The sequence below is a fragment of the Neptunomonas sp. genome, from assembly GCF_041601355.1.
GTDB lineage: Bacteria > Pseudomonadota > Gammaproteobacteria > Pseudomonadales > Balneatricaceae > Neptunomonas.
On the sequence record NZ_JBFIIH010000017.1, the window covers coordinates 1 to 40,961 of the forward strand.

Sequence of the window (40,961 nt, forward strand, 5' to 3'; positions counted from 1 at the left end):
CCTGTTTGATTGCATTGAGTTTAATCTGCAGTTCCGCTGGATAGACACTATTTGTGACCTGGCGTTCCTTCTCATGGATCTTGAAGTGAAAGGCCAATATCGCTGGGCCAACCGTTGCCTGAACCGTTATCTTGAGCTGACTGGCGATTACGAAGGCCTGACGCTGCTTAATTTTTATAAGTCATACCGTTCTATGGTGCGCGCTAAAGTAGCCATGCTCGGTGAGCATCCGGATAAAGCGACGTTCCGCCGCTACCTGCAACTCACCCGGACATACGCTCGCAAAGAGAAACCCTCGCTGTTCTTGATGCATGGTGTTTCCGGCAGCGGAAAAAGCTATTTGTGTAATCAATTGGTCGAACGGCTCGATTGCATCAAAATACGCTCCGATGTTGAACGTAAACGCCTTTATCGTGAGCTATGCCGACGTGGTGAACGCCTCAGTCTTTATGGACAAGAGATGAACGCACGCACCTTTCAGCATCTGCTGAATTTATCCAAAGAGCTACTCAAAAGCGGCTATTCCGTTATTGTCGACGCGACCTTTATCAGAAAGCGTACACGCCAAAGCTATATTGATCTGGCCAATTCACTCGACATTCCGTTGCGTATTATCAGCTGTTATTGTGATGTAAAACTCATAGAAGCGCGCTTAGCACGCCGAAGTCAGGAAGGCGGGGATGCTTCTGATGCTGATGTTTCAGTCATGCAGGATCAATTAAAGCATCAACAATTGCTCACCGATGCTGAATTAACGCACACCTTACTGGTTGATACGGATAGTGATGATGCCATCAACGTACTGGTAAGCCAGCTAATTGCCCAGGGACTGGTAGAACCGTAGGATCGATCTGATCCACCGGGACTATATTTCGAGACTAGATTGAATGTACAAAAAATAAGGTATGGCCCATCGCTTGTGTCGCATTGATAGGCGTCTGGAAAACGCCGGACAAAATACCGGGTTGCATAACCTGCTCAACTGAACCTGTTTTTATTATCCGGCCTTTATCCATCAGCGTGATGGTATCAGCAAACCGGGCCGCTAGTGTCAGGTCATGCAACACCAGCAACACCGCTTTCCCCTGATTAGCCATAGCTCTGAACTGCTGCATCAGCGCAACCTGATGCTTCAAATCAATTGCCTTTAAAGGCTCATCCAATAGTACATAACAGGTATCCGCTGTGGTCTGAACCAGCAAGCGTGCCACATGCGTGCGCTGCTTCTCTCCGCCCGATAAAGCGGTATAATTCCGATCTGCTAAGTGCTCTATTTCCAAGTCAGCCATCGCCTGCTGGACGACACTTTCCATTTGCAACAAGGTGGCATCTACAGGGTAGGCTCCCATCGAAACGACATCCCGAACCTTGAAAGGAAAATCCAGAGACTGCTCTTGTAACAAAACCGACATCAATAGTGAGCGCTCACTTACGCTGTAACTCTGGATCTTTTTTCCTTGCAGAAGAATACTCCCTGAATCGACTGTCGTTAAGCCTGACAAGGCTTTCAGCAAGCTTGTTTTTCCTGCGCCATTGGGCCCCAGAATGACATGCAAACAGCCGGGTCGTATATCGACACTGGCATTATCCAGCACCGCTTGCCCATTGCGGCTAACAGAGAGAAGCTGAGCCTTCAGCATGCGCCCCGCCCCCGTTGCTGGTAAGCAATCATAAAGAGAAAAACCGGGCCGCCAATTAGTGCGGTAATTAAGCCAATCGGTAACTCAGCCGGGGCCGCAATAATACGCGCCACCAAATCAGCCAGCAGTAACAACAGCGCACCTAAAAGAAACGACATCGGTAATAAAAAACGATTATCAGGCCCGTTCACTAAGCGCACTAAATGTGGAACCACCAGCCCGACAAATCCTATCAGCCCCATCATAGATACCACCGCGCCCACCATTAAAGCCGTAATCAATACCAACCGCCGCTGCGTTTTCTCAACATCAATACCCAGAAGTAACGCCTGTTGCTCACCCAGAAGCAATAAATTGAGCCGCACGGCATGACGAATCAAGACAGGTACGAAAATCACGCTTATCAGCAACAACATCAATACAGCCCACCAGGAAGCACCCTGAACATTTCCCATTAACCAAAAAGTCACCTGCCGCAGCGTCATGCTGTCAGACAGATATTTGAGCCCGGCAATACCTGCCCCAGCAATTGCATTAATCGCGATGCCTGTGAGTAAAAGGGTCAGGGCTGAGATGCCAGAGGTGTTGCGGGCTATTCTAATAACAAAAAAGGTCACCAGCATGCCGCCCGCAAAAGCGGCCAGCGGCGTGCCCGCCGATACCCAGATACCGCTACCCAGTGCCGCCGAGGCGACCACTTGCCAGGCCACTGCTGCCAGCGCAGCACCGCCTGAAACACCAATTAACCCGGGATCGGCCAGCGGATTTCGAAACAGCGCCTGCACCACCGCGCCCGCAATAGCCAACAAGCCCCCCGATAACATAACCAATAACACCCTTGGCAAACGCAACTCATACAAAATCCTCCGCGATAAGTCACTGCCCTCCCAGATATCGCTCAGCGACAACACTGCTGAGCCATTCAAGAGCGAAAGCAACATCAACACCGGCAATAACACCCATGCAGATATCCACAGACTGATTTTCATTCTCTGATTGGACATTATCCGCCTCCTATCAGAGAAAAACGTACAGGAATCCGTGCCTGTGACAGCCTATGTTTTCCTGCGTTGATGGCGGGCACAAAACGCCACTGTGTAGCCGCTTCAATGGCAGCCTTATCCAGCATCGCATAGCCTGAGCTACGATCAACTAATACGCTATCAACGGTGCCGATCCGGTTAATCATCAGCATTAATATCACGGTTCCCTCTACGCCTCGTCGTTTTGCTATGCGCGGATATTCTGGCGGTACTGGCGGCACCTGATATTTCAGGGTTTGATAATCCAGAAACATAACCTTCTCCTCTTCGCCCACCGCCTCTTCTTCACCTATCGACTTTGCTACGCTTTTACTGACGTTAGCCTGATTATTTAACGGCGTATCTGATACCACAGAAGAAATAGTCTGCGGTTGCGGTTGCGGTTGCGGTTGCGGTTGCGGTTGCGGTTGCGGTTGCGGTTGCGGTTGCGGTTGCGGTTGCGGTTTAGATTTTTTTACGGGTGAGGGCGTGTCAAGAACACTCCTTCTATCTGCTACGGTATGTAACCTGATAGTGTACAACGAAGCAGTAATAGGTTTGCGCGGTTCCTGTTTATTTAAGCTCTGTCCATTTAAGTTCTGTCCAGTTAAGTTCTGGTCATTTAGGTTCTGCTCAGCTGCGCGCGGCCCCGCCCAGAAAAAAGCGGCATGCACGCCGACCGAAAACAGCACTAGCAGCAAAAAACGTATGGAGGTGTGATTCATTAACACGCTGTATTCCGGGCTCATCTGGCAGTATCATATGCACGAATTATAATCACTTATGCTCAGTGATGGTTGAATGCTCTTCATCATGCTACGCATCTGATTCACTTTCCCTGATGGAGCCCTGACATGCAACTGCTTTGCACACTCGACACCTTACCTGAAGACACCTCAAAAGGCTTTCAGCTGGATGATATCTCACTCTTCGCGGTTAACAAGCAGGGGCAGATCCACGTTTATCTCAACCTGTGCCCTCACCGCGGTGTTCCATTAGAGTGGCAACCGCATCAGTTTCTCGACCTGGAAAAAAATTTCATTCAGTGTGCCACTCATGGAGCCCTGTTTAGCATAGACAACGGTGAATGTATCGCTGGCCCCTGCCCCGGCGAAATGCTTACAAGCATTCCCAGCACAGTTAAAAAAGGACAGGTCTGGGTCACTTTGCCTTCAGTCAATAAATGAGGTAACTGACTGATAACAAACCGCTATCTCAGCCTTTAATTTTTCTTGCCAAGCGCTGCAGTGCCAGCTCTATTCGATCCAGCCCGGTAGTATAGGAGAAGCGGATAAACTGATTCGCCCGATAAGTACCGAAGTCCAACCCTGGTGTAACCGCGACATGCTGTTCTTCTAGCAAGCGCCAACAATATTCAAATGTATTATCTGTCAGGTGCGATGCATCGGCATACACGTAAAAGGCACCCTCCGGCATCAGAGGAATCTTAAAGCCCAGTTGTCTTAAGCCATCCACCAGCAAATTACGACGCAACTCAAACTGATGACGCCGCTCTTCTAACACCGCCAGCGTTTCAGGTTCGAAAGCCGCCAAAGCCGCATATTGCGATATCGTGGGGGGTGAGATATATAAATTCTGTGACAGCTTCTCTATTTCCGGCACAGCCGTTTGCGGCGCAACAATCCAACCAAGCCGCCATCCTGTCATACCAAAATACTTTGAAAAGCTATTGATAACGAACGCCTCAGGATCTACCTCAAGCACCGAGGGTGCATCAAATCCATACGTCAGGCCATGATACAGTTCATCGACCACCAGAGCGCCGTTCTTTTCCCGGACCGCTTCTGCTACAGCCGCCAATTCGCCTTTATGAAGGACGGAGCCGGTTGGGTTGGCTGGCGATGCCAGCAAAACACCTGCCGTGTTAGCTTTCCATTCCTGACGAATCAACTCCGGGGTCAACTGGAAATTCTGCTCCGCAGAGGTTGGTACCAGTTGCCCGCGTGCTTCCAGCATCCGCAAAAACTGGCGGTTACAGGGGTATCCCGGATCACTCATCATAAAGGTGGTGTCAGGATCGGCCAGCAAGCCGAAAACCAGCAACAGGGCACCGGAAGCACCCGAGGTAACAATGATGCGGTTAGCGGCGATATCCAGACCATAGCGCTGTTTATAAAATCCAGAGATCGCTTGTCTTAATTCAGGAATACCTGCCGATGGTGTGTATTGTGTAAACCCCAGATCAATCGCCCGATGAGCAGCCTCCTTGATCAATGGCGCCGTACTGAAATCGGGCTCTCCCGCTTCCATATGCACAACATCACAGCCTTGCGCATCTAACTCTTTGGCTCGTTTTAATAGATCCATTACTTTGAACGATTCAATTTCACGCGCGCGTCCCGACCATCGATAATCCATCTCTGACTCCTCACAATTAACCCACGCATTATACATAAGTTGTATCGAATATTGCCTCAAACATACTTATTGTCAGTAGAGTAGATAACACTGTACGGTATTAATCTAATAACTCCTTCCACTTTTTGTGTATCAGTACTAGCCTAAAAGTGTTTCTTCTGGTAGTTTCTCCAACCTTCTGATCTCAGGAAGTAATGGAATCAACTGTAATTGGGTTGCCGGTTTACTCTGTAAAGCCGGTCATTTCGGAGAAGTGAGGCGCCACATGCCAAACACTAGCAATACACAATTCACACACTTTGTACCTTACGAGTCTGCAAAGGGTGAGGAATACATGAATGATGCTCAAAAAGATCATTTCCGTCATATTCTTCTGGCCTGGAAACAGGAACTAATGGAGGAGGTTGATAGTACAATCCACCACCTGCAGGAAGAAGCATCTAACTTTGCAGACCCTAGCGACAGGGCCAGCCAGGAAGAAGAGTTCAGCCTTGAACTTCGAACACGTGACCGTGAGCGCAAGCTGATCAAAAAGATCAGTGAAGCAATGGAACGCATCGAAGACGACGAATACGGTTATTGTGACACCTGTGGTATCGATATTGGCATCCGTCGTCTGGAAGCCCGCCCTACCGCAACCCAGTGTATTGATTGTAAAACACTGGCCGAAATAAAAGAAAAACAGATCGGATCTTAAGCTTCTAGATTCAGGCAAACGGCTCGCCGCTTTGCCTGAATTTATTACAACAATCCTAAGACTAATACTCGCTCCCACTCTCTTAGTTGCATCCTTATTGGCGACCTCAGCCTGCCTCTGATTTATCTGATACACCTTGATAGCAACCGTCTGATCAACTCCAATCGTTTGATAAATCCAGATCCCAGTGAAAGACACCTGTCTCGTTTTGAGAAAAACAGCATAGCATTGAGAAAAACATCGCCGCCGGATATGCTGAGCACAACGCTCAGATCCGAGCATGAATTAAGCGCAGGCTTACCAATAGAGACCTGAATTGAGTATTATTATGATAGGTGTACTTAACCGAGACCTTTGCGCGATTGCTCCTTTGTCTTCCAGCTGCGTTAAAAATAACTAAATTATGAATTTTTCGGTTACCGAACTTTTCCTGATTGTTACTGCTTACCTGCTCTTTCTGTTTGGTATTGCTTACGCCACCGAGCGTGAACTAATCCCGCGCCGCATATCACAGCACCCGATCACTCACATGCTATCGTTAGGCACCTATGCGAGCATCTGGACTTTTTATGGCGCTTTCGGGATGTTGGCAGATTCCGGCTTGTTATTTTTATCATCCTATCTGGGGGCTACCGCCGCTTTTATTATGGCACCCTCATTATTTATTCCCATTTTCAATATAACGAATCGCTACAAACTAAGCTCTCTTGCCGATCTGTTTGCCTTCAGGTTTCGTAGCGGACTGGTCGGCACGATTACAACATTGTTACTACTCCTGGCGACCTTGCCTTTGCTATCGATACAAATTCAGGCAGTTACCGGCACATTACATCTTCTTAACAGTGATTTTGAGTCTTCTGAGATTGCTGCTGCATTCTGTGCTTTGATAGCCCTGTTTGCGATTCTCTTTGGCACCCGCCACCCGTCAATGCGGGCACGCAACCGCGGATTAGTCATGGCGATGGCGATCAGCTCGCTGATTAAGTTGGCAGTGCTCATCAGCATCGCTACCTATGTACTTTTTGCAGTGCTCGATGGCCCTTCAAATACTTTACTCTGGCTTAAGCAGAATCCAGAAATTCTAACATCCTTGATGAGCAGCAATAACGATGATAGCTGGCACACTCTACTACTCGCGTTTTTTACTGCTACCCTCGTGATGCCGCATATGTTTCATCTGGCGTTTACTGAAAACCGCTCAGCAGACAGCCTCTACAAAGCATCATGGGGAATACCGCTTTATCTGTTGCTACTGGCGCTCTGTGTACCGGTCATCGTACTGGCAGGCTATAAGCTTGAAGTACATCAGGAATCCTCTTTTCTGCTTTTTTTCGTAAGCCAGGCATTACATTCTGAATGGCTGATTATCACCGTGTTTATCGGCGGCCTGACGGCCGCCAGCGGGATTCTCATTGTAGCCTCTATCTCGCTAGCCTCCATGCTGCAAAACCATCTGATACTACCCCTTATCAAAACACCCGAAAATGTGAAGTTTTATGCATGGCTACTCTGGCTGCGCCGCATACTCATCTCCTTAGTCATGTTATGCAGCTATCTTTTTTATATGGCTTTCGGCGCACATCAGCAAATTCATCTTCTCGGCCTGAGTGCCTTTGTCGCCTTCCTGCAGTTTTTACCAGGGATTATTGCCACTCTCTTCTGGCTGGGCGCTAATCGTATCGGCTTTATCACCGGATTGATTATTGGCATGTCCAGCTGGATCATCACCACCTTTTATCCCGTCATACTGCAGCCAGGAGCACTACTCACAGACACCAGTATTGAAAGTCTTAACTGGCAATCTTCAGCCATCATATCTTTGCTAATGAATATCGGTGCTTTCATTATAGTCTCTCGCCTTACACCCACTCATCCTGAAGAGATCCGCGCGGGTGAGGCATGCCTCATCAATACTATCGATTCCCCTTCCGATATTCAGCGCCCCTCTTTTGAAACAACCGATATTATCCGTCTACTCACCCCTAAACTAGGTGAAACCGCCGCACGCCGTGAGCTGCAACACGCCATTAACCAGCTAAACCTCGACAAAGAACAGATGGGGCCGTTAGAACTATTACGTTTACGCAATGCACTGGAACAAAACCTCTCCGCTCTGATTGGTCCCGTTGAAGCGGCAACACTGCTCGAACCACTGGCAAATCAACAAGGCGAAAAAGCCTTCCAGACACGTGATATCTATCTGTTAGAAACGCATCTTGAAACTTACCAGGCCAAACTCAGCGGGCTGGCAGCAGAGCTGGATGAGTTGCGCCGCTACCACAGAAGAACATTAGAAAAACTTCCTATTGGCGCCTGTACCGTCGCGCCTTCGCAGCATATTCTGTTCTGGAACAACGAAATTGCCAAACTCACCCAGCTGAGCGCTCACGATGTCGCGGACCTGTCTTTATCCGAGCTACCACAACCTTGGTGCACACTTCTGGCAGACTTCATGGAGCAGAGCGACAACCACCTGATAGACACCCACATCACACTGGGAGCCAACAGTTATTGGCTGACATTGCATAAAAGCCAGCTCTCCGATAATCCAGATAGCTCAATTGTAATTCTGGTTGAGGATGAAACAGAACACCACCAGCTTACCGACAACCTGATACACAGCGAACGTCTCGCCTCGATCGGGCGCTTTGCCGCCGGGGTAGCCCATGAAATTGGCAATCCGATTACCGGTATTGCCTGCCTTGCACAAAACCTCTCTCTGGAAACAGATGAACCGGAAGTTTTACAAGCCGGTGATCAGATTCTGGAGCAGACACGCCGGATTAACCGCATTGTGCAATCACTGGTACGCTTTGCACATACCGGTCAGACCATCAGTGACATTCAGTTTGAAACATTCGATTTCAGCCTCTGTATTGCAGAGGCAATACAATTGGTTACGCTGGACATGCACGCCAGACAACAGCACTTTATCTGTGAGCTTGAAGACAACCTGATGGTGGATGGAGACCCGCAACTGTTGCTACAGGTATTGGTTAATATTCTTAACAATGCTTGCGATGCCTCTTTACCCGGGGGCACCATCCGCATCAACTGCACACAGCTGGATCAACGCATTTTCTTAAGTATTACGGATGAAGGCAGCGGCATTGATAAAGACATTCAAGACAAGCTTTTTGAACCATTTTTCACCACCAAAGAACCGGGTAAAGGCACCGGATTAGGACTCCCTTTGGTTTACAACATACTGACTGAACATTATGGTAGTATTAAAATAATAAGCCCCGCCAATAACAAACAGAAGAAAGGCACGCAGGTGATTATCACCTTACCGGGCTCCAAACCTGAATTGAAAGACGAACTTTCTGAAAGGTCTCGCATTGGAGAGTAGGTAGAGAGCAATGAGCCGTATTCTGATCGTAGAGGATGAGTCAATCATCCGTGCAGCGCTTCGGCGTTTATTGGAAAAAAACAACTATAAAATAGATGATGCTGCATCTGTTGATGAGTCAACATCACGCTTCAACCTGATTGAGTATGACCTGATCATCAGTGATCTTCGATTACCCGGCGCCCCCGGAACCGACCTGATCAAGCTGGCCAAAAACGTACCTGTGTTGATTATGACCAGCTATGCCAGTATGAAATCTGCAGTAGACGCAATGAAAATGGGCGCAGTTGACTACATTGCCAAACCTTTTAATCATGATGAAATGCTATCTACCATCTCATCCATTCTTAACCAGCAACCTGTAGACCACCATAACATCAGCATAGAAGCGCAAGTCCAACACACCCAAATCACTGGTTCTTGTGAGGCGATGCTTTCTCTGTTTTCACGCACTTCCAAAGTGGCCCGTACAGATGCCACCGTACTGGTACTGGGTGAGTCAGGCACAGGCAAAGAGCTGATAGCGCGCACCATACATGAACAAAGCGCTCGCGCTCAGGCCCCGATGATCTCGGTCAATTGCGCTGCCATTCCTGAATCCTTAATTGAGTCTGAATTGTTTGGTCATGAAAAAGGCTCTTTCACCGGTGCTGACAGTAGTCGCTGCGGCCTGATAGAGGCCGCAGACAAAGGCACTCTTTTCCTCGACGAAATAGGTGAGTTGCCTTTAGAGGCACAAGCTCGCCTACTGCGCTTTCTTCAGGAAGGAGAAATTCGTAAAGTGGGCTCCACACAGTCAATCAAGGTCAACGTTCGATTAATTGCCGCTACTCATCGCAACCTGAAAGAGTTGGCTCGTTCTGGCCTGTTCCGTGAAGACTTATATTACCGGCTTTATGTCATGGAGCTCAAAATTCCACCACTACGGGAACGCGGACAAGACATCATTGAGCTCGCCCAACGTTTTTTAATCAGCGCTTGTTCCCGGATGAAGTGTCCACAAGCAACCCTCAGCGATAACGCACAGCAGATAATGCTGCAATATAACTGGCCGGGAAATGTCCGGGAACTGGAAAACGCCATAGAGAGAGCGGTCATTCTTGCTGACAACCACCTCATTACGCCTGAATTACTGGGACTTGATATAGAAACCCGTCCTAGCCTGCAACGACTGGAATCTGAATATTCCGAGCAAACAACATCACACCAGGCGGCTACCAACCCTGCTCCCAAAAAGCAATCACAAGCAGGACTCTCCATGGATGATTACTTCCAACGCTTTGTCATGGAACATCAGGATGAGATGAGTGAAACCGACCTGGCCAGAAAGCTAGGCGTCAGTCGAAAGTGCTTATGGGAGCGCAGGCAAAAACTGGGCATACCCAAACGGCCTAAAGGGTAACGCGACAGTAACACACAGGTAACACTTCAAAGACAAAGTGTTACCTTAAGAAACAAAAAAGTGTTTCCGCAAGTAACCATCCGCATTTAACAAAACAAAGAAATAAAATATAACCTTTATAATCAAGTACTTAAAAAACATGGCACGCCTGATGCTTTATGTTGGGTGTTCTAACAACAAAAATAAGCTTTGAAACGCCACCACTAATAAATATAAATATAGGATGAGTGTTGATAAGTATCTACCTCGAATAATAATAAAAATGAGGTTTAAAAGCTGATCGCTAGGTTATATTCACGTAACTTTAGTGCTCTAACTATAACAACAAGCCAAGATGTTACCCTTTAAAGCTTGCGGTCAGCTTATCCATCTACTCTTTTAGTGTTTATTCCCCCATTGCTTAATGTGTCACCATAACAATGTTATGATGTGTCGCAAAATATATTACGAGCAAAGTTTAAAACTCATGCCTAACCGTTTAATCCAGAAAGTTACCGGACTGTTCCGTAGCAAACCGACCTCTTCTCCTGTGAAAGAGCCTATCCATATTCAGAATACTGAGGCCCAGGCAGACCAGGACAATACTGCGCGTATCATTGCGGAACAAACACACCAGATCCCTCGCAAGCATTTAGATGATAATGCGGCAAAAGTCGTCTACCGGCTTCTGGACGCTGGTTATGAAGGCTATCTGGTCGGCGGCTGCATCAGAGACATCCTGATCAAAAAACGCCCGAAAGACTTTGATATTGCGACCAACGCACACCCTGAAGAAGCGCATGAGCTATTTCAACGCTCACGCTTGATAGGGCGCCGTTTCAAACTTCTGCATGTCCGCTTTGGACGAGAAATCATTGAAGTCGCTACCTTCAGGGCAGGACATGACTCTGAAGAAAATGATGACGACGTCAAAGGTAAACAAGCAGAATCCGGCCTGATCCTGCGCGATAATGTTTACGGCACAATAGAAGAAGATGCCCTACGTCGAGATTTCACGATTAACGCTCTCTATTATTGCGTCAAAGACCACAGTATTTACGACTTCACAAATGGCTATGAGGATATACAGAAGAAAGTGATCCGCCTCATTGGCAACCCGGACAACCGCTATAAAGAAGACCCGGTTCGTATGCTGCGCGCGATTCGTTTTGCCGCCAAACTCGATTTTGAAATTGAGCAGGCAACAGCCGCACCAATCAGACAGCAAGCCCATCTGCTGCAGGATATCGCTCCTGCTCGTCTGTTTGATGAAACATTAAAACTATTTCAGTCCGGCCACGCTGCCACAGCATACCAGTTACTCAAAGAATACCAGTTGCTGGAACAATTACTGCCCTCTGCGACAAAGGCCATCAAAAAACAATCTGACGATGGCTTAGCCGAAGCACTGATATTGCAAGGCTTAAAAAACACTGACAGACGTATCAATCAGCGCAAAAGCGTTACGCCCGCTTTCTTATTCGCAACTTTGCTCTGGCATCCGCTGCAAACCCGCATGCAAGAAATTCTTAAGCAGAATAACAAGATGCCTCAACTGGTTGCTCTGCATGCTGCAGCAAACGATATCATTGCCCAACAAGTTAAGCGCACCGCTATTCCACGCCGATTTTCTACTCCGATCAGAGAGATCTGGGAATTACAACTGCGCTTACCGAAACGTTTTGGCAACCGTGCGGAGCAGTTATTAGAGCATCCGCGGTTTCGTGCAGCATACGACCTGCTTCTATTAAGAGAGCAAAGCGGTGAATCTCTCAATAATTTAGGCCAGTGGTGGACTCAATATCAATCGGCATCAACTCAGGAAAAAGAACAAATGGTTTCTGAGTTAGCCTCTGATGGACAACCTTCGCGCAAGCCTCGTCGTCACAGAAGAGCTAAAAATGACCCGCGTAACGCTTAACCACTGCTACGTTGGCTTGGGCAGCAACCTGGAAAACCCTCGCCAGCAAGTCACGACTGCGTTGAGGGAGCTGCAGCAGATAACCGACACTTACCTGCTATCCAGCTCCAGTTTATATCGCTCCGACCCTGTTGGTCCTGCCGGCCAGCCTGACTACATTAATGCTGTTGCGTTACTTGAAACAAGTCTTGCTCCTGAAGCAATGCTTGATCAACTGCAGTCGCTTGAACAGCAACACCGGCGTGTACGTCACACACACTGGGGGCCCAGAACACTGGATCTGGATATTATTTTATTTGGTAGCCAATCCATTCAATCTTCCCGGCTAACCGTCCCTCACCCTTTCGCTATAGAACGAAATTTTGTACTCTGGCCTTTATTTGAGGTCTCTCCAGACCTGATTTTTCCCGATGGCAGGTCAATAAATGATCTATTAGTAGCATGCCCGCTGGGCACACTGGAAAAGATCTCTGTATAATCACGCTCGAAATCAGCGCATCCCTATTAATCGATCGAGTTGCCTATGAACAAAGTCACATTACATACATTATCCACCTGCAAGCAGGCTGGTGAAAAGTTTACTGTCCTGACCGCATACGATGCATGCTTTGCGCATGTTGTCAGCGAAGCTGGGGTAGAAGTGATTCTGGTAGGCGATTCTCTTGGAATGGTTCTACAGGGGCAGGATAGCACTTTGCCTGTCACCATGGATGATATGATCTATCACACCGCCAGCGTAGCCAAAGGCAATCAGGGCGCCATGATAATGGCTGATATGCCATTTATGAGTTATGCAACACCCGAACAAACGATGGAAAATGCAGCCTTGCTCATGCAAGCCGGCGCTCACATCATCAAGATCGAAGGCGATGCCTGGTTATCTGAGAGTGTTTCGCTACTGTCTGAACGTGGCATACCCACCTGTGTGCATATGGGTCTGACACCTCAGGCGGTGAACAAACTCGGCGGCTACAAAGTCCAGGGGCGCGACCGTCGCAGCGCAAAACAAATGATTGAAGATGCTGTCAGGCTAGAAGAAGCCGGTGCCAGCATTTTATTACTTGAGTGCGTGCCTTCTTTATTGGCAGAAGAAATCACGCAAGCGGTTGATATCCCTGTCATCGGCATAGGTGCCGGTGTCTCGACGGACGCCCAAGTATTGGTATTACACGACATGCTCGGTATCACACCAGGCAGAAGTCCTAAGTTTGTTAAAAACTTCATGGAAGACGCTGCTGACATCCCATCAGCAATTCAAAACTATGTAGCCGCAGTGAAGCAAGGTAGCTTCCCGGGGCCAGAGCACAGCTTCGAATAACTTATGAAAACGATTCACACACTCAACGAGCTCCGCCAGCTACTGGCGGAGGAACGTGCACACGGCAAAAAAATTGGTTTAGTCCCGACAATGGGTAACCTGCACGCGGGGCATATCGCTCTGGTACAGCAAGCAAAAGAAAATGCCGATATCATTGTCTCCACTATTTTTGTTAACCCGTTACAGTTTTCCGCTGGCGAAGATCTCGACAAATATCCACGTACACTTCAAGCCGATCAGGAGAAGCTAACAACCGTTGGTTGCCACTATTTATTCGTACCTTCAGAGGAAGAAGTTTACCCTGATGGGCGCGAAAAACAGACCATGGTAGAAGTACCTGATGTATCCAACCTTTATTGTGGCGCTAGCCGTCCAGGTCACTTCCAGGGGGTTGCTACTATTGTCTGTAAGCTGTTTGGCATGGTGCAACCAGATTTAGCTATTTTTGGCGCTAAAGATTACCAGCAGCTTTTCGTCATCCGCAAAATGACTAAAGACCTGAGCCTACCCATCACTATTCAGGGTTCGCCGATCGTTCGAAATGAGCATGGCCTGGCATTGAGTTCCCGAAATGGCTACCTATCTGAAGAAGAACTCAGCGCAGCCACCGCCCTCAATAAAACCCTTAAAACTACGGCGCAAGCAATCGAGCAAGGCAACACTGATTTCAACGCACTGGTTGAGGCTGCACAGCGACAACTCGAAGGCGCAGGCTTTAAGCGTGACTACTTCGTCATTGCACGCCAAAGTGATCTGCTGGCAGCATCAAAAGACGATACGCAGCTGGTTATTCTTGCCGCTGCTTATATGGGCGCAGCCCGTCTTCTCGATAATCAGGTGATCAATCTCTGAAGTCGTTAACTTATACATCGACAAAAAAACCTCTTTCAATACGACTAATTGTCGGCACCTTTTTCAATGTTTATTGCTTAAGGTGCTTGCAATAGCCTTCTCGGTTGCTCACACTGATATTTTTCGAATTACGGAAAAAAACCAACTACTAAGCTGACTCCTGCAGGGCTGTTTTAGGCACTTGCATCATTCGGATCTCTTTAATATAAAAGTGACCGGATAGAGTTTACTGATAAGAGGCACAATCATGCGTGAAGTCGTTATTGTTGCTGCTGGCCGTACTGCGGTTGGCACATTTAATGGTTCTTTAGCTGGCGTAAAAGCAACCGATTTAGGTGCTACGGTACTGAAAGGTCTAATAGAACAGACGAAAATTGATCCTGCACAAATCGACGAAGTTATCCTTGGACAGGTTCTGGCAGCGGGCTGTGGTCAAAACCCTGCCCGCCAATCACTGATCAATGCCGGTATTCCTCAAGAAGTTCCAGCACTGACTATAAATAAAGTGTGTGGATCAGGCCTGAAGGCTATTCAAATGGCTGCTCAAGCGATTCGCTGCGGCGACGCTGATGTCATCATTGCCGGCGGACAAGAAAACATGAGCAGCTCTCCTCATGTCTTGCCGAACTCCCGCAATGGCGCACGCATGGGTGACTGGAAAATGGTCGATACCATGATCAATGACGGCCTGTGGGATGCCTTCAACAACTATCACATGGGTATCACCACTGAAAATATCGTCGAAAAATACGGCTTTACTCGTGAAGAGCAAGACGCATTTGCCAGCGCATCACAGAATAAAGCTGAAGCCGCTGTCACCTCAGGACGCTTTAAAGGTGAGATTTTTCCTGTTCTGATTCCTCAGCGTAAAGGTGACCCGGTTGTCTTTGATACTGATGAGCAACCTCGCTTTGGCTGTACACCTGAAGCATTAGCAAAACTACGTCCCGCCTTCAAAAAGGATGGAACAGTTACAGCAGGCAACAGCTCTACGATTAACGATGGCGCTGCAGCTGTTATGCTTTGCTCTGCTGAAAAAGCAGCAGAACTGGGCCTGCCTGTTTTAGCACGTATTAAAGCTTACGCATCTGCTGGTGTTGATCCTGCCATCATGGGTACAGGTCCTATCTGTGCTACACAGAAAGCGCTGGAGAAAGCAGGTTGGTCTGTCGATGATCTTGAACTGGTTGAAGCCAATGAAGCATTTGCCGCGCAAGCAATGTCAGTTAACCGCGACCTTGGCTGGGATACAAACATCGTCAACGTTAACGGTGGTGCAATAGCACTAGGACACCCAATCGGTGCTTCCGGTTGCCGTATTTTCGTATCATTGGTTCATGAAATGATCAAACGTGATGCGAAGAAAGGCCTGGCCACTCTATGTATCGGTGGCGGTATGGGTACTGCTCTGGCTATCGAACGTGACTAGTCATTAGCTTACCGCATAAAAAAACCGCAGCCCAAAGCTGCGGTTTTTTTATTTTCTTCGTCGCAAGCCAAGCCTCCAGTGCAACTAGACCTGAGAGACAGCGCCTTTACCCACGCCCTCATAAGCCCGCACCAGCACTTCATCGAATGGCTTCATCTGCTTAATCCTCGCGGCCAAATGACGTGCTATTTGCTCCACTGTACTTTCTGTATCAATGTCGTAGCAATATTGCGCAGGTAACGTCAGTGAAAACTCGCCTTGAGGTGCACGATATTCGTAAGTATGCATTCCTTCCGCACTCTCTTTACGGTGTGCTGACGTGCCAATATAAATATCCCTCCAACGCGATGCCCACTCATGCTCTAGTTTTTGATCACGCTCACCATTGATAAATATTTCAATGCGGGAGCGGTGGCCATGAGCTATACGCTGGCAATTCCCATCATGTTGCTGCAAACCATGACTGTAATGATAAAAGTCACCATCAATCTGTTCGGCAACAAAGCGAAGATTGAGCCCTTTTACTTCCTGAGGAAATAACTCAATGAGTTGCGCTGTGCACCATTCAGCCATCGACTCTGGCGTTATCTCCTCAACATCAATCAGCGCAATCGCTTTACTTGGAGAAAGGCAATTAAACGCCTGTCCATCCGGATAGACCCACTCAACCCGGGTTTGACCAACCGCTTGCTCCACCTTGAGATTATCCATCCGGGTAGGCACTAATAACGCATGATCAATCGTTTTATCCATCCACTCCCGTGTCAGCTTTTTCACAATCCCGAAATCGCAGACCATTCCTTGTTCATTAAGCGCGCCATCCAGCTCAAGTTGCAGCAACCAAGACTCACCCATCAAGCCTCGAGATGAGTGCAAATAGGAAAAATCTACATTTGTCAGATTATTTACAAAAAGCTTCACAGTAATACACCCTCATTTGAAGCCTCATATTCTACCGCAAGGCAGCATCCAGATGCATTTAAATCCTCACCTGTCTCTGCTTTTTCAAGCGAAGCTATGAATTAGGTTCTGGGACGCGTCTGAGCACGTTATAATGACTTTTTGTATTCAGGAAAGTTTACCTAACATGCGTCTAGATAAGTATTTGTCCCAAGCGACCGGCCTCTCCAGAAAAGACATCAAACGCCTGATACATAAAGATTTGGCCACCGTTAATGGTATCGCCACCCGCGATTCATCGCTGCAAGTTTCTGAGGATGATATTGTCACGTTTCAGGAAATGCACATTGATGCACCACGTCCGCGCTATTTCATGATGAATAAGCCTTATGGTTACGTCTGTTCATCCGATGATCCCAACAATGCCACTGTGATGGGCCTGCTTATCGATGAGCCGCGACCCAATGACCTTCATCTGGCGGGCAGACTCGATCTTGATACCACCGGCTTACTGCTGATTACTGACGATGGCCAGTGGTCTCACAAAATAACTTCTCCCAAACATAAGCAAGGGAAACGCTACCTGCTGGAAACAGCTGATCCGATTCCGGAATCAACGGTGGAGCTGTTTGCTCAAGGCGTACAACTCCTGAATGAGAAGCACCTGACCAAACCCGCTCAGCTTGAAATTATTGGCGTTGATGAAGCCTTTCTGACGTTAACCGAAGGCCGCTATCATCAGGTAAAGCGTATGTTTGCTGCAGTGGGAAATAAGGTTATCAAGCTACATCGCGATCGTATTGGCCACATCGTTCTTGACGAGTCTCTGGCTCCCGGCGAATATCGTGAGTTAACTGCTGACGAGATCAACTTAAGCAGATGAGTACCGATAAAGCCTTTGACCTGCTTTATTCAGAGTTTAAACAGGTGAGTGCAGCCGCGTTATGGATTGTAGATGAGAATATTTCTACGCATATCATTCCACCCGCCATCCCACTGATCAGCGCTATTTCAAACCGGCTGGATACTACTCAGGACTTACAACGGCAAGGCTGGAACTGCCACTTTAATGATTACCTGCTCGAAAACTTAGGCGAGCATCATTTCCAGTCCATTTTCTTACGCATTCCTAAAGAAAAAGCGCAAGCCCATTACATTATCAATCAGGCGCAGCGTTTACTGTCCGGCGGAGGTTCGCTGTATATCAGCGGCTTAAAACAAGAAGGCATCAAAGGATTTATCGAACGAGCAGGTACACTGACAAACATTCCTACAGAAACGTGGAAAGCAGATAAACAAACATGGGCAGGTAAAATCACTTTTGAAGGCCCTTCGCCTTCGACTCTGGATGACAAGTCCTACCGAAGCCTGAGACAGGCACCCGGCGACTCGCACTTCAGGTTTTGGAGTAAACCCGGGATTTTCGGTTGGGACAAAATTGATAAGGGCAGTGAGCTACTAATACAGCATCTGGCAATGCTGGTTGCAGAAAACAAGGATATTGATTCTGCTTTAGATATCGGTTGTGGCTACGGCTACCTGAGTCTTCATACCGCCAGACTCCTCGACATCAGCGTCACCGCAACGGATAACAATGCGGCTGCGGTTACTGCCTGTCAGGCTAATTTTGATCACTATCAGTTACAGGGAAATGCGCTGGCGGATAATTGCGCCGATAATATTAACTCACGCTACCCGCTGGTTATCTGTAACCCACCCTTTCATTCAGGCTTTGGCGTTGAAAACGATCTGACAGATCGTTTTCTGCAAAGTGCTGCCACACACTTAACGAAAAGAGGCATCGCCATTTTTGTAGTGAACCTGCATATTCCGCTGGAACGCAAAGCCAGTCATTACTTTACGCACTGCGAAACGCCCATCATTACAGACCACTTTAAATTAGTACGACTCTCCCAGCCAAAAATATAGTGCTTATCTGTTTGTGTTAAGGAAACCTAACCAGGATTTTTCCAACCAGGCGCAGGTGATATCAGGATCGGCACATAGCGAATGCAGAACAGAACAAACGATACTAACCAGATAACACCGGCACTTAATATAAAGTGCTCATAAGCGACACCACCGACCAGTGCGGCCGCGACTCTGAGCAGTGCAGTAATACTAATGAGTACAAAAGCAATACTCATCATTTTGCCTGCTACCAATGCACGCTGGGTATGGCCAAGCGCGGCACGGGAAGCAACACCAAGAATCATTCCTGCCATGGCGCCTATACCAATAGCATGCAGTCCTGCTGAAGCATTAACCCATGAGAATGCAGATAGCCCAAGTAATACAAGCCCTGCACCCAACCACACAAAGCCAAGATGTAATACCCATAACAGAGGCTCAGCTAAAATCCTTTGCCCCTGCCAACGACCGATGCGCGCCCACTGAGCGACACCTGCCAGACACAACAAGCCACCCGTTATGACATTGACAGGAAGCACTACCCAGAAGATAGCCGCCACAACCAAGGATGCGCTGACAAACATATCAAAACGATTAAATAGCATCGGCAGCGGTTTATCTGAGTCAGGTTCTTTCTGAACCAGATAATTACGTGTAAAAGAAGGGGTAATACGTCCACCGATCAGTGCAATCATCAGACTAATTTGCATAATGACACCGCGCAGTGCCATCTCACTATATTCAACGCCATAGCGATGACCGAGATGAAACAGCAGATTAAAAACGCTGAACAAGCCCAGCATAACTACGATTTTATAGTTACGTTTGTTACCGCCAGCCATAATCTCACGACCAATGATAAACACCAGCAAAACGCCATAAAGCAGATCCACTGCCGCTACAATACCGTAAGGTAACTGTGCAGAACTGAGCATCACCAGCCGTCCCAGTATCCAACACAGCACTAATATGGCCAGCGGCATACCACTCACAGGCAAACGGTTTGTCCATTTAGAAACAGCGGCTAACAAAAAGCCACCGATGGCTGCACCAACAAGACCGAACATCATCTCATGAGCATGCCACTGTACCAGTGGCACCGCGATAGAACTCCCGTACCAAAAACCCTTCAGGATCGCTAACCACAACCCCATTAAAATAACCCCCGCCGCAGCCACGCAGAGAAACAACAACCTGAAACCATTACTGAGTAATGTTTCCCAACGCGAAGCCGGATATTTTTCAAACATTATAATAGCCATAATGAGCTCTCAATTCTTTAATATGTAATTATTATACATGTTAATTGTTTTTCCTTAAATAACTCATTAGAGGTACATTCATGTTAGTTACAGGCATAAAAAAACCCTCACTAGGAGGGTTTTTATATCAGATCAGAATAGCTTAGCCTTCTACAGACTCATCCTGAACCAGATCTTTCATGGAAAGCTTAATACGACCACGCATATCAACTTCCAACACCTTAACTTTAATCATGTCATCCATTTTGACGTAATCGGTTACTTTCTCAACACGCTTGTTGTCGATCTGAGAAATATGCACCAAACCATCTTTACCTGGCAGGATATTTACAAATGCACCGAACTCTTCTAAACGAACAACTTTACCTTCGTAGATTTTACCTACTTCAGCTTCAGCAGTGATTTCGAGTACTTTATCTGTTGCCGCTTTTGCCGCTGCTTTGTCAGCGGCGTAAATACGTACAGTACCGTCATCTTCAATATCAATCATCGCGCCAGTTTCTTCGGTCAGAGCACGAATAGTCGCGCCGCCTTTACCGATTACATCACGGATTTTCTCAGGATTGATTTTCAGCTGTGTCATCGCCGGAGCATTGTCTGGTAATTCAGGACGAGAATAACCAATTACTTTCGACATCTCTTTCAAGATATGAGTACGTGCGTGAAGCGCTTGCTCCAGTGCCGTTTCCATAATCTCTTCAGTGATACCGGTGATTTTGATATCCATCTGCAGTGCAGTAATACCTTGCTCAGTACCGGCTACTTTAAAGTCCATATCACCGAGATGATCTTCATCACCCAGAATATCAGTCAAGACGGCAAATTTATCGCCTTCTTTAACCAGGCCCATCGCAATACCAGCAACCGGGGCTTTCAAAGGAACACCCGCATCCATCATCGCCAGAGACGCGCCACAAACAGACGCCATAGAACTTGAACCATTAGATTCAGTTATTTCTGAAACGATACGAATGGTGTATGGGAACTCTTCCTGTGATGGCAGCATAGCCGCAACACCACGACGAGCAAGACGACCGTGTCCAATTTCACGACGACCTGTAGAACCGATACGGCCGGCTTCACCTACTGAATAAGGAGGGAAGTTATAGTGCAGCATGAACGGATCTTTGCGCTCGCCTTCCAGTGCATCAATAAACTGCTGATCGCGAGACGTACCCAGAGTACATGTCACGATAGACTGAGTTTCACCACGGGTGAACAATGATGAGCCGTGAGCACCTTTAAGAATATCAATTTCTACATTGATAGGACGAACCGTTTTAGTATCACGACCATCGATACGCGGTTCACCGTTTACAATACGCTGACGTACAATCGTTTTCTCAACTGCACTGACAACACCTGATACTTCTTTTTCAGAAGGCTGACCTTCCTCAGATCCTGCCAGTTCAGCAACCGCTTTATTACGCAGATCATTGAGTGCGCCCTGGCGCTGCATTTTATCTGCAACCTGATATGCATCAGCAATGCCCTGACCAACCAAAGCATTAACTTGCCCAATCAGTGCTTCATTTTTCACCGCTGGCTGCCAATCCCAAGCAGGCTTGCCCGCTTCAGCTTTCAGTTCGTTGATTGCATTGATAACAACCTGCATCTCAGTGTGAGCAAACAACACTGCACCCAGCATCTCATCTTCAGTCAGTTCTTGCGCTTCTGATTCAACCATCAGAACAGCGTCAGACGTACCGGCAACGACCATGTTCAGTTCAGACGTCTCTAACTGCTCATAGTTCGGGTTGAGGATATAACCTGTTTCTTCTGTAAAACCAACGCGCGCGCCGCCAATCGGGCCTACAAAAGGAATTCCGGAGATAGACAGGGCCGCAGACGTACCGATCATGGCTGCAATATCAGGATCGTTTAGTTTATCTGCCGACATGACCGTACAGATAACCTGTACTTCATTCATGTAACCTTTAGGGAAAAGCGGACGAATAGGACGGTCAATCAGACGCGATGTCAGTGTTTCTTTTTCTGAGGGACGTGCTTCACGTTTGAAAAATCCACCAGGAATTTTACCAACCGCATAGGTTTTCTCGATGTAATGAACAGACAGTGGGAAGAAGTCCTGACCACCGCGTGCTTCAGTAGCACCTACGACTGTACACAGAACCTGTATATCACCGATTGTAACCATGACTGCGCCAGTTGCCTGACGAGCAATACGCCCTGTTTCTAATGTAACCTGCTGGCCACCAAATTCAAAAGTCTTTGTAATCGCTTGCACTAATATTACCTCTCGTAAAATAAACAAATGCCTGATCGAGAGAAATCGATTCCACACCATCTTAAGTGCCAGTACTCATTTGCACTCTGTCCTACCGATCGAAGGACTGAATACAAATGAGTACAGGCTGGTTGAAAACTTTCTCTATGAAACAGGCTGAATAAAACAAGGGCCATACAGTGTATGACCCTTGGAAAACTCTGACTTAGCGACGCAGACCTAAACGGCCGATCACTGTCAGGTAACGATCCGCATCGCTTTTTTTCAAGTAATCCAACAGCTTACGACGCTGGTTTACCATGCGAATCAGACCACGACGTGAATGGTGGTCATGCTTATGAGCCTTGAAATGTCCTTGCAGTGCTTCGATGTTTGCAGTTAGCAAAGCAACCTGTACTTCTGAAGAACCTGTATCACCTTCGCTACGTGCGAAGTCTGTTACGATCTGAGCTTTCTGTTCAGCTGTTAACATCTATCTAACTCCAGTCTAATATGCAGACAGCTTTGCTGTCGGATTATAGGACACGGTGAACCGAGCATATTATCAGTTCATCGCCATTCACTGCTGGCAGTATGCTACCTGCAGCTAATCTTAAGAAGGCTGTTCGTTTGTAGACATTAAACGTCTTGAAACTAACCGGCCTTCTTCAGTTATCTCGCCGATACCAAGAAACTTACCAGTATCTTTTGCTTGTATTCTTACAAGCGGCTGAGCGGGCATATTGAGGTCAATGACAATGCCATTTAGTACACGTGCACATTGCTCTGCTTCCAGTTCAATGACAGGTGAGTCCTCAATGGCTGACCACGGCGCTAATAATAGCGCATCTAAGCGCTTTTGTATGCTTTGGGGGGGCTCATCAGGCGCGATTGGAGCCGCTATTTTCTGCAGCTGCTCCAAGGTGATCATATCAGCGGCTTTATAAGGTCCTGAGTCCAGACGACGCAACATTTTTACGTGAGCACCGCAGCCCAACAGCAGACCTAAGTCCTCTACAATCGAACGGATATAGGTGCCTTTGGTACAGCGTATATCCAGATCAACTTCATCACCACGAAAGTCGAGAATTTCAATATTTAAAATCGTGACTTTTCTCGGCTTAACTTCGACGCTCACACCTTGCCTGGCCAGCTTGTATAGCGGCTGACCATTATGCTTCAACGCAGAAAACATCGAAGGAACCTGTTCAATTTCGCCTGTAAAGTGTTTTTCCAGCAGCGACTGAATAAGCTCACGCGTAACGTGTGCTCCGACATCCGCTGTTGCAACAACCGCCCCATCTGCATCGCTGCTATCCGTTCTGATACCCAGCTTTGCGGTGGTTTGGTAGCGTTTATCCGCATTGAGAAGAAATTGTGAGAACTTAGTTGCTTCGCCAAACGTCAGCGGCAACATGCCTGTCGCTAATGGATCCAGCGCACCTGTATGTCCGGCTTTAGCCGCACCATAGATACGCTTTACTCCTTGCAGTACATAATTGGAACTCACGCCCTGCGGTTTATCAAGCAGAAAAATGCCGTCCACCGGACGGCCTTTATGTCGCCGACCCACGGCCTAATCCTCTTCCGAGTTATTCTTTTCGCGCAGTTCGCGAGAAGCCTTCTCGATCAGACTATGCAGGTGACGGCCTCGCTCAACACTTGTATCAAAGTGAAAACGCAGCTGAGGCATCGCACGCAATAAAATCTTGTGCGATAGCTCATGCCTTAAGAAACCAGCAGCATTACGCAACACCTCAAGAGAACACTTAACAGCGTCCTCTTGAGTCTGCTCTCCTATAGGAAAAACGGTGATATAAACATCGGCAAAACCAAGGTCTTTAGCGACCTTGACGTGGCTGATTGTCACCATCCCCATACGAGGGTCCTTGATCTCAAACTGAATCAGCTGAGCCAGATCTCGTTGCATCTGGTCAGCGATCCGTTGAGTACGACTAAATTCGCGTGCCATACTACTCCGTTACAATGTGCGTTGAACTTCAACAACCGAGAACACTTCGATCTGGTCGCCGACTTTCACGTCATTATAGTTTTTAACACCAATACCACACTCCATACCCTGGCGCACTTCACTCACCACATCTTTAAAGCGACGCAGCGATTCCAGCTCACCTTCGTAGACAACGACGTTATCACGCAGTACACGAATATTCTTATTACGGAATACAGTACCCTCTGTCACCATACAGCCAGCAACAAGGCCAAGCTTTGGTGAACGGAAGACATCACGAACTTCTGCAATACCAACGATCTCTTCACGGAACTCTGGTGATAACAAGCCTGTCATCGCCAGCTTCACATCATCAATGATGTTATAGATAACGCTGTAGTAACGAAGCTGTATGCCTTCACGAGCAATAATTGCTTTTGCCTGCGCATCAGCACGGACATTAAAGCCGACAACCAATGCAGAGGATGCTAACGCAAGGTTTGCTTCTGTTTCAGAAATACCACCAACACCACTGGAGACGATAACCACTTTAACTTCATCAGTGGAGAGATCTTCCAAGGCACTGGTCAGCGCTTCCAGAGAGCCTCTTACATCAGCTTTAAGAACAATATTCAAGTTCTTGACATCACCGGCTTCCATATCTGCGAACAGATTTTCAAGCTTAGAAGCATGCTGACGAGCCAGCTTGATATCGCGGTACTTGCCCTGGCGGAACAAAGCGACTTCTCTTGCTTTTTTCTCGTTAGACACAACCGTGAATTCATCACCCGCTGCAGGTGTACCATCAAGCCCCTGAATTTCGACAGGAATAGCCGGACCCGCTTCTTCAACTGGCTTGCCATTCTCATCCAACATCGCTCTGATACGGCCATAATGCAGACCTGCCAGAACAATATCACCTTTTTTCAAGGTACCATTTTGCACAAGAAGCGTAGCAACCGGACCACGTCCTTTATCCAGACGGGACTCAACAACAACACCCTGACCCGGTGCATTATTTACCGCTTTAAGCTCAAGTACTTCAGCTTGAAGCAAGACCGCTTCCAGCAAGGCATCGATGCCGTCACCTGTTTTCGCAGAAACAGGAATGAACTGCACATCGCCACCCCAATCTTCCGGAATAACATCACGCTGAGCCAGCTCGTTTTTAACACGATCAGGATCCGCGTCTTCTTTATCCATTTTGTTAACGGCAATAACCAAAGGCACACCTGCCGCTTTCGCATGCTGCACAGCTTCTTCGGTCTGCGGCATTACGCCATCATCTGCAGCAACAACCAGAATAACAATATCTGTCAACTTGGCGCCACGTGCACGCATGGCTGTAAAAGCTGCGTGTCCCGGCGTATCAAGGAAAGTGATCATGCCATTATCAGTTTCTACATGGTATGCGCCAATATGCTGGGTAATACCACCCGACTCACCAGCGGCTACACGCGTGCGACGAATAGAGTCAAGTAACGATGTTTTACCATGGTCAACGTGGCCCATTACCGTCACGATAGGTGCGCGGCTATGTAATTCGCCCTGAGACTGCTGAATACTCTCCATCAACGCTTCTTCAATGGCATTTTCCGCCATCGGCTTAGCGACATGGCCCATCTCTTCAACAACCAGTACCGCTGTATCCTGGTCAATCATCTGATTAATGGTCGCCATAGCTCCCATTTTAAACATAACCTTGATCACTTCAGCGGCTTTAACTGACATTTTCTTAGCCAGCTCAGCAACGGTAATACTTTCAGGAACTTCAACCTCATGCACTTTGGGTGCCTGCGGCTCTGTAAAGCCATGCGCATTATCCAGCTGATGCGCAGTCTTTGGGCGATTACCTTTCATATTACTACGTGATAATTTTCCACCACGACGTGCGCCTTTAGATTCACCGGCTCCGCCACGAGAGTTACGCCCATGTGTTGCCTTACCAGGCTTTTTATCTTCACCACGGAACGACTTTTTCTTATCATCCTGAGCGGCAGGTGCTGCTTTTGGTGCAGGTTTAAAATCAGCTTTGGCTGCTGCCGTTTGCGGTGCAGGCTCAGCTTTTGTTACTGGCGCACGCGCTTTTGCAGCGTCAGCGGCTTTAGCATCAGCCTTCGCTTTTTCTTTCACTTGTGCTGCCTTAGCGACGGCTTCCGCCTGCTCTCGCAGCAGACGCTCTGCGTCCAGACGTGCCGCTTCTTCAGCTGCAGCCTTGTCGGCATCCGTCGTATCGCCTTCTACATCAGTACGCTTCACGTAAGTACGTGTTTTACGCACTTCGACATTAACCGTTTTTTTCTTACCTGACGCGCCAGCTACTTTTAACTGCGAAGTAGTAGAGCGCTTCAAAGTAATCTTTTTAGGTGAAGTAACATTCTCGTCTTCTTCACCATGTGATCGTTTAAGATGGTTCAATAGCGCTTGTCTTTCGGACTCTGACACCAGAGACCCATCTTTTTTACCTGCGATTCCCGCTTCCTGCATTTGCGCTAATAAACGCTCAACGGGAACACCAACCACACCGGCAAGTTGTTTAACAGTGACTTCTGCCATATTGGTATATCTCCTCCGCTGAATTAGACTTCATCCGCAAACCATGGCGCACGCGCGGTCATGATCAACTCTGCAGCCTTTTCTTCGCTCATACCTTCAACATCAAGAAGTTCTTCAACAGATTGCTCTGCTAAATCTTCCATGGTAATCACGCCATTAGCCGCCAGCAGGAAAGCCAAATGGCGATCCATACCTTCCATTTCCAGCAGATCTGCTGCTGGTTCGGATTTCTCGAGCTTTTCTTCACTTGCTAGTGCGATATTCAGCAGTGCATCTTTTGCTCGAGTACGAAGCTCATTCACTAAATCTTCATCAAAGCCGTCAATTTCAAGCATCTCATCGACAGGCACATAAGCCACCTCTTCCAAGGTGGTAAAACCTTCTTCAACCAGCACAGATGCAACATCTTCATCGATATCCAGATGCTTCATCAGTACTTCCATGACTGATCCAATTTCAGACTGCTGCTTCTCGGCAGCCGCCTCAACGGTCATGACATTTAATTCCCAGCCCGTCAGCTCTGAAGCCAAGCGAACATTTTGTCCGCTACGGCCAATCGCCATTGCCAGTGATTCCTGAGCGACAGCAACATCCATTGAGTGCGTCTCTTCGTCAACAACAATAGAAGCTACTTCAGCTGGAGACATCGCATTGATCACTAGCTGTGCCGGATTATCATCCCAAAGGATAATATCTACACGTTCGCCACCGAGTTCATTAGATACCGCCTGAACACGTGCGCCACGCATACCGACACAAGCACCAACAGGGTCGATACGACCATCGTTGGTTTTCACAGCAATTTTCGCACGTGAACCCAAGTCTCGCGCTGCTGCTCTTATTTCAATGACTTCTTCTGAAATCTCAGGCACTTCAATTCTGAACAGCTCAATCAACATTTCAGGACAAGCGCGACTGAGTACCAATTGAGGACCGCGTCCTTCCGCACGGACTTCCGTAAGAACCGCTCTGACACGATCACCCATACGGAAAACTTCGCGTGGTAAAACGTTTTCACGCGGCAGTAGTGCTTCCGCATTGTTGCCCAGATCCACAATAATATTATCGCGCGTAACTTTTTTAACACTCGCTGAAATCAGCTCGCCTATTCGGTCACGATAAAGATCTACGACTTTAGCGCGCTCAGCTTCGCGTACTTTTTGTACAATGACCTGTTTTGCCGTCTGAGCCGCAATACGGCCAAACGCCACAGATTCAATTTGTTCTTTGTGAATATCACCAGGCTGTAACTTAGGATCAATTTCCTCAGCTTCTTGCATGGTTAATTCAGTGCCTAGCAGAGGAACGTCGTCATTACTGACCACCTTCCAGCTACGGAAAGTTTCATAATCTCCGGTTGCCCGGTCTATGATAACGTTCACGTCTGCTTCTTCATCAAAACGTTTTTTAGTCGCCGTTGCTAATGCCAGCTCAATCGCTTCAAAAATAACGTCTTTTGGGACGTCTTTCTCATTCGATACTGCTTCTGCAACCAGTAGAATCTCTTTGCTCATGCTACTGCCTCGCCAATACCCAAAAGTGCCGTTAAAACTGCGGAATAACCTGAGCCCGATCAATCAGATCAATCGGTAACAAAAACTCTTCGTCATCCACAACCAGCAAAATATCTTCACCTTCAATGCCATTTAATATCCCTTTAAAGTTTCGTCTTCCGTCAAATGGTACTCGTAGACGAATCTGAACTTTGCTTCCTGCAAAGGCACTGAACTGCTCCAATGTAAAAAGTGGTCTATCCATTCCAGGTGAAGATACTTCTAACGTATAAACCCCACTAATAGGGTCCTCTACATCGAGTATCCCACTGACCTGGTGACTCACTGCCGCGCAATCATCTACCGTTACACCTTCTTCACGCTCTATATAGATGCGCAAAGTGCTGTGCTTACCTTGTGAGATATGATCTATTCCCCAAAGCTGACAGCCGAGTGACTCAACGATAGGTTTCAACATCTCTTGTAATAATTTCAGCTTCGCTGACACCCACTAAACCTCTAATTTACGTAACGCAGAAATAAAAAATGGGCCTTATAAGACCCATTTCTGCAAAATCACAATTGACCACACTTACGAAAAAGCCCCTAAAAAGGGGCCATTCCAAAAGATGGTAGCGGGGGCTGGATTTGAACCAACGACCTTCGGGTTATGAGCCCGACGAGCTACCATACTGCTCCACCCCGCATCAGAAACAGGCGCATATTATACATATGACGAACCTATTTTGCAAACATATGGTGCCCAAGGCCGGACTCGAACCGGCACAGCCATAAGCCACTACCCCCTCAAGATAGCGTGTCTACCAATTCCACCACTTGGGCAAAACTCTTTACAATCTAATTAGCTTTTGGAACATCCGTTTCAACCGGAGCAGTAATTTTCGGTTCATCAAGAACCGGCAACTGAGACTGCACCTCTTTAACCGTTTCAACTGTAGGTATACCCACATCAGAAACAGATGCAGCCTGCTCTTTAGCATAGACAGCCAAAACAAAACTCGTAGCAAACAATCCTGTTGCCAGCACTGCTGTCATACGACTTAAAAAATTCCCAGTACCCTGACTACCAAACACTGTCTGGGATGCGCCACTACCAAAAGCAGCACCCGCCTCAGCACCTTTGCCCTGTTGCAATAACACCAGAGCAATAATACCAGCAGCAAGTACAACGTGAGCAGCAAGAACCAGAGTTTCCATATTACCTACCGTTTAAACAGCTTCTGCAGCCGCACTGCAGATCGCTAAAAATTCATCAACCTTCAATGAAGCTCCTCCAACAAGACCACCATCAATATCTGGCTGTGAGAAAAGCTCCTTCGCATTAGCGGCATTTACACTACCACCATACAATATCGAAATTCTTTCCGATATTTGTTCACCAACCAATTCCGCCACCAAGTGGCGGATAAGCCCATGCACTTCCTGAGCTTGCAATGGCGATGCTGTTTTGCCTGTACCTATTGCCCAGACAGGCTCGTAGGCAACAATAACACGCGCCACCTGCTCTGCTTGCAACAAGTTTAAACCAATCTTTACCTGACGAGCGATCACTTCAAAAAACCGGCCACTCTCTCTATCTTCCAGTGTTTCACCAACACACAAGATAGGCACAAGGTCATTCTCTATCGAAGCGACCACTTTCTTAGCAATCAGATCATCATCTTCAGAAAAAATGGCGCGTCTTTCTGAATGCCCTATTATCACATATCGACAATCAATATCAGACAACATAGACGGAGAAATTTCACCGGTATATGCACCTGAAGACTCAAAAAATATATTTTGAGCGCCAACTTTGACTGTTTTAGCTTGCTGTCGTGCAGCATGCAAATACACAGACGGCGGAAAAACGATAACCTCGACGGACTCAGAAAATTCAACCTTATTCAGGGTAAACAACATATCATCAACAAATTGCTGACTGCCGTTCATTTTCCAGTTTCCAGCGACTATTAAGTCACGCATCGCCACCCTCCTTAAAAGAGGCGCAAATATTAACCGAGTTACTCTTGACTGACAAGCGCTTCCAGTGCTTTTCCTACCTCTTTTGCTAACTCTTCGCAGAGTTTTTGAATAAACGCTTTATCTTCGCCTTCTAACATCACTCTGATCAGGGGTTCAGTACCGGACGGGCGCAATAAAACCCGACCCGTATCACCTAATTGAGCTTCTACATCTTTAACCGCTTGCTGAATGGCCTGCACGCCCCGAATATCAACTTTTGATGCCATCTTCACGTTGATCATGACCTGAGGCATTTTATGCATGCCCTTTTTCAGCTCATGTAAGTTTTTTCCGGATTCTTTAATGGCTCGCAATACCTGCAAGGCTGAAATTGTTCCATCACCCGTCGATGTCAGGTGCCGACAAACAACATGCCCCGAACTTTCTCCACCTAATACCCAATCATTTTCTGCCAGTAAAGCCATGACATAACGATCACCGACATTTGCTCGCACAAAAGGGATCCCCAGCCTGTTAAGAGATTGCTCCAGGCCAAAGTTACTCATAAGCGTACCCACAACGCCACCTGACAACACTCCGCGCTCATACATGCGTTCGGCAATAATAAATAACGCTTCATCGCCATCGACCACTTCTCCCAAATGATCGACCATCATCAAACGGTCTCCATCGCCATCAAGCGCGATTCCCAAATCAGCCCTTTCTGCCACAACCACTTTTTGTAACCGCTGCGGTGCCGTCGCGCCACATGCTTCATTGATATTCAAACCATCCGGAGAAGAAGCAACCTCGATAACCTCAGCGCCCAGCTCCGACAAAACTTCAGGAGTAACGTGATACGTTGCACCATTCGCACAATCAAGCACGATTTTCATTCCCGCCAAACTAAAGCCAACGGGCACTGAAGATTTGCAAAACTCGATATAACGTCCCGGAGCATCTTCAACCCGACGAGCTTTACCCAGACTTGCCGAATCAACCGTTGTCATCACCAAGTCCATCTGCGCTTCTATGGCATGCTCTATTTCATCAGGGAGCTTTGTACCTTCCGCGGAGAAGAATTTAATCCCGTTATCACCGTAAGCATTATGCGATGCAGAAATCACAATACCGGCGTTGGCTTGAAATGTACGCGTTAAATAAGCGATGGCAGGGGTTGGCATAGGGCCGGTGAGTAATACATCAACACCCGCTGCTGACAGGCCTGCCTCTAAAGCAGACTCAAACATATAGCCGGAAATTCGTGTATCTTTACCTATCAGAATTTTACTCCGGCCACCACGGGCGAATACTTTACCAGCAGCCCAACCCAACTTGAGCATAAAATCCGGAGTGATTGGAAACTGCCCAACTCGTCCACGAATACCGTCCGTACCAAAATACCTTTTACTCATCACTTTCTCCACTTTCACGCATAACTGCTTCAGTCATACGCACAACATCTACCGACTCCGACACGTCATGAACGCGAACAATCTTCGCCCCCTTCATGACCGCGATAGCCACCGTTGCCAGACTGCCTGATAAGCGCTTATCTACCTCGCGATCTAACACCCCGGCAATCATACTTTTTCGTGAAGTCCCTGTTAAAAGTGGATAGCCCAAACGATCAAGCTGCTCCAACCGATTTAACAAAAACAAATTATGCTCCAGGGTCTTGGCAAATCCAAAACCAGGATCCAGTATTAAACGCTCTGCAGAGATACCCACCTCAGCACAGGCTTTTATCCGCGTATCAAAAAACGCAATCACCTCATCGATGATATTATTATAGGCAGGTGCATTCTGCATATCTTGTGGTGTGCCTTTCATATGCATAAGACAAATGGGCAATTGAGACTCAGCAGCGGCGTGCAATGCTCCAGGCAAGCAAAGCGCCCGCACATCATTGATCATGCCGGCACCTAAACTGGCCGCCTCAGAGATCAGCTCCGGCTGGCTGGTGTCGACTGATATAACGACATCCAACTCTTTAGCTATCGCCTCAACAACCGGCAACACGCGATCAAGCTCCTCCTGCAGAGAAACCCTGACTGCCCCCGGACGCGTTGACTCTCCACCAATATCAATAATGGACGCACCTTCTTTCAGCATAACGGCAGCGCGCGCCAATGCACTTTCAACGGATAGCTGATGGTGCCTGAAGTGCTTACCCCCATCAGAGAAGGAATCAGGTGTGGCATTCAATATACCCATGACCTGAACTCGCTCAAGATCCAGCGCTCTTGACCCACACTGTAGAATAGTCATAATTTTCGCCTGCATATAAAAAAACCGGATGTAATACACATCCGGTTTTTTCAACTCACTGTTACTTAAACGGTTTTACCATCTTCATCCGCTGCTTCCGGGCCGTCCTTGTCAGACGGCTTACGCGGCTCAGTGTCATCGGCGTTACCATCCGTCGAATCATCCCCTGAGACCGGAGAATCATTAACATCCACCCAACCTTCAGGCGGCGAAACTTCATCGCGCGCCATCAACTCACCAATCTGGTCACTATTGATAGTTTCATATTTCATTAACGCCTGAGTCATGTTTTCCAGAATATCGCGATTAGCCTCAAGCAGAGTAGTTGCTTTCTGATAACACTCATCAATAATTTTACGCACTTCAGCATCAATACGACGTTGCGTTTCTTCTGCCAATGGCTTAGCACCCTGACCATAGCCACGACCAAACGGGTCATCACCCTCATCATCATACAGCAACGGGCCAAGCTCTTCTGACAGACCCCATTTAGTCACCATATTACGAGCCATCGAGGTTGCACGCTGAATATCATTAGATGCGCCGGTAGTAACTCCGTCTTTGCCCAATGTCATCTCTTCGGCAATACGCCCGCCATAGAGCGAACATATATTAGATATAATGGTCGACCTGCTGTGACTGTAACGATCTTCCTCAGGAAGAAACATGGTGACGCCTAATGCGCGACCACGAGGGATAATAGATACTTTATAAACAGGGTCATGCTCAGGCATCAATCGCCCTACAATGGCATGACCTGACTCATGGTAAGCGGTATTTAAACGCTCTTTGTAAGACATCACCATCGATTTGCGCTCAGCGCCCATCATGATTTTATCTTTAGCTTTTTCAAACTGCTCCATTCCGACCGTGCGTCTACTATCACGTGCAGCAAACAGTGCCGCCTCATTGACCAGGTTCGCAAGATCAGCACCCGAGAAGCCAGGGGTTCCACGAGCAATCAGCTCTGGCTTAACATCATCACCCGTCGGCACTTTACGCATATGCACTTTAAGAATCTGCTCACGACCACGAATATCTGGCAAGCTGACATGCACCTGACGGTCAAAACGACCTGGGCGCAACAGCGCAGGATCCAACACATCCGGGCGGTTAGTGGCGGCAATAACAATAACCCCTTCAGTCCCTTCGAAACCATCCATCTCAACCAATAGCTGGTTCAGGGTTTGCTCACGCTCGTCATTTCCGCCGCCCATACCTACACCACGACTACGGCCGACAGCGTCGATCTCATCGATAAAAATAATACAAGGCGCATGTTTCTTCGCTTGCTCAAACATGTCACGAACACGTGATGCCCCGACACCAACAAACATTTCTACAAAATCAGAACCGGATATAGAGAAAAATGGCACCTTAGCTTCGCCGGCAATGGCTTTAGCTAACAGCGTTTTACCAGTTCCCGGGCTACCCGCCATCAAGACCCCACGCGGTATGTGTCCACCTAGGCGCTGGAACTTGCCGGGATCACGCAGATACTCGACCAGCTCTGCAACCTCCTCTTTGGCTTCTTCGACACCCGCAACATCGTCAAAGGTTGTCTTAATCTGATCCTCACTCATCATCCGTGCTTTGGACTTGCCAAAAGACATAGGGCCGCCTTTACCGCCGCCGCCTTGCATCTGTCGCATGAAAAACATAAAAATAGCGATAATGACCAATATCGGGAACGAGGCAACTAACAGCTGTGTCCAGATACTTTGCTGTTCAGGCTGCTTACCTTCAATTACCACTTTATGAGAAAGCAGATCATCAACCAACTTTGGGTCTTGCAATGCAGGACGAATAGTTTGGAATCGCTCACCGTTGCTGCGCTGGCCATAGATGGTATAACCATCGATCACTACTTTAGCCACCCGATCAGACTGAACTTCCGTCACAAAATCCGAATAACTTAACCGACCCGGATCAGTTTCAGCATTGAAATTATTGAAGACTGTCAGCAAGACCGCCGCAATAACCAGCCACAGAACCAGATTTTTTGCCATATCGTTCAAAAGACAACCCTCAATTTAATACATCACAAAGCATCGGCTAAACTACATCAATTTAGCTACTTTGACTAATAAAACTCATTTAAAACCCAGTCCGATTATATAAACTTCACGAGACCTGGCACGGGAAGAATCAGGTTTACGTGTGACAACCCTATCGAAGTGTGCACGCACATCCATCAAATACTGGTCGAACCCTTCACCCTGAAACACTTTGGCAACAAAATTGCCTTTTGGTTTCAGAACATCTTTTGCCATCTCCAACGCCAATTCAACTAAATACATAGCTGCAGGTTGATCAATAGAGTTCATACCACTCATATTGGGGGCCATATCAGAAATTACAAGGTCAGCAAGCTTACCATCCATCACTGCAAGGATTTCATTCAAAACCGACTCTTCAGTAAAGTCCCCCTGAACAAACTCAACACCGGCCAAGGAATCCATCGGAAGAATATCTGATGCTACTACCCGTCCGGTATCACCGACTAATTCAGCCGCGATTTGTGACCAACCACCAGGAGCCGCGCCAAGATCAACCACCGTCATGCCTTTTTTCATCAAGTGATCTTTCTCCTGAAGCTCCAGTAGTTTGAAACTGGCTCTGGAGCGATAACCACTCTCCTTAGCCTTTTTGACGTAATGATCGTCAAAATGTTCCTTTAACCACGCTTTACTAGTTTTTGATCTTGACACTAATTTTTCTCTGTAGTTTTACGCTGAGCTTGTCTCAGGTAGAATAAGCTTTTTACAATGTGGCGCCGCCACCCCAAATGAGATGTCTATTTTAGTATGAGCCTGACACCCGATCAAAAGAAACACTACCGCACAATCGGACACAGCTTAAATCCAATTGTGACCATCGCTGGCAAAGGGATGACAGAAAACATTCAATTGGAGGTTGACCGAGCACTTGAAGACCACGAACTCATTAAAGTGAAGTTCGTAGTAGGTGACAGAGATGTGAAAAAGCAATTGATTAAAGAGCTTTGCACAATCGTTGAAGCCACCATAATTCAGGAGATTGGCAATATAGCTTTAATCTACCGCCCGGCTCTGCAACCCAATCCCAAGCTTTCCAATTTGCTTCGTTAAAAAAAGCCGCCAGGAAGGCGGCTCTTTTTTACAGGTGCAACACCTCTTCTATTTCGTACTCAACGATACCTTTCGGCGTCTGTATACCAGCAATATCACCTTCTGACTTACCTATCAACCCACGGGCGATAGGTGAGTTGACAGATAATTTCCCGATTTTAATATCAGCCTCATCATCACCAACGATCTGGTAACGCACACTCTCATCAGTCTCACAGTTAATAATGATGACAGTCGTTCCAAAAATCACTTTCCCAGAACGCGGAATAATAGTCACATCAATCACCTGAGACTGAGACAGCTTGCCTTCAAGTTCCTGAATACGTCCTTCAGTAAAACCCTGCTCTTCTCGGGCCGCATGATATTCAGCATTTTCTTTTAGATCACCATGCTCACGCGCCTCAGCAATGGCCTGAATAATACGAGGACGATCAGCAGTTTTAAGACGAACCAGCTCTTCACGAAGTGCTTTTTCGCCAGAAACCGTCATAGGAACACGACTCATTTATTACTCCTCAATGTAAATCCTGTAAACGACGAACCACTTTTTCTTCACCGTATTCGAGCGCCATAGTTATGGCTTCTGCGCCGGCAAGCGTAGTGGTATAAGGAACTTTATGCTGCAGTGCACTACGACGAATTTCTGCCGAATCTGCCGTGGCCTTGCGACCTTCAGTCGTGTTTACAACATAAACAATTTCGTCATTTTTAATCATGTCAATAATGTTTGGCCGCCCCTCGGTCACTTTATTCACAACCGAAACGGTTAATCCATGCTCTTTCAAGAAAGCGGCAGTCCCACCCGTAGCAACCAAGGAAAAACCAAGTTCTATCAATGATTTAGCGACCGATACCGAGCCTTCCTTATCAACATTACGAACCGAAATAAACGCTTTACCTGGTTGCGGCATTTTCTCACCCGCACCAATGGTTGCCTTCATAAAGGCTTCACCAAAGGTTTCACCCGTGCCCATGACTTCGCCCGTAGATTTCATCTCCGGAGAAAGGATAGGATCAACACCCTGGAATTTATTAAACGGGAAGACCGCTTCTTTTACATGAAAATACGCCGGAATTATTTCTTCTGTAAAGCCTATCTCAGCCAGCTTCTTACCGATCATGGCCAGCGCGGCAACCTTGGCCAATGAAACACCGATACATTTAGAGACGAACGGCACGGTTCTTGAGGCACGTGGATTGACCTCAATCACATAGATCTCACCGTCCTGGTAAGCAAGCTGCGTATTCATCAAACCAACGACACCTAATTCAAGCGCCATCTTTTTGACTTGCTCGCGCATCTCATCTTGTACATCAACGGGCAGATTGTATGGAGGAAATGAGCATGCAGAGTCACCAGAGTGAACACCCGCTTGTTCAATATGCTGCATAATAGCGCCAATCACGACGGTTTCACCATCACTCACTGCATCAATATCAATTTCAATAGCAGCATTCAGGAAGTGGTCTAACAACACAGGTGCTTCATTAGAGACTTGCACTGCTTCCTTCATATAACGACGCAATTCGGTTTCGCTATAAACAATTTCCATCGCCCGGCCGCCCAAAACATAAGAAGGACGAACAACTAACGGGTAACCAATTTTCTCTGCAGCAATAACCGCCTGCTCAAGAGAACGTACGGTAGCGTTCTCAGGCTGTTTTAAACCCAGGCGCTGCAACATTTGTTGAAACTGTTCACGATCTTCTGCACGGTCAATAGATTCAGGTGATGTCCCGATAATCGGCACACCAGCCTGTTCCAATGCTACTGCCAGTTTTAATGGTGTTTGACCGCCAAACTGGACAATCACGCCTTTTGGCTTTTCGACGTGCACTATTTCCAACACATCTTCGAGTGTAATTGACTCAAAATACAAACGATCAGATGTGTCGTAATCTGTTGAGACAGTTTCTGGGTTACAGTTCACCATAATGGTTTCAAAACCCGCTTCGCGGGCAGCCAACGCGGCATGCACACAGCAGTAATCAAACTCGATGCCCTGGCCTATCCGGTTAGGGCCGCCACCAATAACCATGATTTTTTCACGATCAGACGGGGCTGCTTCACACTCTTCTTCATAGGTTGAGTACATATAAGCCGTATCTGTAGCAAACTCAGCGGCACAAGTATCAACACGCTTGTACACAGGACGGATATTCAAGCCATGACGATGCTTGCGGAACTGTTTCTCACTCACGCCCAGCAAGGTAGCCAAACGCGCATCTGAAAAGCCCTTGCGCTTCAAACGATATACCTTATCTGCATCTAACTGCGACAAGGTCATATTAGCAACACGTTTCTCATCAAGAATTAAGTCTTCGATCTGCGTCAGGAACCACGGATCTATACCCGAAATTGCATACAGCTCGTCAACGCTCATGCCGAGTCGAAAAGCATCGCCCACATACCAGATACGCTCAGCACCTGGTTGCTTCATCTCACGTACAATATCGGAGCGCGCATCTTCACTGTTCAAATCAACGATCGGATCAAACCCGGTAGCGCCGACTTCCAAACCACGTAAAGCTTTTTGCAATGACTCTTGCTGCGTTCGTCCAATCGCCATAACTTCACCAACCGACTTCATCTGAGTAGTCAGACGGTCATTCGCTTGCGGGAATTTTTCAAAGGTAAAGCGAGGAATTTTAGTAACAACGTAATCGATTGACGGTTCAAATGAGGCAGGTGTAGCGCCGCCGGTAATGTCATTTTGCAATTCGTCAAGTGTGTAACCGATCGCCAGCTTCGCAGCCACTTTAGCAATGGGAAACCCAGTAGCTTTAGAGGCCAGTGCTGATGAACGAGATACGCGCGGGTTCATCTCAATAACAACCATGCGACCATCGGCAGGATTTACACCAAACTGCACGTTGGATCCGCCAGTTTCTACACCGATTTCACGCAACACAGCTAACGATGCATCCCGCATTATTTGATATTCTTTATCCGTCAACGTCTGCGCAGGAGCTACGGTAATAGAATCTCCGGTATGAACGCCCATGGCATCAAAGTTCTCGATAGCACAAACGATAATACAGTTATCGTTTTTATCACGAACAACTTCCATTTCGTATTCTTTCCAACCAATCAAAGACTCATCTATCAAGAGCTCATTAGTCGGTGAAAGATCCAGTCCACGCTCACAAATCTCTATAAACTCTTCCGTGTTATACGCAATACCACCACCGCTACCACCCATCGTAAACGATGGACGGATAATGCAGGGAAAGCCTAACTGGGCCTGAACCTGCTGAGCCTCTTCGATACTATGCGCAATTGCTGCACGCGGGCACTCAAGACCAATTTTCTTCATTGCTTTATCAAAGCGGGAACGATCTTCAGCCTTATCGATGGTATCGGCATTAGCACCAATCATCTCTACGCCAAATTCAGCAAGAACACCTTCTCGCTCCAAATCAAGAGCACAGTTCAATGCGGTTTGCCCACCCATGGTCGGTAACAACGCATCTGGCCGTTCTTTTTCAATGATTTTCGCAACGGTTTTCCACGTTACTGGTTCGATGTAGGTGGCGTCAGCCATCGCTGGATCTGTCATGATAGTAGCAGGGTTCGAGTTAACCAGAATGACTCTGTAGCCCTCTTCACGCAGCGCTTTACACGCCTGCGCACCCGAGTAATCGAATTCACACGCCTGACCAATAATGATCGGGCCCGCGCCTAAAATCAGTATGCTTTTAATATCTGTGCGTTTTGGCATTGTTTAAACCGGTCGAATCTATTTACTTAACTGATCAGTGTTTTTAATCAGGCGTATTTACGAATTCTCATCTCTTTAATAAAGCGATCGAACAGAGGCGCTACATCGCGAGGCCCCGGGCTCGCTTCGGGATGCCCCTGGAAGCTGAACGCAGATCGATCTGTACGCTCGATACCTTGTAAAGAGTGATCAAACAAAGACTTATGAGTTGCCCGAATCGTGCTTGGCAAACTGCTTTCATCAACAGAAAAACCATGATTTTGGCTGGTAATCATTACCTGCTTAGTCTCTAAGTCTTGAACTGGATGGTTGGCACCATGATGACCAAACTTCATTTTTACAGTTTTGGCTCCTGACGCGAGAGCTAATAGCTGATGCCCCAGACAAATACCAAAAACAGGTACGGTAGTTTCGCAAATAGCCTGGATTGCAGCAATGGCATAATCACATGGCTCTGGATCACCCGGCCCGTTTGACAGGAAGACTCCATCAGGCGCCATATCTAATACAGCAGTGGCGGTGGTCTGTGCTGGCACTACTGTTACCCGACAACCTCTCTCCACTAACATCCGCAAAATATTACGTTTGACACCAAAATCATAGGCGACTACATGAAAAGGCTGCTCACTTGGGTTACGCTCCAAATGACCGACACCTAGCTTCCATGTTGAAGAGTTCCACTCATATGCTTCAGACACACTCACTTCTTTGGCAAGATCCATACCTTTCAGACCAGGGAACGATTTTGCCTGGGCAAGCGCATCTTGTTCGTTAACATCGCCAGCCATTATGCAGCCATTAAGGCAGCCTTTTTCACGGAGAATACGCGTCAAGCGACGGGTATCTATATCCGCAATGCCTACAATATTATGGTCTTTCAAATATTGATCTAAAGAACGTTGATTTCTAAAATTGCTTGCCATCAGAGGTAAATCGCGAATAACCAAGCCAGACACCCAAGTGCCAACTGACTCTTCATCCTCATCGTTTGTTCCAGTATTGCCTACATGAGGATAAGTTAATGTTACGATTTGTCTGCAATAGGAGGGATCTGTCAGAATTTCTTGATAACCGGTCATGGATGTGTTGAATACAACTTCACCGCTAGATTGACCGTCCGCGCCAATAGCAATACCCCTGAAAATACTACCGTCTTCAAGGGCCAGAATGGCTGGTCTTGTCAATTGAACCTCCCCGCGTGTGCTGCGAATGAACAGATAACTATACGACACCTGAAAAAAAACGAGGAACAACCTCGTTTTAAAACCGGAATTATTAGTGCTACCTTTAAACTACAGGTAAACGGCGGTATTTTAGACGATCCATGCATCTCTGTCCACGCTCCATCCACCTAGAATCGCTGATCATTACAAAACCTATTTTTTCAGACATCACAGACACTGCAACAAAGGCTAGGGCATACCTATATCATTTATTAGCGACTTTATATTTTTCACAGGCATAAAAAAACCCCGATCACAGCGTGATCGGGGTTTCTCTATTAGGTGCTTGGCAATGACCTACTCTCACATGGGGAAACCCCACACTACCATCGGCGCTAAAACGTTTCACTGCTGAGTTCGGGATGGGATCAGGTGGTTC

At 47.3% G+C, this 40,961-nt stretch carries 35 protein-coding genes, 2 tRNA genes and 1 rRNA gene; 13 read left to right on the top strand and 25 right to left on the bottom strand.

The features are described 5' to 3' along the window. A partial coding sequence (locus tag ABY436_RS04485; RefSeq protein WP_372737827.1) for an AAA family ATPase occupies positions 1–844 on the top strand: 844 nt, incomplete at its 5' end. A gap of 34 nt (positions 845–878) precedes the next feature. On the opposite strand, the gene ABY436_RS04490 is transcribed toward ABY436_RS04485, so the two are convergent. From ABY436_RS04490 to ABY436_RS04500, 3 genes are read right to left on the bottom strand one after another with little or no spacing between them, the layout of a single operon-like run. After that, positions 879–1,640, bottom strand: coding sequence for an ABC transporter ATP-binding protein (locus ABY436_RS04490; RefSeq protein WP_372737828.1), 762 nt, complete (start codon positions 1,638–1,640; stop codon positions 879–881). After that, positions 1,634–2,644: a FecCD family ABC transporter permease gene (locus ABY436_RS04495; RefSeq protein ID WP_372737829.1), complete on the bottom strand. Its 1,011-nt coding sequence runs from the start codon at positions 2,642–2,644 to the stop codon at positions 1,634–1,636. Before ABY436_RS04495 ends, ABY436_RS04490 begins: the two co-directional genes overlap by 7 nt. After that, complete coding sequence (locus tag ABY436_RS04500; RefSeq protein WP_372737858.1) at positions 2,644–3,387, bottom strand: energy transducer TonB; 744 nt, start codon at positions 3,385–3,387, stop codon at positions 2,644–2,646. The genes ABY436_RS04495 and ABY436_RS04500 overlap by 1 nt, the downstream gene beginning before the upstream one ends. A gap of 129 nt (positions 3,388–3,516) precedes the next feature. Here ABY436_RS04500 and ABY436_RS04505 point away from each other — a divergent pair, with 129 nt between their 5' ends. Continuing rightward, on the top strand, positions 3,517–3,849 hold the full coding sequence (locus tag ABY436_RS04505; protein ID WP_372737830.1) for a Rieske (2Fe-2S) protein: 333 nt from the start codon (positions 3,517–3,519) through the stop codon (positions 3,847–3,849). Between the two features lie 28 nt (positions 3,850–3,877). Here the strand turns inward: ABY436_RS04505 and ABY436_RS04510 are convergent, their stop codons facing one another. Then, positions 3,878–5,041 carry a pyridoxal phosphate-dependent aminotransferase gene (locus tag ABY436_RS04510; RefSeq protein ID WP_372737831.1) on the bottom strand — a complete coding sequence of 388 codons (1,164 nt, stop codon included), beginning with the start codon at positions 5,039–5,041 and terminating at the stop codon, positions 3,878–3,880. Positions 5,042–5,306: 265 nt separating this feature from the next. Here ABY436_RS04510 and dksA point away from each other — a divergent pair, with 265 nt between their 5' ends. The 8 genes from dksA to ABY436_RS04550 all read left to right on the top strand — a co-directional run bounded on the left by dksA (position 5,307) and on the right by ABY436_RS04550 (position 15,991). Further along, a complete protein-coding gene (gene dksA / locus ABY436_RS04515) occupies positions 5,307–5,738 on the top strand; it encodes an RNA polymerase-binding protein DksA (RefSeq protein ID WP_372737832.1) in 432 nt (143 codons plus the stop codon). 403 nt (positions 5,739–6,141) lie between these two features. Further along, positions 6,142–9,090 carry an ATP-binding protein gene (locus tag ABY436_RS04520; protein ID WP_372737833.1) on the top strand — a complete coding sequence of 983 codons (2,949 nt, stop codon included), beginning with the start codon at positions 6,142–6,144 and terminating at the stop codon, positions 9,088–9,090. Positions 9,091–9,100: 10 nt separating this feature from the next. Further along, on the top strand, positions 9,101–10,492 hold the full coding sequence (locus tag ABY436_RS04525) for a sigma-54-dependent transcriptional regulator (protein WP_372737834.1): 1,392 nt from the start codon (positions 9,101–9,103) through the stop codon (positions 10,490–10,492). 466 nt (positions 10,493–10,958) lie between these two features. Next, positions 10,959–12,392, top strand: a complete 1,434-nt coding sequence (pcnB, locus tag ABY436_RS04530; protein WP_372737835.1) for a polynucleotide adenylyltransferase PcnB — start codon at positions 10,959–10,961, stop codon at positions 12,390–12,392. Beyond that, positions 12,373–12,870 carry a 2-amino-4-hydroxy-6-hydroxymethyldihydropteridine diphosphokinase gene (folK, locus tag ABY436_RS04535; RefSeq protein ID WP_372737836.1) on the top strand — a complete coding sequence of 166 codons (498 nt, stop codon included), beginning with the start codon at positions 12,373–12,375 and terminating at the stop codon, positions 12,868–12,870. The genes pcnB and folK overlap by 20 nt, the downstream gene beginning before the upstream one ends. A gap of 45 nt (positions 12,871–12,915) precedes the next feature. Beyond that, positions 12,916–13,710: a 3-methyl-2-oxobutanoate hydroxymethyltransferase gene (panB, locus tag ABY436_RS04540; protein WP_372737837.1), complete on the top strand. Its 795-nt coding sequence runs from the start codon at positions 12,916–12,918 to the stop codon at positions 13,708–13,710. 3 nt (positions 13,711–13,713) lie between these two features. Next, positions 13,714–14,562: a pantoate--beta-alanine ligase gene (panC, locus tag ABY436_RS04545; protein ID WP_372737838.1), complete on the top strand. Its 849-nt coding sequence runs from the start codon at positions 13,714–13,716 to the stop codon at positions 14,560–14,562. A 247-nt stretch (positions 14,563–14,809) separates the two neighbouring features. Further along, entirely contained in the window at positions 14,810–15,991 is a 1,182-nt protein-coding gene (locus tag ABY436_RS04550) for an acetyl-CoA C-acetyltransferase (protein ID WP_372737839.1), read from the top strand. Positions 15,992–16,075: 84 nt separating this feature from the next. Here the strand turns inward: ABY436_RS04550 and ABY436_RS04555 are convergent, their stop codons facing one another. Continuing rightward, positions 16,076–16,912 (bottom strand): 6-carboxytetrahydropterin synthase, encoded by an 837-nt coding sequence (locus tag ABY436_RS04555; protein ID WP_372737840.1) that lies wholly within the window; start codon positions 16,910–16,912, stop codon positions 16,076–16,078. 166 nt (positions 16,913–17,078) lie between these two features. On the opposite strand from ABY436_RS04555, the gene rsuA reads away from it, so the two are divergent. Both rsuA and ABY436_RS04565 read left to right on the top strand, forming a co-directional pair. Further along, complete coding sequence (gene rsuA, locus ABY436_RS04560; protein ID WP_372737841.1) at positions 17,079–17,774, top strand: 16S rRNA pseudouridine(516) synthase RsuA; 696 nt, start codon at positions 17,079–17,081, stop codon at positions 17,772–17,774. After that, entirely contained in the window at positions 17,771–18,820 is a 1,050-nt protein-coding gene (locus tag ABY436_RS04565; RefSeq protein ID WP_372737842.1) for a methyltransferase, read from the top strand. Before rsuA ends, ABY436_RS04565 begins: the two co-directional genes overlap by 4 nt. 26 nt (positions 18,821–18,846) lie before the next feature. Here ABY436_RS04565 and ABY436_RS04570 read toward each other — a convergent pair whose 3' ends face one another. The 16 genes from ABY436_RS04570 to rlmE all read right to left on the bottom strand — a co-directional run bounded on the left by ABY436_RS04570 (position 18,847) and on the right by rlmE (position 35,238). Continuing rightward, a complete protein-coding gene (locus tag ABY436_RS04570) occupies positions 18,847–20,064 on the bottom strand; it encodes an NnrS family protein (RefSeq protein WP_372737843.1) in 1,218 nt (405 codons plus the stop codon). A gap of 142 nt (positions 20,065–20,206) precedes the next feature. Continuing rightward, positions 20,207–22,312: a polyribonucleotide nucleotidyltransferase gene (gene pnp, locus ABY436_RS04575; protein WP_372737844.1), complete on the bottom strand. Its 2,106-nt coding sequence runs from the start codon at positions 22,310–22,312 to the stop codon at positions 20,207–20,209. A gap of 205 nt (positions 22,313–22,517) precedes the next feature. Beyond that, entirely contained in the window at positions 22,518–22,784 is a 267-nt protein-coding gene (gene rpsO, locus ABY436_RS04580) for a 30S ribosomal protein S15 (RefSeq protein WP_372737845.1), read from the bottom strand. A 120-nt stretch (positions 22,785–22,904) separates the two neighbouring features. Further along, a complete protein-coding gene (truB, locus tag ABY436_RS04585; RefSeq protein ID WP_372737846.1) occupies positions 22,905–23,864 on the bottom strand; it encodes a tRNA pseudouridine(55) synthase TruB in 960 nt (319 codons plus the stop codon). Between the two features lie 3 nt (positions 23,865–23,867). Continuing rightward, complete coding sequence (gene rbfA / locus ABY436_RS04590) at positions 23,868–24,263, bottom strand: 30S ribosome-binding factor RbfA (protein ID WP_372737847.1); 396 nt, start codon at positions 24,261–24,263, stop codon at positions 23,868–23,870. 9 nt (positions 24,264–24,272) lie between these two features. Next, positions 24,273–26,798, bottom strand: a complete 2,526-nt coding sequence (infB, locus tag ABY436_RS04595) for a translation initiation factor IF-2 (RefSeq protein WP_372737848.1) — start codon at positions 26,796–26,798, stop codon at positions 24,273–24,275. Positions 26,799–26,821: 23 nt separating this feature from the next. Next, on the bottom strand, positions 26,822–28,312 hold the full coding sequence (nusA, locus tag ABY436_RS04600) for a transcription termination factor NusA (RefSeq protein ID WP_372737849.1): 1,491 nt from the start codon (positions 28,310–28,312) through the stop codon (positions 26,822–26,824). A gap of 31 nt (positions 28,313–28,343) precedes the next feature. After that, positions 28,344–28,799: a ribosome maturation factor RimP gene (gene rimP / locus ABY436_RS04605; protein ID WP_372737850.1), complete on the bottom strand. Its 456-nt coding sequence runs from the start codon at positions 28,797–28,799 to the stop codon at positions 28,344–28,346. Positions 28,800–28,921: 122 nt separating this feature from the next. Further along, positions 28,922–28,998 (bottom strand) — tRNA-Met (locus ABY436_RS04610). Between the two features lie 50 nt (positions 28,999–29,048). Beyond that, a tRNA-Leu gene (locus ABY436_RS04615) sits at positions 29,049–29,134 on the bottom strand. 15 nt (positions 29,135–29,149) lie between these two features. Then, on the bottom strand, positions 29,150–29,509 hold the full coding sequence (gene secG, locus ABY436_RS04620) for a preprotein translocase subunit SecG (RefSeq protein ID WP_372737851.1): 360 nt from the start codon (positions 29,507–29,509) through the stop codon (positions 29,150–29,152). 12 nt (positions 29,510–29,521) lie between these two features. Beyond that, on the bottom strand, positions 29,522–30,277 hold the full coding sequence (tpiA, locus tag ABY436_RS04625) for a triose-phosphate isomerase (protein ID WP_372737852.1): 756 nt from the start codon (positions 30,275–30,277) through the stop codon (positions 29,522–29,524). A gap of 38 nt (positions 30,278–30,315) precedes the next feature. Further along, positions 30,316–31,671: a phosphoglucosamine mutase gene (gene glmM, locus ABY436_RS04630; protein WP_372737853.1), complete on the bottom strand. Its 1,356-nt coding sequence runs from the start codon at positions 31,669–31,671 to the stop codon at positions 30,316–30,318. Continuing rightward, positions 31,664–32,527 (bottom strand): dihydropteroate synthase, encoded by an 864-nt coding sequence (gene folP / locus ABY436_RS04635; protein ID WP_372737854.1) that lies wholly within the window; start codon positions 32,525–32,527, stop codon positions 31,664–31,666. The genes glmM and folP overlap by 8 nt, the downstream gene beginning before the upstream one ends. Before the next feature lie 65 nt (positions 32,528–32,592). Beyond that, on the bottom strand, positions 32,593–34,536 hold the full coding sequence (gene ftsH, locus ABY436_RS04640; protein WP_372737859.1) for an ATP-dependent zinc metalloprotease FtsH: 1,944 nt from the start codon (positions 34,534–34,536) through the stop codon (positions 32,593–32,595). Positions 34,537–34,620: 84 nt separating this feature from the next. Beyond that, positions 34,621–35,238 (bottom strand): 23S rRNA (uridine(2552)-2'-O)-methyltransferase RlmE, encoded by a 618-nt coding sequence (rlmE, locus tag ABY436_RS04645; RefSeq protein ID WP_090730591.1) that lies wholly within the window; start codon positions 35,236–35,238, stop codon positions 34,621–34,623. Positions 35,239–35,334: 96 nt separating this feature from the next. Here rlmE and ABY436_RS04650 point away from each other — a divergent pair, with 96 nt between their 5' ends. Then, positions 35,335–35,637 (top strand): YhbY family RNA-binding protein, encoded by a 303-nt coding sequence (locus ABY436_RS04650; protein WP_090730589.1) that lies wholly within the window; start codon positions 35,335–35,337, stop codon positions 35,635–35,637. A gap of 28 nt (positions 35,638–35,665) precedes the next feature. Here the strand turns inward: ABY436_RS04650 and greA are convergent, their stop codons facing one another. From greA to rrf, 4 genes are all read right to left on the bottom strand, one after another. Continuing rightward, positions 35,666–36,142, bottom strand: coding sequence for a transcription elongation factor GreA (gene greA, locus ABY436_RS04655; protein WP_372737855.1), 477 nt, complete (start codon positions 36,140–36,142; stop codon positions 35,666–35,668). A gap of 10 nt (positions 36,143–36,152) precedes the next feature. After that, on the bottom strand, positions 36,153–39,359 hold the full coding sequence (gene carB / locus ABY436_RS04660) for a carbamoyl-phosphate synthase large subunit (RefSeq protein WP_372737856.1): 3,207 nt from the start codon (positions 39,357–39,359) through the stop codon (positions 36,153–36,155). A gap of 47 nt (positions 39,360–39,406) precedes the next feature. Next, on the bottom strand, positions 39,407–40,543 hold the full coding sequence (gene carA, locus ABY436_RS04665) for a glutamine-hydrolyzing carbamoyl-phosphate synthase small subunit (RefSeq protein ID WP_372737857.1): 1,137 nt from the start codon (positions 40,541–40,543) through the stop codon (positions 39,407–39,409). Positions 40,544–40,866: 323 nt separating this feature from the next. Further along, positions 40,867–40,961 (bottom strand): 5S ribosomal RNA (rrf, locus tag ABY436_RS04670); the annotation flags it as partial.

Bases quoted from the DNA above. Each gene is read 5' to 3' on its own strand.
- carB (WP_372737856.1), bottom strand. From the start codon at position 39,359: ATGCCAAAACGCACAGATATTAAAAGCATACTGATTTTAGGCGCGGGC.
- folK (WP_372737836.1), top strand. From the start codon at position 12,373: ATGACCCGCGTAACGCTTAACCACTGCTACGTTGGCTTGGGCAGCAAC.
- nusA (WP_372737849.1), bottom strand. From the start codon at position 28,312: ATGAGCAAAGAGATTCTACTGGTTGCAGAAGCAGTATCGAATGAGAAA.
- rpsO (WP_372737845.1), bottom strand. From the start codon at position 22,784: ATGTTAACAGCTGAACAGAAAGCTCAGATCGTAACAGACTTCGCACGT.
- ABY436_RS04490 (WP_372737828.1), bottom strand. From the start codon at position 1,640: ATGCTGAAGGCTCAGCTTCTCTCTGTTAGCCGCAATGGGCAAGCGGTG.
- ABY436_RS04510 (WP_372737831.1), bottom strand. From the start codon at position 5,041: ATGGATTATCGATGGTCGGGACGCGCGCGTGAAATTGAATCGTTCAAA.
- panB (WP_372737837.1), top strand. From the start codon at position 12,916: ATGAACAAAGTCACATTACATACATTATCCACCTGCAAGCAGGCTGGT.
- ABY436_RS04565 (WP_372737842.1), top strand. From the start codon at position 17,771: ATGAGTACCGATAAAGCCTTTGACCTGCTTTATTCAGAGTTTAAACAG.
- ABY436_RS04520 (WP_372737833.1), top strand. From the start codon at position 6,142: ATGAATTTTTCGGTTACCGAACTTTTCCTGATTGTTACTGCTTACCTG.
- ABY436_RS04550 (WP_372737839.1), top strand. From the start codon at position 14,810: ATGCGTGAAGTCGTTATTGTTGCTGCTGGCCGTACTGCGGTTGGCACA.
- ftsH (WP_372737859.1), bottom strand. From the start codon at position 34,536: ATGGCAAAAAATCTGGTTCTGTGGCTGGTTATTGCGGCGGTCTTGCTG.
- ABY436_RS04525 (WP_372737834.1), top strand. From the start codon at position 9,101: ATGAGCCGTATTCTGATCGTAGAGGATGAGTCAATCATCCGTGCAGCG.
- panC (WP_372737838.1), top strand. From the start codon at position 13,714: ATGAAAACGATTCACACACTCAACGAGCTCCGCCAGCTACTGGCGGAG.
- ABY436_RS04505 (WP_372737830.1), top strand. From the start codon at position 3,517: ATGCAACTGCTTTGCACACTCGACACCTTACCTGAAGACACCTCAAAA.
- rsuA (WP_372737841.1), top strand. From the start codon at position 17,079: ATGCGTCTAGATAAGTATTTGTCCCAAGCGACCGGCCTCTCCAGAAAA.
- folP (WP_372737854.1), bottom strand. From the start codon at position 32,527: ATGACTATTCTACAGTGTGGGTCAAGAGCGCTGGATCTTGAGCGAGTT.
- tpiA (WP_372737852.1), bottom strand. From the start codon at position 30,277: ATGCGTGACTTAATAGTCGCTGGAAACTGGAAAATGAACGGCAGTCAG.
- ABY436_RS04570 (WP_372737843.1), bottom strand. From the start codon at position 20,064: ATGGCTATTATAATGTTTGAAAAATATCCGGCTTCGCGTTGGGAAACA.
- greA (WP_372737855.1), bottom strand. From the start codon at position 36,142: ATGAGTCGTGTTCCTATGACGGTTTCTGGCGAAAAAGCACTTCGTGAA.
- ABY436_RS04495 (WP_372737829.1), bottom strand. From the start codon at position 2,644: ATGTCCAATCAGAGAATGAAAATCAGTCTGTGGATATCTGCATGGGTG.
- rbfA (WP_372737847.1), bottom strand. From the start codon at position 24,263: ATGGCACGCGAATTTAGTCGTACTCAACGGATCGCTGACCAGATGCAA.
- secG (WP_372737851.1), bottom strand. From the start codon at position 29,509: ATGGAAACTCTGGTTCTTGCTGCTCACGTTGTACTTGCTGCTGGTATT.
- ABY436_RS04650 (WP_090730589.1), top strand. From the start codon at position 35,335: ATGAGCCTGACACCCGATCAAAAGAAACACTACCGCACAATCGGACAC.
- infB (WP_372737848.1), bottom strand. From the start codon at position 26,798: ATGGCAGAAGTCACTGTTAAACAACTTGCCGGTGTGGTTGGTGTTCCC.
- pcnB (WP_372737835.1), top strand. From the start codon at position 10,959: ATGCCTAACCGTTTAATCCAGAAAGTTACCGGACTGTTCCGTAGCAAA.
- dksA (WP_372737832.1), top strand. From the start codon at position 5,307: ATGCCAAACACTAGCAATACACAATTCACACACTTTGTACCTTACGAG.
- ABY436_RS04500 (WP_372737858.1), bottom strand. From the start codon at position 3,387: ATGAATCACACCTCCATACGTTTTTTGCTGCTAGTGCTGTTTTCGGTC.
- glmM (WP_372737853.1), bottom strand. From the start codon at position 31,671: ATGAGTAAAAGGTATTTTGGTACGGACGGTATTCGTGGACGAGTTGGG.